At 62.2% G+C, this 57,671-nt stretch carries 48 protein-coding genes and 2 tRNA genes (2 of these 50 only partly in view); 23 read left to right on the plus strand and 27 right to left on the minus strand.

All coding sequences use genetic code 11. From position 1 onward, the window contains the following. Nucleotides 1-806: the 5' portion of an MltA domain-containing protein gene (locus P9L99_06530; GenBank protein MDP8222997.1), read on the minus strand. The gene continues 277 nt to the left of window position 1, outside the view; the window shows 806 of its 1,083 coding nt (coding positions 1-806); it begins with the start codon at nucleotides 804-806; its stop codon lies off the left edge, out of view. 81 nt (nucleotides 807-887) lie between these two features. Between P9L99_06530 and P9L99_06535 the strand changes: the two genes are divergently transcribed. Together P9L99_06535 and P9L99_06540 are read left to right on the plus strand one after the other, a co-directional pair. After that, nucleotides 888-1,124 carry a twin-arginine translocase TatA/TatE family subunit gene (locus P9L99_06535; GenBank protein MDP8222998.1) on the plus strand — a complete coding sequence of 79 codons (237 nt, stop codon included), beginning with the start codon at nucleotides 888-890 and terminating at the stop codon, nucleotides 1,122-1,124. Between the two features lie 12 nt (nucleotides 1,125-1,136). Beyond that, nucleotides 1,137-2,048 carry an alpha/beta hydrolase gene (locus P9L99_06540; GenBank protein MDP8222999.1) on the plus strand — a complete coding sequence of 304 codons (912 nt, stop codon included), beginning with the start codon at nucleotides 1,137-1,139 and terminating at the stop codon, nucleotides 2,046-2,048. Between the two features lie 22 nt (nucleotides 2,049-2,070). On the opposite strand, the gene arcC is transcribed toward P9L99_06540, so the two are convergent. From arcC to P9L99_06560, 4 genes are read right to left on the minus strand one after another with little or no spacing between them, the layout of a single operon-like run. Next, a complete protein-coding gene (gene arcC / locus P9L99_06545; protein ID MDP8223000.1) occupies nucleotides 2,071-3,030 on the minus strand; it encodes a carbamate kinase in 960 nt (319 codons plus the stop codon). Nucleotides 3,031-3,041: 11 nt separating this feature from the next. Then, nucleotides 3,042-4,202, minus strand: coding sequence for a matrixin family metalloprotease (locus tag P9L99_06550; GenBank protein ID MDP8223001.1), 1,161 nt, complete (start codon nucleotides 4,200-4,202; stop codon nucleotides 3,042-3,044). Between the two features lie 6 nt (nucleotides 4,203-4,208). Next, nucleotides 4,209-4,775, minus strand: coding sequence for a hypothetical protein (locus tag P9L99_06555; protein ID MDP8223002.1), 567 nt, complete (start codon nucleotides 4,773-4,775; stop codon nucleotides 4,209-4,211). Then, complete coding sequence (locus P9L99_06560; protein ID MDP8223003.1) at nucleotides 4,772-6,094, minus strand: cyclic 2,3-diphosphoglycerate synthase; 1,323 nt, start codon at nucleotides 6,092-6,094, stop codon at nucleotides 4,772-4,774. The genes P9L99_06555 and P9L99_06560 overlap by 4 nt, the downstream gene beginning before the upstream one ends. Before the next feature lie 309 nt (nucleotides 6,095-6,403). Between P9L99_06560 and P9L99_06565 the strand changes: the two genes are divergently transcribed. Then, nucleotides 6,404-6,488 (plus strand) — tRNA-Ser (locus tag P9L99_06565). A 20-nt stretch (nucleotides 6,489-6,508) separates the two neighbouring features. After that, nucleotides 6,509-6,595 (plus strand) — tRNA-Ser (locus P9L99_06570). A 134-nt stretch (nucleotides 6,596-6,729) separates the two neighbouring features. Here the strand turns inward: P9L99_06570 and P9L99_06575 are convergent. The 4 genes from P9L99_06575 to P9L99_06590 form a co-directional block, all read right to left on the minus strand. After that, on the minus strand, nucleotides 6,730-8,970 hold the full coding sequence (locus P9L99_06575) for a GH92 family glycosyl hydrolase (GenBank protein MDP8223004.1): 2,241 nt from the start codon (nucleotides 8,968-8,970) through the stop codon (nucleotides 6,730-6,732). 176 nt (nucleotides 8,971-9,146) lie between these two features. Further along, the gene (locus P9L99_06580) at nucleotides 9,147-10,397 is read right to left on the minus strand and encodes a hypothetical protein (protein ID MDP8223005.1); all 1,251 of its coding nucleotides are present in this window, start codon (nucleotides 10,395-10,397) and stop codon (nucleotides 9,147-9,149) included. A 7-nt stretch (nucleotides 10,398-10,404) separates the two neighbouring features. Beyond that, nucleotides 10,405-11,064: a phosphoribosylglycinamide formyltransferase gene (purN, locus tag P9L99_06585; GenBank protein ID MDP8223006.1), complete on the minus strand. Its 660-nt coding sequence runs from the start codon at nucleotides 11,062-11,064 to the stop codon at nucleotides 10,405-10,407. Nucleotides 11,065-11,180: 116 nt separating this feature from the next. After that, the gene (locus P9L99_06590) at nucleotides 11,181-12,182 is read right to left on the minus strand and encodes a HEAT repeat domain-containing protein (GenBank protein ID MDP8223007.1); all 1,002 of its coding nucleotides are present in this window, start codon (nucleotides 12,180-12,182) and stop codon (nucleotides 11,181-11,183) included. A gap of 228 nt (nucleotides 12,183-12,410) precedes the next feature. Between P9L99_06590 and P9L99_06595 the strand changes: the two genes are divergently transcribed. The 4 genes from P9L99_06595 (at nucleotide 12,411) to P9L99_06610 (ending at nucleotide 16,878) form a co-directional block, all read left to right on the plus strand. Further along, complete coding sequence (locus P9L99_06595; GenBank protein ID MDP8223008.1) at nucleotides 12,411-13,178, plus strand: hypothetical protein; 768 nt, start codon at nucleotides 12,411-12,413, stop codon at nucleotides 13,176-13,178. A gap of 13 nt (nucleotides 13,179-13,191) precedes the next feature. After that, nucleotides 13,192-14,553, plus strand: a complete 1,362-nt coding sequence (locus tag P9L99_06600) for an aminotransferase class III-fold pyridoxal phosphate-dependent enzyme (protein ID MDP8223009.1) — start codon at nucleotides 13,192-13,194, stop codon at nucleotides 14,551-14,553. Between the two features lie 248 nt (nucleotides 14,554-14,801). Then, entirely contained in the window at nucleotides 14,802-16,133 is a 1,332-nt protein-coding gene (locus P9L99_06605) for a radical SAM protein (GenBank protein ID MDP8223010.1), read from the plus strand. Nucleotide 16,134: 1 nt separating this feature from the next. Then, nucleotides 16,135-16,878, plus strand: a complete 744-nt coding sequence (locus P9L99_06610) for a methyltransferase domain-containing protein (protein MDP8223011.1) — start codon at nucleotides 16,135-16,137, stop codon at nucleotides 16,876-16,878. Here the strand turns inward: P9L99_06610 and ispH are convergent. Genes ispH through P9L99_06625 form a run of 3 tightly spaced genes read right to left on the minus strand, consistent with a single transcriptional unit; the run spans nucleotide 16,875 to nucleotide 22,513 of the window. Further along, nucleotides 16,875-18,647, minus strand: coding sequence for a 4-hydroxy-3-methylbut-2-enyl diphosphate reductase (gene ispH, locus P9L99_06615; protein MDP8223012.1), 1,773 nt, complete (start codon nucleotides 18,645-18,647; stop codon nucleotides 16,875-16,877). The genes P9L99_06610 and ispH overlap by 4 nt on opposite strands. Nucleotides 18,648-18,678: 31 nt before the next feature. Further along, nucleotides 18,679-20,865 carry an alkaline phosphatase family protein gene (locus P9L99_06620; GenBank protein MDP8223013.1) on the minus strand — a complete coding sequence of 729 codons (2,187 nt, stop codon included), beginning with the start codon at nucleotides 20,863-20,865 and terminating at the stop codon, nucleotides 18,679-18,681. A 49-nt stretch (nucleotides 20,866-20,914) separates the two neighbouring features. Continuing rightward, nucleotides 20,915-22,513, minus strand: a complete 1,599-nt coding sequence (locus tag P9L99_06625) for a hypothetical protein (GenBank protein MDP8223014.1) — start codon at nucleotides 22,511-22,513, stop codon at nucleotides 20,915-20,917. Nucleotides 22,514-22,682: 169 nt separating this feature from the next. Here P9L99_06625 and P9L99_06630 point away from each other — a divergent pair, with 169 nt between their 5' ends. The 3 genes from P9L99_06630 (at nucleotide 22,683) to mtnA (ending at nucleotide 24,820) form a co-directional block, all read left to right on the plus strand. Further along, nucleotides 22,683-23,483: a hypothetical protein gene (locus tag P9L99_06630; GenBank protein ID MDP8223015.1), complete on the plus strand. Its 801-nt coding sequence runs from the start codon at nucleotides 22,683-22,685 to the stop codon at nucleotides 23,481-23,483. Between the two features lie 74 nt (nucleotides 23,484-23,557). Then, entirely contained in the window at nucleotides 23,558-23,728 is a 171-nt protein-coding gene (locus tag P9L99_06635) for a hypothetical protein (protein ID MDP8223016.1), read from the plus strand. Between the two features lie 57 nt (nucleotides 23,729-23,785). Continuing rightward, on the plus strand, nucleotides 23,786-24,820 hold the full coding sequence (mtnA, locus tag P9L99_06640; protein MDP8223017.1) for an S-methyl-5-thioribose-1-phosphate isomerase: 1,035 nt from the start codon (nucleotides 23,786-23,788) through the stop codon (nucleotides 24,818-24,820). Nucleotide 24,821: 1 nt separating this feature from the next. On the opposite strand, the gene P9L99_06645 is transcribed toward mtnA, so the two are convergent. From P9L99_06645 to proB, 4 genes are all read right to left on the minus strand, one after another. Continuing rightward, entirely contained in the window at nucleotides 24,822-26,270 is a 1,449-nt protein-coding gene (locus tag P9L99_06645) for a radical SAM protein (GenBank protein ID MDP8223018.1), read from the minus strand. A gap of 223 nt (nucleotides 26,271-26,493) precedes the next feature. Then, entirely contained in the window at nucleotides 26,494-27,093 is a 600-nt protein-coding gene (locus P9L99_06650) for a TetR family transcriptional regulator (GenBank protein MDP8223019.1), read from the minus strand. 205 nt (nucleotides 27,094-27,298) lie between these two features. After that, entirely contained in the window at nucleotides 27,299-28,555 is a 1,257-nt protein-coding gene (locus tag P9L99_06655; GenBank protein ID MDP8223020.1) for a glutamate-5-semialdehyde dehydrogenase, read from the minus strand. 9 nt (nucleotides 28,556-28,564) lie between these two features. Then, nucleotides 28,565-29,689 carry a glutamate 5-kinase gene (gene proB, locus P9L99_06660; GenBank protein MDP8223021.1) on the minus strand — a complete coding sequence of 375 codons (1,125 nt, stop codon included), beginning with the start codon at nucleotides 29,687-29,689 and terminating at the stop codon, nucleotides 28,565-28,567. A 159-nt stretch (nucleotides 29,690-29,848) separates the two neighbouring features. Here proB and P9L99_06665 point away from each other — a divergent pair, with 159 nt between their 5' ends. Next, nucleotides 29,849-30,994, plus strand: coding sequence for a tetratricopeptide repeat protein (locus P9L99_06665; protein MDP8223022.1), 1,146 nt, complete (start codon nucleotides 29,849-29,851; stop codon nucleotides 30,992-30,994). A 14-nt stretch (nucleotides 30,995-31,008) separates the two neighbouring features. On the opposite strand, the gene P9L99_06670 is transcribed toward P9L99_06665, so the two are convergent. Both P9L99_06670 and P9L99_06675 read right to left on the minus strand, forming a co-directional pair. Further along, nucleotides 31,009-32,679 (minus strand): PKD domain-containing protein, encoded by a 1,671-nt coding sequence (locus P9L99_06670; GenBank protein ID MDP8223023.1) that lies wholly within the window; start codon nucleotides 32,677-32,679, stop codon nucleotides 31,009-31,011. Between the two features lie 156 nt (nucleotides 32,680-32,835). Then, complete coding sequence (locus P9L99_06675) at nucleotides 32,836-34,077, minus strand: hypothetical protein (protein MDP8223024.1); 1,242 nt, start codon at nucleotides 34,075-34,077, stop codon at nucleotides 32,836-32,838. A 246-nt stretch (nucleotides 34,078-34,323) separates the two neighbouring features. On the opposite strand from P9L99_06675, the gene P9L99_06680 reads away from it, so the two are divergent. After that, nucleotides 34,324-35,514: an aminopeptidase gene (locus P9L99_06680; protein ID MDP8223025.1), complete on the plus strand. Its 1,191-nt coding sequence runs from the start codon at nucleotides 34,324-34,326 to the stop codon at nucleotides 35,512-35,514. Nucleotides 35,515-35,590: 76 nt separating this feature from the next. Here the strand turns inward: P9L99_06680 and P9L99_06685 are convergent, their stop codons facing one another. From P9L99_06685 to P9L99_06710, 6 genes are all read right to left on the minus strand, one after another. Further along, nucleotides 35,591-36,268 carry a DUF4253 domain-containing protein gene (locus P9L99_06685; GenBank protein ID MDP8223026.1) on the minus strand — a complete coding sequence of 226 codons (678 nt, stop codon included), beginning with the start codon at nucleotides 36,266-36,268 and terminating at the stop codon, nucleotides 35,591-35,593. Then, entirely contained in the window at nucleotides 36,265-37,047 is a 783-nt protein-coding gene (locus P9L99_06690) for a fumarylacetoacetate hydrolase family protein (GenBank protein ID MDP8223027.1), read from the minus strand. The genes P9L99_06685 and P9L99_06690 overlap by 4 nt, the downstream gene beginning before the upstream one ends. After that, entirely contained in the window at nucleotides 37,044-37,871 is an 828-nt protein-coding gene (gene dapB / locus P9L99_06695; protein MDP8223028.1) for a 4-hydroxy-tetrahydrodipicolinate reductase, read from the minus strand. Before dapB ends, P9L99_06690 begins: the two co-directional genes overlap by 4 nt. Before the next feature lie 7 nt (nucleotides 37,872-37,878). Then, nucleotides 37,879-38,751, minus strand: a complete 873-nt coding sequence (dapA, locus tag P9L99_06700) for a 4-hydroxy-tetrahydrodipicolinate synthase (protein ID MDP8223029.1) — start codon at nucleotides 38,749-38,751, stop codon at nucleotides 37,879-37,881. 176 nt (nucleotides 38,752-38,927) lie between these two features. Continuing rightward, a complete protein-coding gene (locus P9L99_06705) occupies nucleotides 38,928-39,545 on the minus strand; it encodes a hypothetical protein (protein ID MDP8223030.1) in 618 nt (205 codons plus the stop codon). Next, nucleotides 39,542-40,579 (minus strand): protein phosphatase 2C domain-containing protein, encoded by a 1,038-nt coding sequence (locus tag P9L99_06710; GenBank protein ID MDP8223031.1) that lies wholly within the window; start codon nucleotides 40,577-40,579, stop codon nucleotides 39,542-39,544. The genes P9L99_06705 and P9L99_06710 overlap by 4 nt, the downstream gene beginning before the upstream one ends. Before the next feature lie 157 nt (nucleotides 40,580-40,736). Here P9L99_06710 and P9L99_06715 point away from each other — a divergent pair, with 157 nt between their 5' ends. The 9 genes from P9L99_06715 to P9L99_06755 all read left to right on the plus strand — a co-directional run bounded on the left by P9L99_06715 (nucleotide 40,737) and on the right by P9L99_06755 (nucleotide 51,879). After that, complete coding sequence (locus tag P9L99_06715; GenBank protein MDP8223032.1) at nucleotides 40,737-42,542, plus strand: hypothetical protein; 1,806 nt, start codon at nucleotides 40,737-40,739, stop codon at nucleotides 42,540-42,542. Nucleotides 42,543-42,578: 36 nt separating this feature from the next. Further along, nucleotides 42,579-44,621: a hybrid sensor histidine kinase/response regulator gene (locus P9L99_06720; protein ID MDP8223033.1), complete on the plus strand. Its 2,043-nt coding sequence runs from the start codon at nucleotides 42,579-42,581 to the stop codon at nucleotides 44,619-44,621. Continuing rightward, nucleotides 44,618-45,361 (plus strand): hypothetical protein, encoded by a 744-nt coding sequence (locus tag P9L99_06725; protein ID MDP8223034.1) that lies wholly within the window; start codon nucleotides 44,618-44,620, stop codon nucleotides 45,359-45,361. The genes P9L99_06720 and P9L99_06725 overlap by 4 nt, the downstream gene beginning before the upstream one ends. Then, entirely contained in the window at nucleotides 45,358-47,037 is a 1,680-nt protein-coding gene (locus tag P9L99_06730; GenBank protein ID MDP8223035.1) for an ATP-binding protein, read from the plus strand. Before P9L99_06725 ends, P9L99_06730 begins: the two co-directional genes overlap by 4 nt. A gap of 15 nt (nucleotides 47,038-47,052) precedes the next feature. After that, on the plus strand, nucleotides 47,053-47,433 hold the full coding sequence (locus P9L99_06735; protein MDP8223036.1) for a response regulator: 381 nt from the start codon (nucleotides 47,053-47,055) through the stop codon (nucleotides 47,431-47,433). A gap of 57 nt (nucleotides 47,434-47,490) precedes the next feature. Further along, nucleotides 47,491-48,498, plus strand: coding sequence for a dTDP-glucose 4,6-dehydratase (rfbB, locus tag P9L99_06740; GenBank protein MDP8223037.1), 1,008 nt, complete (start codon nucleotides 47,491-47,493; stop codon nucleotides 48,496-48,498). A 57-nt stretch (nucleotides 48,499-48,555) separates the two neighbouring features. After that, entirely contained in the window at nucleotides 48,556-50,208 is a 1,653-nt protein-coding gene (locus P9L99_06745) for a hypothetical protein (GenBank protein ID MDP8223038.1), read from the plus strand. 73 nt (nucleotides 50,209-50,281) lie between these two features. After that, nucleotides 50,282-51,157 carry a site-specific DNA-methyltransferase gene (locus tag P9L99_06750; protein MDP8223039.1) on the plus strand — a complete coding sequence of 292 codons (876 nt, stop codon included), beginning with the start codon at nucleotides 50,282-50,284 and terminating at the stop codon, nucleotides 51,155-51,157. Next, complete coding sequence (locus tag P9L99_06755; protein MDP8223040.1) at nucleotides 51,154-51,879, plus strand: PaeR7I family type II restriction endonuclease; 726 nt, start codon at nucleotides 51,154-51,156, stop codon at nucleotides 51,877-51,879. The genes P9L99_06750 and P9L99_06755 overlap by 4 nt, the downstream gene beginning before the upstream one ends. On the opposite strand, the gene P9L99_06760 is transcribed toward P9L99_06755, so the two are convergent. Beyond that, nucleotides 51,880-53,181, minus strand: coding sequence for a hypothetical protein (locus tag P9L99_06760; GenBank protein ID MDP8223041.1), 1,302 nt, complete (start codon nucleotides 53,179-53,181; stop codon nucleotides 51,880-51,882). A gap of 100 nt (nucleotides 53,182-53,281) precedes the next feature. Between P9L99_06760 and P9L99_06765 the strand changes: the two genes are divergently transcribed. Beyond that, nucleotides 53,282-54,724, plus strand: a complete 1,443-nt coding sequence (locus tag P9L99_06765) for a hypothetical protein (GenBank protein MDP8223042.1) — start codon at nucleotides 53,282-53,284, stop codon at nucleotides 54,722-54,724. Nucleotides 54,725-54,737: 13 nt separating this feature from the next. Here P9L99_06765 and P9L99_06770 read toward each other — a convergent pair whose 3' ends face one another. After that, entirely contained in the window at nucleotides 54,738-56,237 is a 1,500-nt protein-coding gene (locus tag P9L99_06770) for a glycosyltransferase family 39 protein (GenBank protein ID MDP8223043.1), read from the minus strand. Then, a protein-coding gene (locus P9L99_06775) for a PBP1A family penicillin-binding protein (GenBank protein ID MDP8223044.1) crosses the window boundary here: on the minus strand, nucleotides 56,234-57,671 show its 3' portion. Its footprint extends 1,181 nt past the window's final position; only the last 1,438 of its 2,619 coding nucleotides appear in the window; its start codon lies off the right edge, out of view — the gene reads right to left on this strand; it ends in the stop codon at nucleotides 56,234-56,236. The genes P9L99_06770 and P9L99_06775 overlap by 4 nt, the downstream gene beginning before the upstream one ends.

Here is a 57,671-nt window from a genome sequence, read left to right on the forward strand (position 1 = left end):
GCCATGCCGGCGGGTGGGCGGTCGCTGAGTTTGAAAAAGATGTAACGCGGATTGCGGCGAAAAAAGCGCTCGGCGACTTCCGGGTGCGCCCGCATGTAGCGACGCAGCCCAAGATAACCGCCCGGCCGCTGGGCCGCGGGCACGGCTTTTAGAATGTCATTCTCGACCGACACGTAGGGATGGCCGTTGTTGCCATTGTAGAGCAGCGTGCGACGGGTGCCATCGGGAAACAGCGCCATCGCGCTGCCTTGAATCTGCGCGTAATAGTAGCTGACCGAATTCTCGGTCCAGGCCACGGCATGACGCGCCGGGTCGTAGGCGCCGTCGGTGATCTCCGCCCGTGTCGGCGCCGACGTCAGTTTCCCGGCGACACGACGGTACACCTTGCCCTTGCGAGCCACGATGTCTGCCGGGCGTCCAAGAATCGGCACCGGGTAGGCCGTCGAACGCTGCCGGCTCACGCGCAGCAGCGGCGAATGGTAAGCGGTGAACAACGCATCGTCGGCGACGCGCACGATTTCGAAACGGCGGGCCAGTTCGGCGCCGAAATCCGCCCGCCCGTGCTTGGCGAGCACCAGCTTGCGCAACTCCCGCACCGTGGCCAGCGCGTGCGCTTTGGTCACCCGGCGCGAACCGAGGCGCAGGGATGCGGCCCCTTTGGTTTGCAGATATTTCTCCTGACGATCCAGCGCCAGCAGCAGTGAACGCACCTCGCCGTCGTCGCCGACCACGGTCGGCGTTTGTTGGCTCGCGGCAGGCCAGGCCAGCGCGAGCAGGAGCAGCAAAATCAGGGTTTTCGGGTGCATTGCAGTGCCATGATAGAGGCGCGGCGGGCTGTCGCCAAGGGAAAATCGTGTTATAGTCGCGCCGCAGTGAAGGAGGGCCTCATGTTTGGCCTGGGTTCGAGCGAAATTCTGCTGATTATTGTCGCGATTGTCATTCTGCTCGCCATGGGCAAACTGCCGGATGTCGCCCGCAAAGCCGGCGGCGCGTACCGCGCCTACCGCAAGGTCGACGACGACCTGCGCACGATGCGCGACCCCACCAAAATCATCGATATCCTCACCGAAGATCATAGCGTTACCGAAAAGAAGGACGCACCCAACGACACGCGGAAGGCGTGAGATAACCTCACGATGAAATCACAACCGGCGAAACAACGACGTTGGTGGCCGATGCTTGGCGCGGCGGTCGTGCTGATCGCGGCGGTCGTGCTGTTTTTTCATTGGTGGGGCGGCGGTGCAGCGCGATTCGTTGAAGCCACGGCGAAGCAAAATGACATCCGCGTGCGGCGCAATGTGCCGGTATCGCCGGAAGCGCCGGCCTTGCGGGTCGACCTTTTTGTGCCTACCACCGGCGAGAATCTACCGATTGCGGCGGTGCTGCCCGGCGGCGGCTGGAATATGGGCCATAAGGGTCTGAAAGCCGTGCAATTCCTGGCCGGGTGGCTGGCCGAGCGCGGTGTCATCGGCGTGGCGATGGATTATCGTCTAATCCCGGCTGTGTCGCCGACCGAACAAACCCGTGACGTAGCGCGCGGCGTGGCGTGGCTGGCGTTGCACGCCACCGAGTTTCGCGGCGACCCGCACCGTATTTTTCTGGTTGGTCATAGCGCCGGGGCCCATTTGGCGGCGCTGGTGGCTTGCGACCGGCGCTATCTCGACAAGCAAGGAACGTCGGCGGACGTGCCGGCGGGTATTGTGGCGATCTCGAATGTTTTCGATTTGCGTAATACCGAACATCCACTGGGTTCCATCGCCAAGCGCAAGATTACGACGGTGTTTCGCGACGCGGCGACCCGGGAATTGCTTTCGCCGCTCCTGTATGTGCAGCCCGGTGCGCCGCCCTTCTTGATTCTGCACGGCATGGGCGACCACCTGATTGCTCTCGACCAAGGCGCCGCGATGGTTGAAGCGTTGCACGCCGCCGGTACCCAAGCCGAATTTCACGACTTACCCGGCCGCGACCACATCGGCCTGTTTCATAACATGGACGAACCCGGCGATGCCGCCGCAGAAATGACCCTCGCCTACATTCGTGATCACTAAGGGCGTCGGTCGACGCTACCGGCTAGGGGACGATCGTCGTGCCGGCTTGGCCGTCGAGGGCGGCGGTAAGGTTTTCGGCGTTGGTGATGATCGCCCGCCTCCCGCCGCGTTGCACGAACTGGATCGCGGCCGACACCTTCGGTCCGATGCTGCCCGGCGGGAAATGCCCCTCGGCGAGGTAGTCAGTTGTTTGCGAGAGGTTGACGCGGTCCAGCGATCGTTGCCGCGGCGTGCCGAAATCCACGTACACTTGCGGCTCAGGCATTAGAATGATCAAGGTATCGGCCTTGGTTTCCGAGGCGAGCATCGAACTGGTCAGGTCTTTGTCGATCACCGCCTCGACGCCTTCATAGTTGCCGTCCTTGTTGACCATGATCGGGATACCGCCGCCGCCGCAGGCGATGACAATGTTGCCCTCTTGGACCGAGTGACGAATCATGTGTCGCTGCACGATTTTCAGCGGTCGCGGGCTGGGCACGACGCGGCGCCAACCGCGGTCCCCCTCGTGGACCATCTCCCAACCGAGATCCTGCTGGAGTTGCTTGGCTTGTTGCTTATCGTAGTGCATGCCGATCGGCTTGCTGGGCCGCGCGAAAGCCGGGTCATTGGCGTCGACGATCACCTGCGTGATGACCGTCACGACATACCGGCGAAGCTCGGTGTGGCGCATGTGGTTCAAAAAGGCTTGCTGTAGAAAATAACCCATCGAACCGGCGGTTTCGGCCACGAGAACATCCAGAGGCATGCGCGGCAGCACGTCGGCGGTGCGATCGGTGCGCAGCAGCAGATTGCCGACTTGCGGCCCGTTGCCGTGGGAGACGACGAGGTTGAAATCGCGTTCGACTAACACCATCAGCCGCGAGACGATCTCGTCCGCGTTGCGTTCCTGGGTGCTCACGTCGGGCGTGTCACCCTGGCGAATCAACGCGTTGCCGCCCAGGGCAACCAGGACCATCTGGCGATCGCTGCGATAAATGTCCATACGAACACTCCTTAACGTCGACGGCGCCGCAACACGAGCAGCGCGACCATGCTAAGCAACACAAACATGCCCAAATCGAGTGGGCCGCGCCCGGCGTGCAACGTCGCGCAACCGCGCCCGCTGTCATCGTCGTCGTCACCGTCGCCGCCGGGCTCGTCGTCGTCGGTCAGTTCGCCTTCCTCGCCGGGCAGCACTTGTTCCAGGAGGGCCGAATACGTCGCGCTTCGGACGCCGTGTTCATCGTAATCGCCGGTTATCCGCAACCACGCTTTGCGCGCCTCCCCGGCCTCGCCGAGCACTTGCGCGCAATCGCCGTCACAGCGTTCCCGCGAGTCCGCCCCGTCTCCGGATTCCCACAATTCGATCGACTTGAAGCGGTCGGCGGATTCATCGGTGATCGTCACTTTGAGTCGGCGCCCGGCTTGGAGATCGAGGATGTACCAATCGTCGTCGTATAGCCGGTTGTTGCTCAGTTCGGTCCGTCCGTCGAGGGCTCGCGAGTTGTAAAAACCGTCGTTGGGTTCGTCGGCATCGTCGGCGGGCAAGGGCTCGCCGCAAAAGAGTTCGGCGGCGGCCTGGATGTCGTCCTCGTCTAAATCTTCGGTGCGGAATCGAGACGTGTAGTAGGCATACATGGTGGCCGATTTCACCGCGGTATGGTCCAAGCCCCAAAAATGTCCGGCCTCGTGCGTCAACGTCGGGCGAATTTCGTAAATGGCGTTTTGCGGGTCGTTCGTATCCAGCGACCAGCGGTAATCCATGGCGTTGAAGGCAATATCGGCCTCGCGCAACGTGCCCGTGTTGTCGAACCACAGCGTCGTGACCGCCAGCGCCTGCTTGCCGAAAAGCCAAAGATCGGTCTCGAAAAAGACCGTGTTGCGATTATCCTGCGCCCCAGGCGTCTCGCTTTCGCGGCGACCGTCGTAGCGGAATTCAAGCGGCGCGCAAAAGGTCTGGCGATCGTAATTCCAACGCTCGATGGATTTGCGCAGCGCTGTCACCGTCGGACCGTCGGCAAGGTCCACGCCCAGCGGTTGCCGAACGTAGTAGGAAATGGGGTAACTGTCCCATTGGCAAATCTGCCCCGCGCAATCGCTGTATTCGAAAGCGACGGCCGGACCGGCCGCGATTAGGAAGAGAAACGCCCACAGTAGCGACAATCGAAATCTCATGAGCGCTTACTCCTGTGGGGCGGCCAGCAAATCCCCAAGATTCGCCAACGGCTCCGCCAGAGTGCCCACCTGTCGGCGGCATGCTTCCCCAGCGCCGTCGCACGCCGCGAAACGTTCGGGTGCCCGGCCCAGGACCTGCACGACCCAGCGCCGGCCGCTTTTCTCCACCACGGCCAGCATGCCTTGTCCCATGCCCACCGGCCGCAAGACATCGCGCCCGCCGTACCGCGTGCCGTCGCCGCGACCGAATACGAGAAAGGTGTCGCCGACTTCCGGTAGCGGCGCGCCGGGGATTCTCATCGTCAGGTCGCCGCGCTTGCCGCCCGGCAGACGCAACACCAATGAGGCGCCCGGGGTGCCGCGATAGGTTTGCGTGACCCGGCAGGTGACCAGCGTCGTCGGGATGCCTTCGTATTCTTCCACCGAGCGACTGATGGCTTCCACCAAAGCGACTCGTTCGGACTTTTCGATCAGTTGTTGCCACGTCAGCGGCAAAATCGTCGCGGCGGCGGCGACGCTCGCCGAACACAGCGCCGCGATCAGCAATACGCGGCGGAGGGTCGTTTTTTTCAAATCAGCCCTTTCTCTTTTAGGACATCGACTAGGTCGGGCTTGCCGATTTCCTGCAGTTCGTACCGGACCCGTACCGTTGGAGTGTCGCCGAAATCGATCAGGCGGCGCAAGTCGATGGGCGTACCAATGATCACCACGTCGCATTCCATCGCGTCGAACGTGGCCTGCAAGTCGGCAATTTGCTCATCGCCGTACCCGATCGCGGGCAGCAAATTGGCGAGATGATCGTATTTTTCAAAGATGCCGAGATAATCGCCCTGCAGGAAAGGCGTGGGATCGACCAGTTCCACGGCCCCGAAACGCTCCGCCGCCAACACGGCCACGCCATAGCTCATGCCGCCGTGGGTGAGCGTCGGGCCATCCTCGATGGCCAAGACGCGCCCGCCCTCGATAACCTTGGGGTCGTCCACGAAAATCGGGCTCGCCGCTTCGATGATCTTGGCGTCGGGATTCAACTGGCGCAGCGTTTGGCGCAGTTCGACGACGGCCTCGGGGTCGGCGGTGTCGATTTTGTTGATGATCGCAACGTCGGCCCGCAGCGTATTGGTCAGGCCCGGATAATATGTGCTTTCGTCTCCGACCCGGTGCGGATCGACGATGACGATTTCCAAGTCGGAAACGTAGAAGGGCAGGTCGTTGTTGCCGCCGTCCCAGACGATCACGTCGGCTTCTTTCTCGGCCTCGGCCAGAATCGCGCCGTAATCAACCCCCGCGTAGCAGACAATGCCGCTTGTGATGTGCGGCTCGTATTCCTCGCGCTCCTCGATCGTGCATTCGTGCTTGTCCAAATCGGCCATTTCGGCAAAGCGCTGCACCCGCTGCTTCACCAAATTGCCGTAAGGCATCGGATGACGGATCGCCACGACGCGCTTGCCGGACTCCTGCAGCAACTTGACGACCTTGCGCGTCGTCTGGCTTTTGCCGCAACCGGTGCGAACCGCGCACACCGAAACCACCGGCACTTTCGCCTTGAGCATGGTTTGCTCGGCGCCCAGCAGCACGAAAGACGCCCCGGCGGCGTTGACCATCGAGGCCAACGACATGACGGTTTGATGCGCGACGTCGGAATAGGAGAAAACGACTTGGTCGACCGAATGCTCTCGAATCAGATCGACCAATTCAGCTTCGGGAACGATCGGAATGCCTTCACCGTAGAGCGATCCCGCCAACTCGGGCGGGTAGCGGCGGTCATCGATGTTGGGGATTTGCGTGGCCGTAAAGGCGACGACCTGGTAGTTCTCATTATCGCGAAAAAACACGTTGAAGTTGTGAAAATCACGTCCGCCGGCTCCGGCGATCACCACTTTCTGGGCGGCCATGGGTCGTCTCCTTGCCTTTGCGAGAGGTTGTTGAAAGATCCGTCAAGAACTTGCGGTCTTGATCATGCGAAGCCAGGATAGGAACGGCCCGAACGAGTGTCAAGGCCTTGAAAACACGTATTTTTATGCGTTTTTCGTGAGTTTAGATGCAGCCCGCCGAGCGCCCGCCCGAATCGTCCAGGGGGCTTGCCGCTCGCCCACGCGGGTGATATATAGCGACCTCTTGTTGAGCGTGTTCTTTCCCAGATGGCCGAAAGGGGAAGCGGCTGAGGGATGCCGACTTCGGCTTCGGCGGCTGCCTCTGGTTTCGGAGGGATGGCCGAGTGGTCGAAGGCGGCGGTCTTGAAAACCGTTGAGCAGCAATGTTCCGGGGGTTCGAATCCCTCTCCCTCCGCTTTCTTTCGGCTTACGTTTGGAGAGGTGACCGAGTGGCTTAAGGTGCACGCCTGCTAAGCGTGTGAGGGTTTACGCCCTCCGAGGGTTCGAATCCCTCCCTCTCCGTTCTTCCCCCCCAGGCTAAGCCTAGACCCAAAACCGCGTGCATCTGACGACTTTGCCGTTGACCACACAGCCTCCCCACCGTTGGCGGTGAGACTATGCCACCCGGCGCTTGGCGAGCCTCACAAAAACGCGCTTCACATAACCCAATCGATGCCGTTCGGGGGTAGTTGCGACACATCAGCGCCCCAGGCCGGGTTCGGCTCTTCGCCCATGACAAAGAGCAATTCGCCCCCCGCGACCAATTCGTCGTGGGTGATCCACGCCCGTTCGAGCGCCGCACCGTTGAGATAAACTTCCTGGATGTACATCGCCTCATCCGAGAGATTCTCGGCGCGGATGACAAAACGCACATCGCCGTCGACGCGGCAGATCGCCTCGCTGAAAATCGGCCCGGTCAGCATGTAGATCGGTCGGCCGATCGTCACCGGATAAAGCCCCAGCGAGGCCAGCACGAACCAAGCGGACATCGTGCCCGCATCGTCGTCCATCTCCGGAATAAAGCCCTTGGGTTGATCGCGGTAGATGTGGCCGTGGTAGGGAATCGGCCACTTGTCGTGCGTGCCGTACCACTGATTGACCGGCTGCAGCAGCAGTTCGCGCACGATCTGTTGCGAGCGCCACGGCGCACCCAAATGGTTGAATAGAAAGGGCGCGTGGATATCCGGTTCGTTGCCGTGGTTGTGCAGTTCCTCAGCAAAATAGTACTCGAGTTGTGAACGCAACTCGTCCCGGCCGCCCACCATCGCGGCAATGCCCTCGATATCGTGCACGACGGCCCAGCGGTACTGCCACAGCGTGCCTTCGTACAAACCTCGGGCGTGCATGACGTCGGCGTCCTCACCCATCACCGCGAAATGCTCAAGCCACGTCGACTCGTACTCCAAGGCGCGCGCCCGGTACAGGTCGCGGTGAGTTTGATCGCCCAACAGCTCGGCCAGTTCCGCGACGGCCCAGTAATCGTACGACGCCTCCAGCACCGTATCGGGTGAATCGGGCGCCAGCGCCGCGGCCTCGGCGAGGATTTCGTCAAACGCGTCGGCCAGACCGAAGTCGTCGATCCCCTTGGCCGCCGCGTCAAGCAGCAGCGCCGGAGCGTGCTCGGTGCGCACGGTGGGGCAGGGCTCGTGATCGGTCGCCCAGTCGGCTTTGCCCTGCTGATACAGCTCGACGAGCGAGCGCGACCAATCGCCGACGCGCTCTGGATCCAGAAGCGTTTGCAGCGCGTACTTGTTGCGATAGGTATCCCACAACGACCAGCCGTGATAGCGCACATGACCCGCGGCCGCGTGTACCTCGCCGTCGGTGCCGCGGTAGGCGCCGTCGACGCCCGTAATGTCCACGGGCAGCAGCGACGCGCGATAAAGCAGCGTGTAGAACAAGCGTCGGTGTTCCTCCGCGCCGGTGACCACGACCCTTCCCAGGTGTTCGTTCCACGCCGTTCGGGCTTGCGCGTGCGTGGCGTCGAAGTCCCATCCCGGCGTTTCCGCGTCACGATTGGCCGTTGCCTGCGCCGCGTCGACGGTGGCCAGCCCGACCTTGGCTTGCAGCACCTTTTCCTTGCCCAAATCGAAGGTCAGGATGACGTCGGTGGATTCCTGGGAGGCGGGCACTTCCTCCCACGCGGTGACGGGGTGGTCGAACGCGGCGGCGAAGAAAAATTCGTACCGGCCGCGATTGCACACGTTGGTGGCCGACACCCGGCCGGTCACTTCAGCCTCGCCGAGCGTCCAGTCGGACCCGCGGTTATCGGCGAACGGTTCGTTGAGCGTCAGGCGCACACGGACGACACCACCCTCGGCGAAGGTGTAACGATGGCGGCCGACATGCGCGGTCGCGGTCAGCTCGACCCCGATGGATTGCACGTCTTGCAGAATGACGGAGTAGTAGCCCGGTGAGGCTGTTTCGGAGGTCTTGTTCAGCGTGGCGAAACGCCCTTGTCCCTCGAGGAAAGGCAGTAGCCGCACGCTGCCGCCTGCGCCGTTGCAGCCGACTCCTCCGATACGGGTGTGCGAAAAGCCGCGTACCAAGCGCGCGCCGTAATCGTAGCCCGCATGGCCGCCGGGCTGCGTGTCGGGCCCCAATTTGACCAAACCGAATGGCGTGGTGGCCGCCGGGTGCAATTGTCCGTGATCGCCGGCTGTGCCGATGAAGGGGTCGACGTACGCGGCGGGTTCGAAGGGCGTGGTGTCGTCGTCATTGTCATTGTCGTCATTGTCGTCGTCGTTATCGTCGTCGTCGTTGTTGTCATCGTCGTCGTCATCGGCGGGCGCGGGCGTATTGGTGTCATCGTCGTCGTCACCTTCGGCGCAAGCACCGAACAAAACGATAACGGTTAGCATTAACATGAAAACAATGGTCAGCTGTCCTGTACGCAATAAACGCCTCCGTTACATTTCGTAGTATCGGCACCCAACACGTTGGTGCCTGACCCCAATTTTGGGGGCTGGGGAATCCGTAAGTGGCTGTATTTGTTCATGTCACGTTTTCAAAACGGTTGGTGCCTGTCCCCAATGGTTTAAGGCCAAAATGGTGCGATACGGACCAGGTTCGGTTAGTGGCGGAATACGCGGATGCCGGTAAATACCATCGCCACATGGGCTTCGTTGCACAGTTGCGTGTTCTCGGCATCAGCCGGGGCACCGCCCGGTTGCATGATCGTCCGGATGCCTTCGGCGATCGAAACCTCGACCGGACCCGTGTCGAAAATCGCCCCGTCCGAGGCCATCGACGCGCCGATCAAGCCGCCACGTAGTTCCACCGTGTCGTCCCACACCGACCGGCGCATTTCCGGGTCCGATAACGTAGTGAACGGCCGCTTGAAACGCTCCCACGCCAGCCGATCGGCCATCGCGTGGTACGCCTTGTCGCGCGTCGTCTGGGCGACCGCCGTGCGATCCTGGCCGCCCACCCCCACGGCGACCGTCGTCCCGTCTTTGACGTACACGATGCTGTCGCTGACGGTGACTTCGGCCAGCTTCCACGCGAACAGCAAATTTTCCCATTCCTCGCCCGTGGGTTGACGCTGAGAACGAACCTCCGCGTTGTGTGCCACCGCTTGCGCCGGCCGGCAATCGTCACGGGTCAGCGGCTGCGGCGTCACGGCCCACTGGGCGACCACGCCGCCATCCTGCAGACTCGCGAACTCGAGATACGGCCGACCCACCCACTGCGTCAAGCGGTCGATACCGCCCACACGCAGCAGGCACAAGCGCGGATTGGCCGCCAATTGCTCCACCGCGCCCGGCTCGAAATCCGGCGCGACGACCACATCGAGCGACGCGTGCAGAATCGCCTCGGCCGTCGCTCGGTTCACGGAGCGGTTAAAGGCCGCGCATCCACCGCGGGTGCCGACGCGGTTGGCCAGAAACGCCGACCAAAACGCCTCCTCCACACTTGAGCGTATCGCGGCGCCGCAAGGGTTGTTGTGCTTGACGATAACGCAGGTCGGCTTCTCCAGCGTTTGGCGAAACACCGCCAAGGCGATATCGGCGTCGCGCAGGCCGGTCTTGCTCGGGTGCTTACCTTGTTGCAGCAACACGGCCGCGCTGGTCAGATGCGGGTGCGGGGCGACCAGTTCCACCTCGCCGATCACCAAATTACCGTTGATCAGCCGGTACAGCGCCGCGGGACGGTCCACGTTTTCGCCGTACCGCAAACCGGAACGGCCGCCTTCCACCGGCCACGTTACCTTCTCGTATTGCAGGGTTTGTCGTTGACCGCCCTCGACAAAGCTGATTTCGAGCTGCGACGGAAAGGCGTCGCGCGGCAGATCGGTCGGCACGGTGATGTCTTTTTCCTTCATATAACCCTCAAGCCTCGCTGTCATCGACAATGGTGTAGCGGCCGTCCTGCACTCGCACTTTGCCGCGCGCGATCGCATCGAGCACGGCGCTGTATAGTTCCCACTCGACCGCCAAACCGCGTTCCTTGACCGCGTCCAAGTCGTCCTCGGGCAACACCGGCACGGGGCGTTGGGCGATGAGCGGCCCGGTATCCATCCCGGCGTCGATGAAGTGCACGGAAATTTTTGTTTCGGTCAGCCGCGGCCCTTTTTTCGTTAGCCCCATGGCGAACTCGTAGCCGTGGACGCCTTGGTAAACGGCGGTGTCGGCCGGGTGAATGTTGATGACGCCCGGCAGGTCGAACTTTTTCAGGCGGTAGTCGGCGATGAACGCCGCCGTCATCAAGCGCATGTAACCGGCCAACACGATCAGGTCGAACTTAAAAGGCGCCAGGGCCTCGCGCGACGCGGCTTCGTGGGCGGCGCGGGACGGAAATTCGCGATCGTCCAGGCAGACGGTGTCGATGCCGAATTTGCGCGCGCGCTCCAAGCCGTAGGCATCAGCGCGGTTGGAAAACACGACGACCACTTCGCAGGCGATCTTGCCCGCGGCGCAATTCTCGGCGATGGCTTCGAAATTCGAGCCGCCGCCGGATAGGAAAACGGCCAGTTTCAGCTTGGCGCTCATGGCTTCGGTCCTTTGTGTGCCGCAATGATGGTTTTGCATCTTAGCAAGTTGCCGCGTGGTGGGAAAGACGAGGCATCCGTTCCGGAGAGGCTTTGCGGGAAGTGCGCCGGTGGCGATCAGCAGCGCTTTGCGATTTGTTTGAGCGCCTTGGCGGCGGCGCGGCGCACCGTCCAGGAATCCTCCGCCGCGATTTTTTCGAGTGCCGGAACGGCCGAGGCGTCCCCGTGCTTGCCGAGCGTGTGCGCGGCCGTCCGCCTCACGGATTTGCTGCCGTCATCCAACGCTCGCAGCAGCGGTGGAATGACCGGGCCGCCGCCGATTGTCCCCAAGGTTTCGATTGCCGTTTCGCGCACTAAGCTATCGGAATGATCCAACAGGCGCGCCACGAACGCGACACCGCCGGGGTCCTTGACGACGCGGAAGAAATCCAACGCGTAGAAAACGGCCTGCTTATTCTCGCCGGCGTCGTCCAATGCTTCCCCGACCGCCGTTACCGCTGCCGACCCGAACGTTACCAATGCGCCCTTCGTCTGGCCCATGCACGTCACCGAGGTTGATTTCACCATGCCGTCGGCCAAGGCGCGAATGGCGGCTTCATCGCCCACGGCCGTAAGTGCCGTAACGAGAACGGGAAGCTCATGCTGTTGATCGAATTCGTCCGTTCCGCGCACCAACCGCAAAAGCGCAAAACGCAACCCGCGTACGGATTTCGGACTCGCCCACGCCGCCAGCAACGCCTCGGCCGCAATGCGAACGCCCGTCTTTGTGTCGGACAATGCCAGAGATAACAGGGGAACCGCATGTTCCGGCCCCAACGCGGCCAAACCCATCACCGCGCTCTTACGCTCGTGCACATCGTGGTCGCGTAACGCGGATTTGAAGGACGAGTGCGAAGCGGCGGCCAGATCGCGAAGTGCGGCGGCCACGGCGCTTTGCACGGCGGCGTTTTCATCCGGCGATACGGCGTCCAACAACGGCTTCACCGACGTCGGCCCCAAGTCGACCAGCGCGGCGACCGCTCCCTCACGAACCTCGTCGTGGCGAAGCGCCTTGATAAGACCGTTTGCGTCGCGCGCCGCCTTCAACGCGGCAATGTCCGGCTGACCAAACAGCGACATTTTTTGCCTCATGGAGGAGAGATTGCCAGGCCATCGTGAACCCTTTCTTGGGGCCATACAAGCGCTGCGAAAACGGCACGGCGACCCGGATTTCCGCCCCCTTGCCGAATGTGAATATATGCTCCAATAATTGTTGTAAATAGGCTGGCGTCGTCCCCCGCTTCGTGCTAGCTTGGCGGCGATTTGGGAAACAGGCGCAATTCACCGTTTCAGAAGGAGACACGGCAAATGGACCGGCAAAATATTCTGGCGCGTTTGCATCTGCACGCTGTTCTGCCCGTACTCGCGAAGATCTGCGAATTCGACCGCGAGGCGCAGGATGTCACTAAGGATTGGAACGCGACGATCCAATTCGGCTACCTCGGCGGCCCGAGCGCGCAATTGCAGTTTACCGGCGGCAAATGCCGCGCCTACCGCCAAGCGGCGGTGAAACCCGACGTCAACTTCTGGTTCCCCACCGCGACGCTGCTCAACAATTTATTCTTGGGCCAGGGCGTCACGTTGCCGCTGATCAACGGCTTCTGGAACGTGAAGCTGATCAAGGGATTCATCGCTCTGACCAAGCGCCTCGAGTATTACCTCAAAGAACTCGACGGCCAGCCGCTGGAAGGCGAAATTCGCCAAAAAGTGCTGACCGCCAAGCTCTCGGTGGCCACTTGGGCCACGGCGATTCTCTGCGAACACGACTCGGCGCAAGCGGCCTTCGCCAATCACATCCCCGCCGGGGGCACCTTGAACATGATCATCGCACCGGAGGGGCCGGACTTCTACTTCAAGAAAACCGGCGCCGGCACATTCTTGGCCGGAGACGGTAAAGTCGCCGACCCCACGGCGGAACTGTCGTTCGCCAGCCCGGCCATCGCGATGGATCTGGTCAACGGCGCGATCGACACGATGGCCGCGTTGGGCAAGCGTGATTTAGTGATTCGCGGGCTGATTCCAATGGTCGACGACGTTAGTGCCGTGATGGAAAACGTCGAGTCCTACCTCGCCTAGACAGGAGTCGAGCATGGCTACCAAAAAAACCACTCAGAAGACTAAGAAAGCCGCCGTGAAAAAACCGGCTGCAAAAAAGAAGGCCGCGCCGAAAAAACCCGCGGTGAAGAAAGCCGCCGCCAAAAAGAAAGCCGCGCCGCCGTCACCCAGCTTCCAGAAGAGCGAGGAGCTCTTTCTGCGCGTGGCGAAAGTCGCGCCCGGCGCGATCTACGGCCACCAGAGCCCGGCGCTGACCGTGCCCGGTTCCTTCCCCTATTTCGCCACCCACGGCAAGGGCGCCTACTACTGGGATGTCGACGGCAACCGCTACATCGACTACCTGTGTGCGTACGGGCCGATGGTCACCGGCTACGCCAATCCCGTGGTGGAAAAGGCGGCGCAGGCGGAGCTGAACGGCGGCAATTGCTTCAATCATCCCAGCGAGCTCTTGGTCCTGATGGCCGAAAAGCTCGTCGACTTGATCCCCTTCGCCGATTGGGCTGTCTTCGCCAAAAACGGTTCGGACGTTACCACTTGGGCCACCCGCGTGGCGCGCGAACACACCGGTCGGCGCAAGATCGTCATGGTTCGCTCCGAATACCACGGCGCCCACGCCTGGTGCGATCCGGGGCACGGCGGCCAAATCCCGGAAGACCGCGCCCACAATTTGTATTTCACGTGGAACCGGCTGGACGAACTGCAAAGCCTGTTTGCCAAGCACGGCGACGATATCGCCGGCGTGATCATGACGCCCTTCCACCACCCGGCATTTGCCGATCTGGAACTGCCCGCGCCCGGCTTCTGGCAAGGCGTGCGTAAGATGTGCGACGACCACGGCACGGTGCTGATTCTCGACGACGTGCGCTGCGGTTTCCGCCTCGACCTGCGCGGCAGCAACTATTACTTCGGCTTTGAGCCCGACATCTCTTGTTACTGCAAGGCCATCGCCAACGGTTACCCGCTATCGGCGGCGGTGGGTCGCAACGAGTTGAAAAACGCGGCGTCCCGTGTATTTCTCACCGGTTCGTACTGGAACAGTGTGGCGTCGATGGCCGCGGCTTTGGTCAACATCGACTACTTGGCCAAGATCGATGGCATCGCCAAGATGGCGCATATCGGCCAAATGCTGATGGATGGCTTGGTGGAACGCGGCAAAGCCTTTGGTTACGAGATGAAGCCCACGGGTCCGCCCGCGATCCCCTTCATTCGTTTCGCCAAAGAGAACAATTTTATGCGCTTCCAGGTGTTCTGCTCCGAGATGGTCAAACGCGGGCATTTCTTCCACCCGCACCACAACTGGTTCATGTCCACCGCGCATACGGATAAGGACGTAAACAAAACCCTGGCGGCGTCCGAGGAAGCCTTCGCGATCGTTAAGAAGCAGTTCGCCGACTAAGCGGCGCTTTTATCGGCGCCCGCGTTTGCCGGGCGCTTTGCGTGGATCGAGCCGCGCTGAACCCTCAGGTGTTTAGGCGTTCAGCTATTCCAGGTTGTGCTCAGTGGTCGATACGAAATCCAAACTGCCGGAAACCAGGCTCGCCTCATTTAAGACCTGTTAACCGCAAGACTTTCCGCCACCGGCATTTTGATGTGCGCCCGCCTGCGCTATACTTCGATCATCCACGAACCGAGCGGAGCGCGACGATGTCGATTTGGCAGCGAATAGCGAACTGGTTTGTGCCGCCGGGCGACCCGCAGCCGGGTATCACCCACTTTCGCGGCGAAGGCGAAACCGAAGGTGTTCGGCTGCACCTGCGGATCGAACCCGACGGCTCCGGCGTGTTGATTGTCAACGCGGCGAAAATTCTCCACCTGAACGCCACCGCCGCCGAAATGGCGCAACTCGTCCTGCAGCGCGTCTCGGATAAAGACGCCGTCGCGCGACTCAATGCCCGCTACAAAGCGCCGAAAAGCCAACTGCGGCGCGACTACGTGGACCTCAAAAACAAAATCCACATGCTCGCCTCCCGCGACGACATCTGCCCCGTCACCTACCTCGACCTGGACCGCGTCGAGCCCTTCACCACGCGCGGCAGCGTACCGCATCGCATGGATTTGGCGATCACCTACGAATGCAACAACCAATGCGGCCACTGCTATGTCGCGCGGGACCGCACAATGCCCAGCCTGCCGCGGGAACGATGGCTGGCCGTCATCGAAAAAACCTGGGCACTGGGTATCCCGCAGCTTATTTTCACCGGCGGCGAGGCGACCCTGCACCCGGACCTGGCGGCGTTCATCCAGAAGGCCGAGGAACTGGGACAAGTCACCGGCCTGATCAGCAACGGCCGCATGTTGGCCGACCGCGCCTACCTCGACACCCTGCTCGATGCCGGGCTCGACCACGTGCAAATCACCTTGGAGAGCCACGACCCGGCGATACACGACGCCATGGTCGGCGTTTCCGGCGCTCACGCCGAAACCGTGGCGGGCATCAAGAACATTGTCGCCTCGGGGGCGTATCTGCTGACCAACACGACGCTTTCACGCCAAAACCGCGAAACGGTTTTGCAGACGTTCGACTTCCTCCACGCCTTGGGCGTGCGCAACGTGGCGATGAACGGCTTCATTCACGCGGGGCAGGGCGAGAACAATCCCGACGCCCTGGAAGAGGCGGAACTGCCCGAAGTGCTCGAGGCCGTGCGCGACCATGTCACCGAACTCGAGATGGCGTTTTTGTGGTACACGCCCACGCAATACTGCACCTGCAACCCCATCGACCTGGGCCTGGGCATCAAGCAGTGCACCGCGGGCCGTTACAACATGTGCATCGAACCCAACGCTCAGGTGATTCCCTGCCAGAGCTACTACGAGGCGCTCGGACATTTCCTGGACGACGACTGGAAGGCGATCTGGAACGACCCGCGGCTCGTCGAGCTGCGCGAGCACACCTGGGTCGACGAAAAATGCGCCGAATGTCACGACCTGGAAGTCTGCGGCGGCGGCTGCCCGCTCTACCGTCGCTTGCACGATTGAGATGACCGCTTCCGCCCTCGAAGGCAAACTCGCCCACTACGATAGCCAGGCCGGCTGGACGCGTTCGCTGCGCGCCTATCTCTATCGCCTCGCCGAGATCGGCACCCGCGAACGCGCGCTGGATGTCGGATGCGGGGGCGGTTGGCTGACGGCCGAACTACACGCCAAGGTCAAACACGGCGCCACCGGCTGCGACATCGACGAGGATATTCTAACTGTGGCCCGGCGTGCCCACTCGGGGCCTGAATTCGTCGTCAGCCGGCCCGCGCGGCTACCTTTCGCCGACGACACCTTCGACCTGTGCTGCTGCCATTTCACCTTGTTGTGGGCGACCGAGCCGGTCGCCTTACTGGCCGAAATGAAACGCGTCAGCCGACCCGGCGCGATCGTGCTGGTCATGGCCGAACCCGACTGGGGCGGCTACCTCGAATGGCCGGACCTGGGCCTGGGCCCGCGGATCGCCGCCGCACTGGCCACCCAGGGCGCCGACCCCCTGGCCGGGCGGCAGTTACGGGCTTGGCTCGTCGAGGCCGGGTTGACGATCCGCGAGTTGGGCATCACCGCCGGGCCGTGGCCCGCCGACGAGAACGCAATCGACGCCGCGTGGCGGCATCACCGCTGGACCTTGGCCGATCTGGTCGAGGAACGCACGTTGCGGGTGCTGGAAAGGCAGGCGCGGCGCGCCTGGGCCGAAGGTGTCCGTACCGTGCATTTGCCCCTGGCCTGGGCGGCGGTGGAAGTCTAAACGAGCGAACGCCAGATAAACGCGACGATTCCCGCCACGATGAAGTGCATGTCAACGACCATGTCGCGGGTGAGGGTGGGCAGTTGCACCGGCCGGCGGAAGAACTCGAAGTATAGGAATTCCACCAAAATCCAGTGGCCGAGAATCCATGCCAACCCCGGCAGCCAACCGGCGGCGGCCAGCCCGTACAGGCTCACCACCAGCCCCACCAGCACGTAGCGAATGAGTGTGTAGGTGCGCGCCGGGCCCAGCACGAGCGGGATGGTTTCGCGGCCCACGAGGCGGTCGGACGCCATGTCCGACAAATCCAAAATGACCGATCGCAGGCCCGTGACCAGGAACAAAAAGAGAAATGAGAGCACCACACGGTGCCACGAGCCGGATTGGTCGACGAAAAAGAGGGGGAAGATGCTCACCAGCGCCCACGCCGAGGCGACGAAGAAATTTTTGCTGGCGGCGATGTCTTTGAGGCGCCGGAAGCCCAGAAAACCCATCCAACTTCGCGGCACGACGCGCACCGAATACAGCATGCCGATGATCGACGCCGCGAGCACAATCCAAAACGGCACGACGCCCAATTTGAAACCCAGGACGATCGCCGCCAGCCCCGAGCCGATGCCCAACACCCACAAGATCAGGTTGAAACGGCGATAGAACGCCTGTCGTTTGGGGTCGTCGCGGAACTTGTCGACGCCGGTTTCGGTGAAGCGATTGAGCACGTGCATCGACAGCACGTAGCAGGCTACGAGCAAAAAGAAGTCGACGCGAAAACTGACACCCATCAGCATGGCGCCCACGTAGGCCAGCGCGCCCGCCGCCAAGCCCGTGGTTACGTGCGCCGCCGCCAGCGCCTCGATCACGCGCCGCGCCCGAGCCAACAGGGGCTGCGACTCGGCTTCTTCCATTTCCTGCAGGCGCGTCATGACGCGGTCGATGATCCAACTGGGCGTGCTGGCTCCGGCAGTGACACCGACCGTATCGTACGGCGAGAAATCGATGCCCTCGAGTTCGTCGGCGGTCTCGATGTGCCAGGTAGGCAGACCGAGTTCCTCACCGATCATCGCCAGCCGCCGCGTGTTGCCGCTGTTTTTGCCGCCGATGACGATTATCGCCTGCACCGTTTCGGCCAGCTCGCGGATGTCTTGCTGGCGGCGCTCCGTGGCGTTGCAGATCGTGTGGCGCACGTTGAGGTCGGTGTGCTTGGCCTCCAGGTGCTCGACGAGTTCGTAATAGGCGCGACGGTTGGACGTGGTTTGCGCCACCAGCGTAATCGGCTTACTCGGCGGCAGTTGCAGGGCGTCGAACTCTTCGAGGCTGAACACCACGTGGCAGTCGCCGTCGCGCGCCGCGCCCATCAGGCCGATGACTTCCGGATGCTCCTTCTCGCCGAAGATGACCACCGTGCGGCCTTTGGCCGCCTCGCGTTCGATGACCGTTTGCACCGCCTGCACTTTGGGGCACGTGGCGTTGAGGATTTCCAGACCGCGCTCGCGCAGGACATCCACGTCGCCGGGCGGCACGCCGTGGCTGCGGATCACCGCCATGCCTTCCTGCAACTCGTCGAGGTTTTCGGCGCAGGCGATGTCGCGCAGGGTCAACAGCTCGATCACCTGCGGATTGTGGACCAGCGGGCCGTAAGTGGCGATGGTGCCGTGCTTGCTCGCGCTCTCAGACAGCACCATGTCCACCGCCCGCCGCACGCCAAAGCAGAACCCGGCGTTCTCAGCCAGGATGAACTTGCGGCGCGGTTTGGCGGCTGGTTTGCTCACGTCGATATGATCGTCGCTGGAACCAAACGGGTCAACGGGCCGGTAAAACGTCTACGACGGCCGGCGTGTAATCGTCGTGGACTACTTCGACGAGCACCGCGCCCGTCGGCGCTTCGGCGAAGTCGACGGATGCTTCGCCGAACTCATCGGTGATCGCCTCGCATGGCTGGCAGGAGCCACCGGTAACGGTGACCGCCGCATCCGCGACTACCTCCCCGGTATTGTCGCTGGTGACCGTCAGCGCCAAGGTGGTGGCCGTCGGCCACGCGGCCGCCACGCGCATCACATGCAGATACACCTGCCGTGACCCGAGCAGCGTACGGTACTTGATACCCGTGGCGTCCAGGTACGGCTTCCACGGGTCGACAGAGCCCGGCTTCACCAATTCCATGCCGTGGTCGCTGGTCACGATGAACACCGTGCGGTCGTAGACGCCCGCGTTGCGATAGGCGTCCATGACCTGCCCGATCTTGTCATCGAGCAAAAACAGGTCGTCGCGCACCGCCGCCGAGTGGGGGCCGTACTGCTCGCCGTGTTTGTCGGTGATGTAGAACGAGGCGTAGGTCAATTTGGGAACGTCGTGGGTCGGGTCGACGAGGGTTGCCTTAATTTGCCACGGTACCGAAAAGTCGGCCAGGTAGTAGATTTCCTCGTCAAACGCGCGCGCGTCGGGCAGCAGCAGCGAGACGACTTGCATCAGCGGGTAGAAACCGTAGTCGGCGCCCAGGAAGGTCAGTTCGTTGACGCACGAGGTGTAGGCGCTTTGCTGCCACGCCCCGGGCCGGAGCAGGTCCCAATCGCCGAAGCTGCGATGCACGGCGTCGTACAGCGACTCCACACCGCGCTCGTCTTCGAAAAAGAGCAGGTAGAAATCGACCGCGATCTGCGGGTCGTGCAGGATCTCGTCGAGCCGATCGGTAAACCAGCCGAACGAGAAAAATTCGTCCAGGTCCGGTCGGTAGACGTCGTTGTTGAGCATACCGTGGTGGCCTTGATACGTGCCGGTGCCCAGCGATGTGTGACCCGGCAGCGACATGCTCGGCCAACCCACCAGCGCGCCGCCCTTGTAGAACGAACCGTTTTCGATCAACTCGAAAAAGTTCGGCAGGTCCAACCCGCCGCCGCCTTGGTTTTCGTAGTGGTAGTAAAGTTCGTTGGGCGCCAGGCCGTCGAACAGGAAAATCACCGCGTAATCGGCCAGGCCCTGCACGCTCGGGTCGGTCATCACCTCGGCCAGCGCCTGCCCGTCTTGCCAGGTGAGAAAGTTGTTCGTGACACGGTGTCCGCGTTCGTCCACGCCCGTGGTGGTATCCGCGCCCAGCAGCGCCAGCACGGTCGGCGCGATATCCACCTGGCGCGCGTAGTTGTCGACGAGCACGCCCGGATTCACGCCCGCCCCGGCCAGCAGCAAGGTCGAGCGCGCTTGCATCAAACCCAGGTTGCCGTGGGTGCCGCCGCCGCCGGCGTGCGAAGCATGCACGTCAAAAGCGATGTCCGGCCCGTGCGGCGAGTCGAAAATCTGCGCAATGCGTTCCAGCGCGTTGGGATACACGGCCAGGTCATCGGGCATCCAGCCGACTCGCGGGTCGTCGGGGTCGTAGCCGTGCTCGGGCAGTTGAATCCCCTCCGGGTTTTCCAGCAGAGCCAGCTCCGCGTCGTAACCCGCGCCGGTCATCGGATCGGTGTAAGGGAAGGGGTCCGGGCCGATTTGGTTTTCGACTGTAATTTCCGGGCCCTTGGCGCCGATGGTGCGCGAGAAACTCAACTCGCCGTCGGCGTGCCAGACGGTGTACAAGTCTGCCGCCGGGTCATACGCCGCGACCCATTTGACACTTGTGCTTTGCAGCAGCGCGTCTTTGGCCGCCAGGCCCGTTTCCCATTCGTAGGAGTTGAGACCCTGATCGCCGAGGGGCCGGTATTCGTTCATGTCCAGCGGGCCGAGATCCTCGCCCACCGCCCAATACGGGGTGGTGTCGTCGTCATCATTATCGTTGTCGTTGTCGTCGTTATCGTTGTCGTCGTCATCATTGTCGTCATTATTATCGTCGTTGTCGTCATTGTTATTGTCGTCATCATTGTCGTCGTCGTCACCAATAGCGTCGCCGTCATCGAATTCGTCATCGTTTTCATCGTTTGATTGACAGGCGGAAAGCCCGAAAAGGATCAGCGCGGCACAGAGAACAAGCAGCCAGAATATTGCGTTTCGTTTTCGTGGCACGGTACGACTCCTTGTGGGCCCTGTGTTCGTTTCGCGCTTGCCGAGCCCGCTACAACGCCTTGTCGATGAACTTGTGGTAGGCGGACATCCAATAGGAAATCAGGTAGTCCACTCCGGGATTGACGATGTCCGGGCGATCCTGCCCCCACTCGGTAAAGCGGAACGGATTGCGTTGATACAGAAAATCCGTCGAGCATTGCTGCTGAACGCCGAAGGCCTCCTGCGCTTGGTAATTGACCCCGCCCATCAACTCTTCCAGGAACGGATACTCTTCCATCAAGTCGTGTAGGAAAACCGACAGCGGGTCCAACTCATAGCTGCCCGGGTCGCGCTCCGGCAGGTAGTAACGAGCCAGCGGCGCGTCGCGGAATTCCGTGATGTCCTGCAGCAATTGCTCGGCATAGGGATCATCCTTCGCCTCCGGCGTGTAATCGCCCTGCGACATGAACACGGCGTTGTAAAACGCGTTATGCGAAAGCCGCGTGAAGGTGTGCACCTGCGTTTCAAACACGTTGAGGAAGAAGGCGTAGTCCTCGGCGCTGAAGTACACTTTGCCGAGCCGCAGCAGGTTGTACCAGAGCTCGTGACTCAAACAGTTTCCGTAGTACTGGGCGTAGCGGTTCATGAACGTGATGCTGAGCACGTGCAGCGTCAGGTGATGGTCGTTGCGCAGCCACTTCTGCAATTCGGCTTTGTACCGCGCCTCGCCGGTGATGTGATACGCCATCAAGATCCACGCCACGCGCATCGGGCCTTCCACATGAGGGGCCGAATCGGTGGGGGCGTGTTCTTCGTCGAGAATCCACCAGTTTTGCTCCAGCAGGGTGTCGAACAGCGTGGTCACGTCGTCGCGAATCATCTCGCGCATATCTTCGTCATCGACCAGGTCGTAGGCCGCCGTCATGCCGAACATCCAACCGTTGTACATGTCGCGGCTGGTTTCGCCCCACCACCACCTGCCCGCGTTGGGACCCGTCTCGTGGTGATGGCAGCGGCTCTGCGCCGGGTCGTCGCACCAAGCGTCGCTCGGGTAGATCAACGGATCCTGCTCCGCCCAGTATCGAGCGATGAAACCCGGCGTTTCCGTAACGTGCAGATTGCCCGACAAATACTCGGCGATGCGCACCGCTGTCGCCTTGACCGCCGGATCACCGGTGATGTGGTAGCGCATGGCCTGGCTGCCCAAATACAGCCCGGTCCATTCGCAGCTATCGCCCCAGTCGTGGTAACCGGCGACTTCCGCGCGTGTTTCATCGGTAAACACCACACCGATGGTGCCGCCGTAATAAGGCTGGTGGTAATCGACGTGCCATTGGTCGTATTCCTCGGCCTTGGTTCGCAGCGCGCCCGCTGCAACGGTTTCGTCGTAGTCGGCCGGTTCGACGGCCGCCTGCGGCCAGGGAGCAACCCAGTCATCGGCGAGCGGAGTAGTGTCGTCGTCGTCATTGTCGTCGTCGTCATTGTCGTCGTCATCGTCGTCATCGTCGTCGTCGTTGTTGTCATCGTCATCGTCGTTGTCATTGTCGTCGTCGTCGTCGCCGGTGTCGTCGTCGGCCGACGCATCGTCGTCGTCGTCGTCGCCGCAAGCTGCAACAACGAAAAGAAGAGACAAAACGATCAAAAATATCCACGCGGCGCGTTTAAACATGACTACCCCTTTCGCTTCGCGGATCATGATTATAAGCGCGATTGACCTTCGTGCCAATTCGCCGCCGCAAGCGGCTTGTAGCGAAAAGACCGCGCGGCGCGCGTTGCCACGCGCTGGGGTTATTGCTACCGTATCTTGATTTTTACATTCGAAGAGAGGGAGGACGCACGTGGTTCAAGTGGATGTTTTCTGGAGTTACGCGTTGGGCGCGAGTATGGCCTCGGCGGCTTTTCGGCAGCTTGAACCGGTCGAAAAGCCCAGCACGTCGCCGTTTTTCGTAAAAAACCTGTTGTATCTATCGTGCCTGTTCGCGCCGTCGGGCATTTACTTGCTGTGGAACTTCCCGGGTTGGGAGACGATGTTCGTCTTCGACCGCAACCTGTGGGGATGGCTGGTGGCGGCTTTCGCCATCACCAACGTGACACAGGGGATACTCGGCTTCTATGTGAGCTACTGGCTGCTGCGTCGCGGGCGCGTATACCTAGCCAACCTGCAGTGGGTGCTTGGCTACTTCTGCATGTTCTTTATTTTGGTGCACGGTTGGGACGGCACCGGTTTTCGCCGCTTCTTGTACGGCGGGACCATCGATCAATGGCGCGCCGGGGTTGAGATCCCAATGTATAAGTTCCTCTGGTCGGACGTAGCGCTGACCCTCTATGGGATGGGCTTGATCCTGCTGCCGGTGTTGTTTTGGATCATCGCGCGCTGGCTGCGCGAAGGCTATACTCTGGCCGGCGAAGCGCTGGCGGAAAAGAAACTGCCGAACGCCGACGAGATCATCAAGCGCTTCTTGTTTTCGGTGTTGGTGCTGACCTTGGGCGCGGCGATTGTCGCGTCGATCCTGATTCACCTGCTGGGTTGGTTGTGGGGCTTCGTCGCGTTTATTCCGTTGGCGTTCGTTGTGCTGTTCCGACGCGACGGACTGGTACACAAGCAGATTGCGGCGCTGACGGTCGATCCGCGCGTCTAAACCGCCCGAAACAAGCGATCGTAACCTCCATTTGAATAGGGAAGCGTGCTGAACATCGCCCGTATGCGCCCGGCTTGCTCGACCTGCCGCCCTATGTTGGCGACGACCGGCTGTTTGGCGTGGCGTGGGGCGACCGGATTGTCTTGTTGCGCGACGGCGAATTCTTTCACTGGTCGGCTCCGGTCGAAGGCAACAGCGCGCTCGTGGACGGCATCGATCTTATCAGCATCAACCCGGCTTCTTGACACCACCGGTCGCGGGCCGCTATGCAATCGAAGGTACACTTGCAACGCGGAGGCGCCATGAATTTCGACACCGTCCGCTTCGACAACGAAGCCGTGATATTAATTGACCAGCGAAAACTGCCCGCCGAGGAAACCTACCTGCGGCTGGAAACGCCCGAAGCTGTAGCCGCGGCCATCACCGACATGGTCGTGCGCGGCGCGCCCGCCATCGGCGACACCGCCGCCTACGGCTTGGCTCTGGGTGCGTTGCAGGCCGAGGACGACACCTTCGACACCCGCTGGCGCGAGATGACCGCCTTCATGGACGCGGCGCGCCCCACGGCCGTCAACCTGCGTTGGGCGGTCGTTCGTATGGATCGACTCTACCAGGCGAAAAAGAGTGAGGGGCTTGCCGCCGTGCGCGAGGCGCTGGTGATCGAGGCCCACAAGATATGGGAAGAGGACGTCGAATCCTGCAAGCAGATGGGCGCGAACGGCGCCGAACTAATCGCGCCCGGCACGCGTATCCTGACCCACTGCAACGCGGGCGCGTTGGCCACCGGCGGCTACGGCACGGCCCTGGGCGTGATTCGCGCCGCCCACGCCGCGGGCAACATCACCATGGTCTACGCCGACGAAACGCGCCCCTTCCTCCAAGGCGCGCGCCTGACGGCCTGGGAATTGGCCGCCGACGATATCCCCGTCACGGTGATCTCCGACAACATGGCCGGGCACTTGATGGCGCGGGGTGAAATCGACGCGGCGGTCGTGGGCTCGGACCGCATCGCGGCCAACGGCGACATCGCCAACAAGATCGGCACCTACATGGTCGCGGTGCTCTGCCACCGCCACGGCCTGCCCTTTTACGTGGCTGCGCCCCTTTCGACGATCGACCGCGACTGCCCCTCCGGCGCGGAAATACCCATCGAAGAACGGCCCGACCGCGAGGTGACGCACGTGTTCGACCAAGTGCGCATCACGCCGCCGGGCGTAGCGGTGCGCAACCCGGCCTTCGACGTTACGCCCGCCGAACTGGTCACGGCCATCGTCACCGAAAAGGGCGTGGCGTATCCGCCTTACCCGGAGTCGATTGCCGCGTTATTTGAGAAGTGAGTTAGCTGACGTCCATCCACTTTTGGAACAGCCATTTTTCCGGCATGAGGCGGAAGAAGCGCCGGGCCAGCCGCCAACGCGCCACCGGGCGGTAGAGCCGCGCCGCGAGGCAGTACCAGGGCTTGGTGTCGTACACCTGCAATTTGCGATCGACGAAAATACTGGCGAAGTACGCGCCGGACAGCATGCGGCGGTGTGCCGCGTCGATCCAAGGCACGGCCAGCCGACCGTCGTGCAAACCCGCCCAGCCGTCGAGACGCGCGGGCGGTTGATAGCCCAGGGTTCGGGAGCGCTCGAATAACACGGTGCCTGGATACGGCGCGTAGAGGTAAAACGGACTGACCAGGGCGCGAGGGTTTTCCGCCAGCAGGCGCAGCATGAGGTCGAAACCCGCCGCCAGGTCGTCCTTGGTTTCGCCCGGCATGCCGCCCAGAAAATTGTACCACGCGGTGATGCCGCGCCGCGCCAGGCGGCGATTGAGGCGCAGCACTTGCTCGGGGCGTAGTTGCTTGTTGACCTCTTTCAGCAGCCGTTCCGAGCCCGATTCCACGCCCATGTCCAACCGCACGCAGCCGCTGCGGGCCAACAGGTCCAGTTCGTCGTCGGTAAAACCGTCAAGCATCGCCACCTCGGCGCCCTGCACTTGGTACCGGAACGGCGCGCCCTCCCTAACCAGCCCCTCGGCCAGCTCGATCGCCCGCGCCTTCTTACCGAAAAAGTTATCGTCGACGATCGATAGATGCGCCAGATGCGGACGATCGCGGCGCAGGCGGCGCCACCGCTCGAGCACGACGTCCGCCGCTTCGCCCCGCCAGCGGCGATGGTGAAAAACGGCGTTGTAGCAATACGCGCAACCCATCGGGCAGCCGCGGCTTGTCTCGACGTAGGTCGCCGCGCGGCCCTCGATGAAAAAGTGATCGCCGCCGGGCGGCAGGTCCAGATCGACATCAGGCATCGCCGCCAGATCCACGAAGGGACGCTCGGGTTCGTGCGTGACGTTTTCACCGTCGCGGTAGCTGAGTCCCGCAATGCCTTCCGGGCCGCGCTGGGCGGCGAGGGCTTCGGCCAATTCCGCGAGGCTCTGTTCGCCTTCGCCGCGCACGACGATATCGACGGTGGGTTCCGCCAGCACCTGCTCGGGAAACAACGTGGCGTGAATGCCGCCCCACACCACCGGGGTCGACGGCGCGAGTTTCTTAGCAAGACGCGCGGCGGCCAGCGCGTGGTTGAGCTGACTGCCGGTCACCGAGGTGAGGCCGACAAACAGCGGGCGTCGTGCCAGCGCCTCGCGCAATTCGAGCCGCCAGTCGCGGGGTAGCCGTTGGTCGACGATGCGCACTTCGTGATCGCGGCCGGCCAAGCGCACGGCGGCCAGTAGCGACAGCGGCGGCGTCGGCCGCGACTTACCGGCGTCGAAAATATTGGTCATTGGCTGCACGAGGATGATCAAAAGCTTCCCCCTGACGCGCGCCCAGCGTAATGTCTTTGTGCGAAGGGGTCCAGTCGGCGAATCACCGGGACGGCGCCCCGGACCGGCCCGGATCGGAACGGGACAAGCAAAATCTCATCATGCAGTGTGGATCGGCGGACAACCGGTTGGTGACCACCCGCTTGCTTTCTTTCCTATTTTGCTACCGCGACACGCCGGACGAAAATCGATTCACTATCGCGCTCTACGCCTTCTCGATCCACCCGTTCACGCCCTTCTCCAACAGCGCCAGACCTTCGTCGCCCATTGCCGCGAGGTCGGCTCGGCAATCGCCATCGTACCATTCGCGCATGACCGCGCCGATCACGCCCATCACGGCGGCGGCCAAATAATACGCATGCCGCTCGGTGCGCTTGTTCGGGGCCGTGCCCAGCAAGAGGGCTTCCTTGATCAAAGCCCGCCAATCCTCGTCGAACTGATCGCCTTTGGCGATCAACGCCGGCGAATTCCGGATAATGCGCTGCTGCCGCAAGTGTTCTTCGCGTCCTTCCATGTACAACCGCGCCATTTCCATACAGGCGCGACGCAGCCGATCAAACGGCGCTTCGCCCGGGCGCTGGTCGCGCAGCAACTCGCGAAAGTGATCCAGGTGCAGGTCTTGGTGGGGAAACAGCACCAAAGCCTTCGTAGCGAAATAGCGGAAAAAAGTGCGCCGCGATACGTCGGCGGCCGCGGCGATTTCGCCTACTGTCGTCGCTTCGTACCCTTGCCGATCAAAAAGGACCATCGCAGCTTCGATCAGGGCCTGCCGCGTCTTGGCTTTCTTTCGTTGACGGAGGGGCATTGTCATTTCCATGGGTATTATTTTGAAATAGATGTCACAGAGTGTCAAATAACGCCCTGTGACAAAGGCGAACATTTGTTGAAATTATACTTTAAATTGTACGACTTGTCTCATTCGCGGGTTCAGTGGCTATCGCCGAAGCACAAGAGACGGCCGCCCGCATCATCCATGCGGGCCGGGCGAACAACACGGCCGCAGGGCGGGATTACTCGCGAACCTGGCCGCTGCCGAGCACGACGAATTTGCTGGTGGTCAATTCCGCCAATCCCATCGGACCGTAGGCGTGCAGCTTGGTCGTGCTGATGCCCATTTCCGCGCCGAGCCCCAATTGACCACCGTCGTTAAACCGCGTCGACGCGTTAACGACGATGCACGAGGCGTCCGCCTCCCGCAAAAAACGGGCCGCGGTGGTGTAGTTTTCCGTGATGATCGCCTCGGTATGACCCGATCCGTGCGCCGCGATATGTGCCAATGCGTCATCCACATCCGCCACGACCGCCACCGAAAGGATCAAGTCGAGGTACTCGGCGTCCCAGTCCGCGGCTGTTGCCTCGTCGAGTTGCGGCGCCACGACGCGAGACGGCTTATCGCCGCGCAGGGCCACGCCGCAGGTAGTCAATCGCTCGGCGACCAACGGCAGGAAATCGTCGACGATGTCGCGATGCAAGAGCAAGGTCTCCAGTGCGTTGCACACACCGGGCCGATGACACTTGGCGTTTTCGACAATCGGCAGCGCCTTGGCCAAATCGGCGTCTTTGTCCACGAAGGCATGGCAAACGCCTTTGTAATGCAAAATGATCGGCACCGTCGCCGTTTGATCCACAAAGCGAATCAATCCTTCGCCGCCGCGCGGGATGACCAAATCGACCAAGCCGCGTGCCTGCAGCAAATGCCGCACGAGTTCGCGGTCGGTGTCGCCGATCACCTGCACCGCCGCCGCCGGCAGACCGCTTTCGCCCACGGCCGCCGCCGCGATGGCGCCCAGCACGCGGTTGGAGTTCGCCGCCTCCGAGCCGCCGCGCAACACGACCGCGTTACCGCTTTTCAAGCATAGCGTCGCCGCATCGATGACTACATTGGGCCGCGACTCGAACACGATGCCGATCACGCCCAGCGGCACGCGCATCCGACCGACGCGCAACCCGTTAGGCCGCGTTTTGAGGTCGAATACGTCGCCGATCGGATCGGGCAACGCGACGATCTCTTCCACGGAGCGGGCGACGTCCTCGATGCGCTCGGGCGTCAGGGTCAGGCGATCGATAAGTGCCGCCGAGAGGCCCTTTTCGGCCGCCGCCGCGATGTCCTTCTGGTTTTCGGCAACGATTTCGGCGCTGCGGTCCCGCAATGCCGCCGCGATCCGCTCCAGCGCCGCATCCTTTTGCGCGGTGGTCGCTACGGCCAAAACCCGCGCCGCTTGGCGGGAGGCTTTCAGCATGTCGTGAATGATCTCTTGCTTCGTCATATCGACTCCTTACCCGGTCAGCACGATATTGTCGCGATGGATCACTCGATCGCCGTACGTGAAGCCGAGGGTTTTTTCGATTTCGTCGCCCCGTTTGCCGATGATTTTCTCCAACGCGGGCCGACCGTAGCGCACGACGCCGCGACCGATTTCCTTGCCCCGTTGGTCCACCAGTTTGATGACCGCGCCGCGGGCGAAATCGCCGGTGAGCCTGACAATGCCGCTGGGCAGCAGGCTGTGGTGGCCCATCGTCATCGCCTCGACGGCCCCGTCATCCAATACCAGTTCCCCGGCCACCAGCGCCGCATTGGCCAGCCAACGCTCGCGACCGCTCAATCCGCGCTCGGAGGGCGGCACGTACGTACCGGTCGGCCGCCCCGCCAACACCGCCTGCAGGACCGAGCCGCGACCCCGCGCGATCACGCAGTGGATTCCATAGTTGTGGCAAAGCTGCGCCGCTTCCAACTTGGAACGCATGCCGCCCTTGCCGAACGCGCTGGGCTTGCCGTTGGTGATTTCCAGCATCTCCTCCAGCGAGCGGTCGAGGCGTTCGATCACTTTCGCGTCCGGGTTTTCGCGCGGATCGCTGTCGTACAGCCCGTCGACATTGGTCAGCAGCACCAGCAAATCAGCGCCGACCAATCCCGCCACCAGGGCCGAGAGTTGATCGTTGTCGCCGAACTGAATTTCGTCCACGGCCACCGAGTCGTTTTCGTTGATGATCGGCACGGCGCCCAACTCAAGCAGACGCTGCAAAGTCTCGCGGGCGTTCAAATAACGTCGGCGGTCCTCCAAATCGTCCCGCGACAACAGCACCTGGCCGACCGGCACGCCCAGCGTCGAGAGCAGCCGCTGGTACAAACCCATCAGTTGCGATTGGCCGATGGAGGCCAGCGCCTGCTTGTCCTGAATGCGCACCGGCGGCTCGTCTCGGCCGATGCGCAGGCTGCCCATGGCGATGGCGCCGGAGGAAACGAGCACGGTTTCGACGCCGTCTCGTCGCCAGCGACCGATCGTCGTCGCCAACTTGCCGAGAAAACCCAGGCGAACCAGGCCCTCCTCGTTAATGATCGAACTGCTGCCGACCTTGACGACAATGCGGCGCAACGCGGTGGGATCGAATCGCTTTGGCAATCCAGGCTCCTTTTCGTGAATGAGCGATAAACAAAAAGTATAGAAAGCCCTGCGGCGGCCTGCAATGCGGCGGCGCGATTTTACCGGCGGCGATCATTGCGCACGGGCGGCCGCGATAGGGCCTTGCCCGCGTTTCCATCGCTCGCCTAAGCTGGGCGCATGAAAACCTTTGTCCTCACGCTTGCTTTGTGTGTGCTGACGGTTGGCCTGTGCGTCGCCGCCGAAAAGCCCACCCAGCTTTATCAGGAGGCGTTGCGTCTCCAGCGCGAGGGTAAACCCGCCGAGGCAACCGAGATGCTGTGGCGCATTGTAAACGAACACGGCGAGGATTCGCTCGTGCCCTATGCGCTGCTGCAAATCGGCAAAATCAGCGAGACCGACCTGGGCGACTACGACACCGCCGTGAGTATCTACCAACGCATCGTGGCCGAAAGCAGCGCCGCCGGGGCGTTGCGGCGTGCCAAAGCGAGATTGCGCACGCTGGAACATGAGCGCCGAAGCGGCGACGTACCGTTGCGCGCCTACCACCAGGTGTTGCGCGATTACCAGCGCCTCGGTAGCGACGAAGCGCTGCGTCGCATGAAAGACCTCGTGGCCAAACACGCCGATTTCGGCGAACTGGACAAAGCCCTGCTCTGGATCGGTGACGAACATCTGCGACGTGACGATTTCGCCGCCGCCACCGAATGGTTCGGAATACTCCGCGACAAATTCCCGCAGTCACGGTCCGCATTGCTGGCGACCTTCCGCATCGCCACGGCGTGGCTCGAAGCCGGCGAACTCGACGCCGCCGAAGCCGAATTCCGTCGGCTCGCGGAATTCACCGCCATCGAACCGCGCGCCCCACAACTCGTCGAAGCCCATCTGGCCATGGTGCACCGCTTTCGGCAGTGGCGGGCGCTCTATCAACTGTCGTTGTTGATTGCCGTGGGTATGCTGGTCGTTTGGCTGGTGGGAACGCGATGGCCCGCCGTGACTGCGAAGCACGTGATGGGAGGGTTGGTGGACGCCGCGCCGGTGGCGCTGGTTGCGGCCGCGGGATCGGTATGGCTGGCTTCCATCAATGCGCCGCAGTGGAAAGAGGTTGCCTGGGCCGGAGCGGCGCTCGCCGTCGGCGCGGGGCTAAACCACTTGTTCGTGGCTACACGCGGCTTGTCCCGACGGGGCAAGGCGATTTGGCTGGCCTTGATGTTTATAACGGCGTTGAGCTTCGTCTACGCGGTGTACTACCAGACCGACATGATCAATCAAATGTACCATTCCATTGAATACGAGGCGCGCTACATGATGTCGAACAGCGGCTGACGGGCTCGGCGCCCTCAGCAGGCGCACCCGCCGTCGTTGGTTTCGTCGTCATCCCGGGCCGCGGAATCGTCGTCATCATCGTCGTCATCGTCATCATTGTCATCGTTGTCATCGTCGTCGTCGTTGTCATCGTTGTCGTCGTCATCGTCAGTCGTATCATCATCGCCGGCGGTGTCATCGTTATCGTCGTCATCATTGTCATCATCATCGTCGTCATCGCCGACAGTGTCGTCGTCGACAGCGGCCGGTTCGACGGTGAAGGTCTCGCTGTAGTCGGCGGTAATGCCGTCCAAGTCGGTCACGGTGAGCAACACAGTCACTTCGCCGACCTCGTCGTAGGTGTGTTCCACCGCGGCCCCGTCGCCGGTTTCCCCGTCGCCGAAATCCCATTCGAAGGCAACGATTTCACCGCACGGATCGATGCTGTCGTTGCCGTCAAACACCACCGGCTCAAGCTGCACGACCGGATCGCTGTCGCGGGTGAAAAAAGCCGTTGGATCGCCGATGCCCGGCTTTCTGATGGTCACTTCGTCCAGCGTGATGCCCAGCCAATCGATGGCGCGCAGGTGCAATTCGTCGAATTCGATTTCCAGCAGCGCGTAGTGCCAGACGCCGATGCCGTATTCCCAATAGCGGGTAAAGATATTGAAGATCGGGTTGAACATCGCCCCGGCGCCGCCGGAGACCATGTACAGCGTGCCGTCTTCGTAATTGCCCACGACGTTACCCGCATATAGGGGCTTGGTGCGTTCGTATGTGTGGTCGTGGCTTTGGAAGGCGACATCGACGTGATAGGCGTCGAACTGGGGCACGAAGTAATCCTGCGGCTCGTCGTTCTCACCGTGCGTGGTGCCCGAACTGTAGGCGGCTTGGTGAAAGAAGGCGAGCTTCCAAATGGCGTCGGTGGCGGCGAGCTTTTCATCCAACCACGTGGCTTGTTGTTGGTAGGCCGTCAGGCCGTTTTCCGTCGATAGACCGAACACGTGCAAGGCCCCGTAGCGGAGCTGCCACCAATCGCTGGTGTCGGTCACGTCGTTATGCGGCATATGAAAGAGATCGAGATACGGGCTGCCGCCGCGGTGGTCGTGGTTACCCCATACGGTCAGGAAGGGTTGGTTGCCGATGTCGTGCGACTTGTCGAAAAAATCGTCCCAACCGTCGTCAACGTGGTCGCCCTCGGCAATCATGTCGCCCAGGTGCAGGACGAAATCCGGCTCCTCGTCCGTCGCGCCGTCCATCACCGTGCTCCATAGGATGCTGGCGCCGTCGTCGGTTTGCGAGCGGGAATCGCCAAGGACCACGAAACGAATCGGCGCGCATTGATCGACCGCGGCGGGTGCCGTGATAAACGCGACGTCCGAGAACATGTTGCCGCCGCCGTCGCCGCAAGACACGTGGTACACGGTGCGGGGCGCCAGGCCGTCGATCGTCACTTTGTGGTGCAAACCGGTGGCGTTGGTGAAGGTGTAGGTGTCACCGACCGCTTGACTCCCGTAACCGGAAGTTTCGCCGTAATTGCAGACGCTGTCGACAATCGACCAGTCGGTACGCCACGACAGCACCAGGCTCGTGTCCGCTTCCCCTTCCCAGGAAAGGCGGATCTGATCCGGTGCGGCGCCCGCGGCCCAAGCGACGGCCGGAACAACCAAACAAAGAGCGACAATCAGGTACACGCGACGAGCCATGACATTCCTCCTCGGCGCCTTAAGCGGCGCGCCCAAAAGCGAAAAAGCATACTAACATACTATTTTCCAAGGGAAAGAGGCGATAACACCCGCGTAATGAAACGCCCCGGCGCGCTTGGCGGCCGGGGCGGTGATAGTACCGATGGAGAAAAAGCGCTACGACGCCGGGCGCACCTTTACGTCGCGGAACACGCTGCCGACGCCGACGTCATAATTGCCGGGCATGTGCCAGAATCTGTACTCGCCGTCGATGCGCTGGACGAAGTAGTTAAGCCAGATGTCGGTGTCGAAATCATCCTGCAAGTGACCCCAGCCGGCGAACCACAACTCGTTGGGAGAGACCGCGGTGCCGCTGCGCAGCAGGAATTCGACGACCTCGTATTCGTAGAGGTCGGCGTAAGCGGTGGGCGCCGGCACGTCGATACCGACCCACTGGCCGTCAATAAGTTCGAATTCGTAGATGATGTGTTCGGTGCCCATGTCGCCGTCGTAAGACAGATCAAACAGCGCCACGCCGTGGTCGGGCGAAGAGAAGTCGAAATCCAACACGGAAACATCGTCGCCGCCCGCATCGCCGGGGATGGGATCGCTCGTGTAGTCGAAGGTCGCGCCGTCCCAGTGCACCAGGTACACCGGCAAGCCGTCGCCCGTCTTGCGTAGGATGATCCAGATGTCGTCGTCGCCGAAATATTTGATGTCGTCGATGGTGAGACCGAATTGGGCGTCGTCGGCCAGCGGGTGGTTTTCCAGGCAAAAGAGCGGTGTCTCGGCCTGCTCGGTCGTGAAGCGGTACACGCATTCGTCGACAAAGGAAAACACGATGCCGTCATACAAGGCGACGAAATCGCCCGCCGGGGATATCGATCCCAGGTCGACCCAACTGCCCGCGTCGAGCGCAAAGGTATCGACATGAGCGTTGCTCAAGTCAAAGAAATTGAGCGTCGTCAACGTGGACGAGTCAAGCAGTTCCGGGAAACCCAGATCGGTGAACGTGCCGCCGGCATAGGTGTAAATCCAACTGCCGCCGGCGGACACCCGATAGAAAACGTGACCCAGGTTGCCGACCGGGAAGCAAAACGTCATCGGCCCATAGATGTTTTCAAGCAACGACCACTGGCCGCCCTCGAGTACGAGCATCTCATCGCCGCAGGCCGAGCCGACCAAACGGCCATCGCCTTCATAGATTGGCAGGAAAGAATCGCCGGGCTGACTCGTATCATCGTCGCCGGCGACCGAATCGTCGTCGGCCGATGTATCGTCGTCGCTTCCCACCACCGGCGGTGTTTCATCCTCCGATACGCGGCTGTTGCTCGTAGCTTCGTCATCGCCGCCGCAAGCCATCGCACCGGCTAATAGAAAACAGAAAACTACCAAAAGCGTGAATGTTGCGCGCTTCACAGGTTCGCTCCTTTTTTTTGCGCCCCGTGGAGGGCGTTAAAAAACGGTTCACCCTGGATGTCAATCTATGATGAAATACAGTGTCCTCCGGTACAGAAGCATACACGATTTCTTGTGATAAATCAGGCCCGAATCGATTAGCAACGCTTCTTGAGATGCCCGCCGGCGAGGCGATGCTTGACGGAAGCGGACGCGTCTGTTAAGTCGAAGGCGACCCACATCGAAATCGACCCCTGGAGGTGTTTCATGTACGATTCCCGCGTGGCCGACCTGGCCAAAGTGTTTGTCGATTACTCGACACGCGTCAAAAAAGGCGACGTGGTCCTCATCCACGCCTTTGGCGCGCCCACCATCCCCTTCGTGAAGGAAGTGCACAAACGGTGCATTCAAAAGGGCGCCAAGTACGTTGAGATCGAGATGGAATTCGACGACATCCGGCGCGACTTTTTCAACTTGGGCAGTAAAGAGCAGGTCGGATATTTCCCGCAGCACAAGATGGATTTCATGAAGCACGTCGACGTGTACATCGGCATCCGCGCGCTGGAAAACGACATGGTGTTGGCCAACGCCAACCACCAAAACATGCGGCTCTGGCAGACGATGATGAAACCGATCCTCGACCGGCGCGTCGAGCATACGCGCTGGTGCATCACACGCTGGCCGGTCAATGCCATGGCCCAAAACGCCAAAATGAGCCTGGAAGAGTTCACCGATTTCTTCTTCCGCTGCACGGTCTATGACTACGCCGCGCTGAAAAAACGGCAGCAGAAACTCGTGCGGCTGATGGTCAAAACCGATCAGGTGCACATCACCGCCAGCGACACTGATCTGCGTTTTTCCATCAAGGGACTGCCGGCCATCAACTGCGCCGGTGAAATGAATATCCCCGACGGCGAAGTGTTCACCGCGCCGGTGCGCGATTCGGTCGAGGGGCACGTCACTTACAACACGCCGAGCATCTATATGGGTAAAGAGTTCAACGGCGTGCGGCTCGATTTCGAAAAGGGCCAAATCGTCAGCGCCGATTGCAGCAGCGGCGACCCGAAAAATTTAAACGAGATTTTCGACACCGACCCCGGCGCGCGCTACGTCGGCGAATTCGCCATCGGCACCAACACCGGAATCACCCAGCCGATGCGCAACATCCTGTTCGACGAGAAAATCTACGGGTCGTTCCACTTCACGCCCGGCATGGCCTACGGCGAATGCAACAACGGCAACCAAAGCGCGATTCACTGGGACTTGGTGAAGATCATGACCGGCGACGGGGAAATCCGCTTCGACGGCAAGGTGATCATGAAAGACGGTGTGTTCGTGCACCCGCAACTGCTCGACCTCAACCCTCCGGGCACGAAACTGCCGAAAGGGTTCGCGGTCAAAAAGCCGGCAACGAAGGCAAAGAAGGTCGCGAAGAAAACCGCCAAAAAGAAGAAGTAGTCAGCCGCGATAAGCGAAACATGAAACCGGCCTCCGGGCCGGTTTTTTTATGGGACGACACGCCGCAGTGAGCGGATCAAGCCCACCAAAGAATCACGTCGCGGGTTCGGCCGATGCCCGCCGCGAGCGCCTCGAGCGAACCGGCGCCCTGGTCGACGATGTCCGGGCAAAAATCGTAAAGGCGTTGCGCGAAGGCCGGCAGGTCTTCCGGCACGCGGCGCAATACAAAGCCCACGGTGTCCGCGTCGGCCAGATACGGGTCGATGCCGAATTGCTCGTCGATAGCGCGCAGGCGCGCGATGATGTCCTCGGTTGCCAGCTCGTGGTTCACCGCGTCGGTACGGCCGCGCCGCGCGATGTCGAAGGGGTCTCGGCCCGGCGCGATCACCAGTTCCACCGTCTCGTAACTCTGGTAGTTGCGGGAAAAAACGGGGTCGGTCAAATAGGCCACGTAACCGGCGGGCAGCGCGACGCGCAGGCGCGCCAGACGTTGCTTGGCCGTGCGCCACGGCACGACGGCCGAGATGCCGCTTTCGTCTTTTTGCTCCCCGTGGTGATGGGTGAAGTAGGGCCGCGGCGTCAGCGCGGTAGCCAGCCCGAGCAGTTCGGTTACATCGTCGATGCGCGGCAGCGGCGTGGCGAAGTCGTCGGCTTCGCGGTCTTTGCGCACCAGGCGAAACGCGATCCACAACAACGCGATCGCCACGGCGACCAGAAACGCCGTCCACGCGTAGTTCGTAGCGTATGGCGTCATGATGTCTCTTCCTTTGCGCCGCGCGCCACCACCGGGTTGCGCAGCCGGCCGATGCCTTCAATCACGATCTCGACGGTATCGCCCGGCACGATGGCCGATACGCCCGCCGGCGTGCCCGTGGCCACTACATCGCCGGGTACCAGCGTCATGATGTGCGAGACGTAGGAAAGCAACTCCGGCACCGAATGCAGCATGTTCGAAGTGCGCGATTGTTGTTTGCGTTCTTTGTTGATGTAACCCTCGATCAGCAGGTCCGAAACGTCCAGGTCCGTCACGATGCACGGACCCAGGGGCGCGAAGGTGTCGTGCGCCTTGCCGCGGGTCCAGGTGCGGTCGTTACGCTGCAGGTCGCGGGCGGTTACGTCGTTGATGATGGTGTAGCCCAGAATGCCGGCGGCCGCTTCCTCGACGGTCGCGTCGCACAACCGCGCGGCCACTACCACCGCCAGTTCCGATTCGATCTCCACGCGCCGTGACGCGGCGGGAATTTCGATCGCGTCCTCCGGCCCGATCACCGAAGTCGAGGGTTTGAGAAAGATATCCGGTTGCTCCGGAACTTCGCGGCCCATTTCCTGCGCATGGTCGCGGTAGTTGAGACCAATGCCGATGATTTTCCCCGGAATGACCGGCGCCAGCAGCCGCACTTTTTGCAGGGGATAGATGTGGCCGAACACATGGTGACCGGAAAACATATCCGTACCCAGATCGCGGACGTGGTTGCCTTCCAGGCTGCCGACGCGAACGTCTTCACATTGCGTCAAAAACCGAACGAGCTTCATTTCAACCCCAGCACGTCGCCCATGTCGTATAGGCCGGGCGCGCGATCTTGCAACCAGTATGCGGCGCGCACCGCACCACGCACGAAATTATCGCGGGTCAGCGCCCGGTGCGATAGGGTCAACACTTCGGCATCGGCGAGAAATTGCAGGTCGTGTTCGCCGACCACGCCGCCGCCCCGCACCGCGTGCAGACCGATACGCCCCCCGGGTCGAACGCCCGTGTGGCCTTCGCGGCCGTGCAGGTAGTATTCCGACGGGTCCTCGTAACCCAACGCCTCGCCGACGATTTCCGCCAGCCGCAACGCCGTTCCAGACGGCGCGTCGACTTTGTTGCGGTGGTGAGACTCGACGATCTCGATGTCGCAGTCCTCGCCGATGACTTCCGCCGCGCGCCGCGCCAGGTGGAACAGCAAATTGACGCCGATGCTCATATTCGGCGCCGCGACAATCGCCGTCTTGTCTGCCGCCGCCTGAACGGCGGCCCGGTGCTCGCCGCTCAATCCCGTGGTGCCGATCACCAGGGGCAGGGCGAAACGCGCCGCGATGCCCGCATGCGCGGCAGTTGCTTCCGGCGCGGTAAAGTCGATGATGACCTGCGCGCTGACCACCGCGTTGCGCAGTTCGCTTTCGAGCATCACGCTGCTGGGTTCGCCGCACACCAGCAACCCGACGTCTTTGGCAATGTCCGGATGGTCCGGCCGTTCGGTCGCGCCCACCAGCGTCATCCCGTCGGCGTCGTGGATATAGCGCACCAGCGCCCGGCCGATGCGGCCCATGGCGCCGGTCACGACTACGCGCAGATCGTCTCGCTTAGGTTCTTCCATCACGCCCTCACAACAACTCGGGGTCGGCCAAAACTTTGCGTATGGCGGCCACGGTCGCGTCGGTGGCCGAGGTCATCGGCAAGCGAATGTCCGGCTGGTAGTGACCCTGCAAGTGCAGGCCGGCCTTGACGGGAATGGGGTTGGTTTCCACAAAGAGCGCACGGAACAACGGCCACAAGCGGTAGTTGAGCCGCCGCGCTTCAATCGCGTCGCCCGCCTGCCAGGCGTCCCACAATGCCACCATCAACGCGGGAGCGAGGTTGGCCGCCACGCTGACCACGCCGTCGCCGCCCACCGCCAGGTTCGTCAAGAACAGCGCATCGTCGCCCGCCAGCACGTCCAAATCCGGCGCGAGTTGCTTGATATCCACCGTGGCGCCGATCGTCCCCGAAGCCTCTTTGACGGCCACGATGTTTTCGTGCTGCGCCGCCTCGGCAATCGTTGCGGGAGACGCGTTGACCGCCGTGCGGCCCGGGATGTTGTAGATCATGACCGGCATGCCGACATCGGCCACGGCGCGAAAATGCGCCACGAGACCGCTCGGCGTCGGCTTGTTGTAGTAAGGATTGACGACCAGCACGCCGTCCACACTGGCTTCCGCGGCCAGCTTCGCGCTCTGGACGCTCTTGGCCGTGCTGTTGGTGCCGACACCGGCGACGACTTTCGCCCGGCCCGCCGCCGCGCTGACGCAGATCTGAAACATGACCCGCTTCTCGTCGTCGCTTAGGTTCGGGCTTTCACCCGTCGTACCCGCCGGCACCAGCCCGTGCACCCCGGCCGCAACCAATCTTTCTACATGCGCCGTGTACGCGGCTTCGTCGAACTTGGCGCCAGCCTCTTTGAAGGGAGTAGCGGTGGCAACATAAACACCTTGAAACATGCATCAGTCCTTTCATCGGAGGTATCTCGTCTTGATGTTTAACCGTAACACCTTATGTGCTGCAAGGTCGTTCCCCAGGCTAATGGGAACCGCGAAAGCCAATAGTGTGCCGCGGCGTGATGATTTTACTTGTTTCTGTCGCCGCTTCGCTGAGCGCGCCGGCGGGGGAAGAGCGCCTAGCGTTTGCGCACCCCGTCGGGCGCGGCCGGCGGTTCGGGCAGCGGCGCGGGCGCCGCGCTATCCCAGTTGGTCGTCACCCACTGTTCGCCGCGCCGTTCCCAATCTATGCGGCCCTTCCAAACAATAGCGCGTTTGTTTTTGGTGATGCGCAACTTGACGTATACCGCCCCCCGCGACCGGCTCAGCCGCGGATACGATACGAGGGTCAGCAATTCCATTTTGCTGACTTGCTTCATATTCTCCACGCTGGGCACGCTCGAATCGGCGCGCATGGCGCGGGCCTGCGAGACCTGCCCCTGGTCGACGGCATTGACGTAGGCGGTCATCGCAACGATGAGGTCCTCGCTGATCGGCAACTCCGGCGCGGCCGGCGTCGGGCTTGATTCCGGTGTCGCGGGCGTCGGGCCCGGCGAGACTTCGGCGACGACCGGCGTAGGCGTAGCCGGCGGCGGCGCGGCGCGCGGCCTATCGAGTTGGTCGCTGAAGAAAAGGAAATAGGTCAGCACGGCGCACGTCAGGTAGCCGGACGCGAGCAACAAATCGAACAGGTAGGTCATCAAGCGATTGCGTCGCTCCCCCGGAGACCTGGATTCGAAGATGCTCTTGCGGCTCATATCCGACGCCTGCCTTTCCGGCCGCGTCGCCAGCGAATCATCATGATGATCGGCGCGGTGCTGAACACCAGGCCGAGCAGCAGGGGCCACAGCATCGACACTTCGTCGCGCTCGAAACCGACCCACGCCACCACAAGCAACACGAACCAGACAACCAGCACGCCCAGTGCGAAAATCCGCAGCTTCCACCAGGGGCTCAGGTCGCGAAAGGAAAACCCGGCCGCCGGCGTGTCCGGCCCCAGGCGCATCGACGAAGGCCCGATCGGGTTTCCTTCATCCGGCGCGGCCGTGCGGGGCGGGGCGGTCGAGAAACTGATCATAGCGATCGACACGCTGGCTTTGCTGCCCTGTTCGGCCGCCAGGTTGAGCAGCGCGTCGCACACCTTCGCCGGGTCGCCGGCCAGGCAATAGCGACCGATCTCCATGTCGCTCACGTTGGTCGGCAAGCCGTCGGTGCACAGCAGATAGGTTTCGCCCGGTTGCGCGACCAGGGCGTCGGACACGTCAACTTCGACCATGTCTTGCAGTCCCACACCGCGGTCCAGCACGACCACCGTCTGCTGCGACCGGTGGCCACCGGGATAATCCCCCATGTGGCTGACGTGTTCCTCGGTAAGCTGGTCGATGACGTAATTGCGCTGGCGGTAGGCCCGGCACTTGCCGACGTGGGCGATACGCAGCGCGCCTTCGTGGTAGTGCATCAACGTCGTACTGACGCCGATTTCCTCGAGTCGCGCATCGCGTTGTTGCGCGTTGCGCAAGGCGGCGTTGGCCATGCCGATGGCGTTGACGAGCATCTTGCGCGCGCCGCGGCCATCCCAGTGGCGGAAGGTGTCGAGAATCGTTTCGACCGCCAGCTTCGCCGCGCGACCGCCCAAGCCGCCCGCGTCGTGTCCGTCGGCGACGACAAACATATAGCCGCGGTCGGTGATCAGGCTGCCTACCGCGTCTTGGCTTTTCCCGGCGCCCCCGGCGCCCGGAATCGAGGCGGTGGCCGAGGTAACGGCTATGGGTTCACGATCGTAGAGGCCCATCGCGTCAAACTCGCTTTGTTGTGAAGCGTGAAGTCCGCTGGATTATAGCAAGGCGGAGCGCTGGGTAAACACAGGATCAACACAGGCGCGCATTTTTCCAATTCGGCCGTCCCGCCGCTTGCCCGAAGCGACCGCACCCCGCTACTGTGTGCCTGTCATGAACAATTCATCCCGGCGATGGTCCCGTTGGCGGCCGCATGTGGCGGTTGTGGCGGCTTACCTCGCCTTAACGGTGCTCACGTTAGGGCCGCTGCAACCCTTCCGCGAAGTGTGGGGCGGCTCCACCGACGACTTTTTCGAGCACGTCCAACTGCTCTGGTGGCAGGCCGACCAAGCCGCACAAGGGCATCCCTTTCCGCTCTTTACCACCGACCTGGCGTATCCGGACGGCGGTAAGATGTTTCTCCCCGACCCCATTGGCGGCACGACCGCCATTCTGTTTGTCTGGCTTTTCGGCACGGCGTTCGCCTACAACCTGCTCATGGCGGCCAATTTCGTTTTCGCCGGGTGGGCGATGTTCTGGCTGGTGCGGCGACGAACCCGCGACGACTGGGCCGCGGCGCTATCGGGCGTTCTTTACATGCTCTCGCCGGTGATGCTCGGCAACCTGAACAACGGCATCACCGAAATCATGCAAGCGGGCTGGCTGCCTCTTTTTGTCGGATTGCTGCTCGAATTGCTCGACACCGCCGCCGAGCCGTCGCCGGGCGACAGCCCCGCGCGAGCCGTCTTTCGAACCGGGCTGGCGATGGCGCTGGTCGCCCTCGGCCAGTGGTATTACGGCATCTACGCGTGTTTGCTCTTTGGACTGATCGTGCCGGCGCGCGCCGGATTGCGGTGGCGATCCTGGGCGTACGCGGCGGCGGCGCTGGCGGTGTTTGCGGCGCTCATTGCCCCGGTGGCCGCGGTTTTCGCCCTGACTTTCCGCGGCGGCGATTCGCTGTTTTACCTCGGCAACATGGATTTCTACATCACGCAGCAGCCCCTGCTGTTCGCCCACAGTGCCGACCCGGCGTTTCTGTTCGCCGCGCGGCCGGCTTTCGATAACTACCTGCATTTGGGTTACATCGGCTTCGTCACACCGCTCTTGCTGCTCGTGGGTCTGGCGCGACGACAGTGGCGCGCGGCGGCGTGGCTGAGCGCGGCGCTGTTTTTCGTCGTGCTGGCGTTCGGGCCGGTGTTGCAGTGGCGCGGCGAAGCGGTCGGCGACACGATCCGGCTGCCCTATTACCTGCTGTATAAGATCGTGCCCTTCTTCAAGGAAATGCGGCTGCCTTATCGGTTCTTTATCGTCGTGCACTTGTGCCTCGCCGCCGCCGTGGGCGTCGGCCTGCGCGGTTGGCTGAGCGATCGACGCTTGCGTGGCGTCGTGTTTGTCGTGGCGGCGTCGCTGTTTTGGTTGGAGACGGCGTGGCTGTCCGGGGCGCCCGTGCCGGCCGAGCGCCAGGATGTCACAGCACCCGCGGGACTCGCCCAACTGGGCCGCGACCCCGCCGCCGGGGCGGTGCTCGATGTGCCGATCCAATTCGGTCCAGGGGCGCGCGGCCGGTATCTCGTGGCGCAGACCGCGCACGGCAGGCCGCTCGTTTACGGCATTCAAGGGCGAGATTTCGCGCCGACGCTGCGCGGGAATCTAGCCGTCAACGTGTTGTTCGAAGCCGGTCGACGCCGTGTCGCCCTGGCCGCCGGGCCGGATCTGTTTCGCGGACACAAATACTCTTCGGCGTGTCTGCTGGCCGATTGCTTGCCGGACACGGACGCCTGTCCGGGGTGGATCCGTTCGGAGTTGCGGCAAAGCGTCACCGATTTGGCCGGCCACGGCGTGCGATTCGTCGTGTTGCATCAAGATCTCGTGCAGGGTAATGAAACCGCCGCGGTCATGACGGCGATGTTCGGCGACGCGTGGTATCAAGATGCCGAGGTAATCGTGTTTCGCCTCGACGCGCCCCCGGCGGACGGCTAAAATGAAACCGTCGGCTACGGGGACGGGATTATACAGGTGAGTGAAAACAACATCGAAAAAATCAGTTGCCGAGTCTCAGTGGCGATCTTTCGCTTCGCGGCGTCCCGGGAAATCGACACCGCCGAGTGGACCACCGGGCTCGCGACGTCGCAACGCCAACTGCTCGACACCCGTCGTTGGGTCGACGCCAAGGTGATCACCGCGCTGTGGCGACGCCTGGCCGCCGCGACCGACAATCCTGAGATTGCCGCCGAAGTGGGTGTGTACGCGATGCGCAAAAACGTGTTGGGTTCGGCCGGCACGATCATGCGCCTGTTTGCCACCATGACCCGCGCGTTGCAGAAAGCCGCCGATCTGGCCGGATATTTCTTTTCCGGCGTTTCCCTGACGCCCGCACGCGTAGGCTCTTCGTCCGCCTTGCTGGAACTGCGCGGCGACAACGGCGCGATGAGCTATCACGACTTGAATTTCCTGCGCGGCGTACTGGCGGGGCTGCCGCTGTTGTGGGACCTGCCGATGGCGCGGGTCGAGATCACGAACTACGGCCTCAGCGTCGCCGAATGCTCGCCGGTCGCCGACCGCATGTACCTCGTCGATGACGACGGGGGTGTGCACAGCCATCCGTCCGGTGAACCCGACGACATTCGCGACGAGGGAACGCTTGCCGAGGACGGGACCTTTGCGGTGGAAGAAGTGTGTTACGGCGGCGAGCCCACCGTCCTGCACGTCACCTGGGAACAAGCCTCGGGGCGTTCATGGCTGCAGCGCGTTTTTCCGTCCAACGACGTGTTGACCGAAACGTCCGCCGCGCTGGAAAAAGACCTCCGCGACTTGGAGGCCATGTACGGCAACCTGGAAGCCGCCAGCGACGATCTGCAACGCCTGGTTGCCCTGCGCACCACCGAACTCGAACGCGCCAACGTCGAGTTGGAGGGGCTTAACGAAAAGCTGGAACGGCAAAACCGGCTCAAAAGCGAGTTCATCGCCGACTTCTCGCATGAACTGCGCACCTTGATCACATCGATTGTCGGCTTCGCCGACTTGCTCGATGGCGGCGTATTCGGCGCGCTGAACAAACGGCAGGCCAACGCCTGCCAACGCATCGTGGTCAATACCCGCGTGCTGCTGCGCGCCGTGAACGACCTGCTGGATTTATCGAAGCTGCAAGCCGGAAAAATGGAGGTGGCCTACGAAGAGATTTCCGTGCGTGACGTGCTCGACGAGAGTGCGGCCATTGTCGCTCCGCTTGCCGAAGAAAAGGAGCTGACCCTCAAAACGGAAATCGGTCCCGAGGTTCCCACCCGTATTTTCACCGACCGCGCCAAGCTCAAGAACGTGCTGGTCAATTTGCTCGGCAACGCGGTCAAATATACCGATCGCGGCCGCGTCACCTTGCGCGCTTTCACGGCCGGCCCGGGAGACGTGTCCTTCGCCGTGGAAGACACCGGCCGCGGCATTGATGAAGTCGACTTGCCGCTACTGTTCGAGGAATACGCCCTCATCGGCAGCGGCGGGAGTAGCCGGCGCGGCATGGGGCTGCAGATCGCGAAAAAGCTTACCGCCTTGCTGCGCGGCAGCATCGCGGCGGGCAGCCAGCCGGGTATGGGCTCGGAATTCACGGTGACCATCCCCGTCCGCCCGATCGACGTGGTAAAGACCGCAGCCCCGGCGTCCGAATCCCTTCACCCCGAGCGCGCGCAGTACACGATCGTCGTGGCCGATTCGAATGCGGAAGATGCGGTCTTCCTGCGCCTTTCGTTCGAGGCCGTCGGTTTGCGGGCCGAAACTTGTACCGACGGCCGCGAGGCGGAGCGCCTGGTGCGGCAAAGCAACGCGGATCTATTGGTGCTCGACCCCCTGCTGCATCACCGCGACGGTTGGCAGGTGTTGCAGGACCTGCGGCGCAACTCGAAAACCGCATCGCTGCCGGTGGTATTGGTGTCCGAAAACGTGCAGGCGGACCTGGCCGAAGCCTACCGCGTGGCCGGCGTGTTCGCGAAACCCTACGATCGCGAGGTCCTGGTGGGCGAATGTCTGCGCCTGCTCGGGCTGGAGACGCAGGGAGAGGCTGAATCGTGAATTACGCCGTGCTTTACAACGTGTTTTTATGTTGGATGGTGGCGCTGGTCAGCTTGGCGGCCACGCGCGCGCTGTTGCAGCGTCCCCGCGCCACTCTCGGCCTGCAGGCGTTGGCGTTGTGCTGGAATTTCGCGGCGTTGTTATGGTTTATGGCGGGGCTGCGCTTATTGGCTTATTTCGCGTTTTTGCTCACCAAGGAAGCGACGTTTATGGCTTTGGACCGCGCCATGTTCTACGCCGGCGAGCTTTTTCTCGGTGGGCAAATCGTGTCCATCATTCTCTTTGCCGTCGACAGCACGTGGCGAAACCGCTACGCCAACGTCGTCTTCACGCTGATCGGCGTCGTGTCGGCGATGGCGTTTTTGATCATGTTGTTCGTCGGCGGGCTCGATGATTATCTCGAAACGTCTTGGGGTAGCGAGCATGTGTTGCCGCAAAACGCGTTTTACGCTTTTTTGCCGGCGTATCTGCTATCGCTTTTTACGGTAATATGTGTGATAATAAAGGGCTTTTGGGAACGATGGCGGCGCGGTGCCGTCCCCGGCGACGTCGCGTTGCCGGCGGCGCTGGGGTTGCTGCTATACGGTGTGGCGGGGATCTTTGACGTGCGCGGCAGTTGGGGCGGTTGGCAGCTTTTGCTGATCCGGGTTTCGTACCTGATTGCCGCATTGGTAACGTTTTGGGTGGCCCGCCCCGAAGATGGGTCAATCAGGGTGGTGCGCAGCCTGGAGGAACCGTGACTTCTCGCCTGAGCATTTTCGCCAAGATTTTCCTCGCCATCAGTGGGCTTGCGGCGGTGCCGTTGCTGATCATCACCGCGCTGCTGGTGTCCACCTACCAAAACATGATCGGCGACCTGATCATCCGCGTGCTGCCCGTCGCCACGCCCGATCTGGCCGCGCTGATCACCGGGACCATGGCCCGCGTCTCGCTGGACGTGTTCATCCTCGTGGCCGTCATCATTCTTATCTCGCTGATTCTCGTGGTGTTCGGCGCCCTATACCTGTCGCGCGAATTTTCCCGCCCCCTCAATACCTTGCTGGAAGCCACCGGGCATTTGGCCGAAGGCGATCTCGACGTACGCCTGGAAAGCTCTCGGCAAGATGAATTCGGCGGCCTGGCGCTGGGATTCAACCGCATGGCCGCCCAACTCAAGAAGGCGCGGGGCGAACTGCAGGAAGCCAACGTCGCCCTCGAAAACCGCGTCGCTCAGCGCACCGCCGAACTCGAAGTCACCAACCTGGAATTGCAGGCGTCGGCGACCAAAATGCAGGAAACGATGCGCGTCAAAAGCGAGTTTCTGGCCAATATCAGCCACGAACTGTTGACCCCGCTACACGCCATGCTCGGCTACGCGGAACTGCTCCACGAAGGAATCTACGGGCCGCTCAGCGAAAAGCAGAACGACGCCGTGCGCCGTATGGAAAACAGCGCCCAAACGCTGCGCCGACTCATCAACGACATCATTGAATTGGCCCGCATCGAAACCGGGCGAACCACGCTCACCGTCGAACCCTTCGACGCCGCCGAGATGTTGCAGGACGTCCTAGACTCCTTGCGCGCGGTTTATGGAAAAAAGGATTTGGCGTTGCGCGGTGAGTTGGCGCCCGACCTAACCGAATTCCGCACCGACCGCGGCAAGGTGCAGCACGTGCTGTTCAACCTGCTGTCCAACGCCATGAAATTCACGGAACAGGGCAGCGTCACGTTGCTGGTCCGACGCGAGGCGGACGGAGAGCATGCCGTGTTGGAAATCCGGGATACCGGCCCCGGCATCGCCGCGGAAAAACTGGAAACCGTTTTCGAAGAGTTTCGTCAATTGGACGGCTCGACGACCCGGCGCGCCGGCGGGGCGGGCATCGGCCTGCCGCTGACCAAACAACTGGTCGAGATACTCGGCGGCGAAATTTCCGTCGAAAGTCGCGTGGGCGAGGGCACGACTTTCCGCGTGATACTGCCGGTGGCGTTGGATGTCTCCGCGCCGCCGCGGCGCGATGCGCTGCTGCCGAACACGAGTTTTCGGGCGATGCCGGCAGCCGGCGGGCACTCGCGCATTGTATTGGCCGTCGATGACGACGAAGAACTGCTGGAATTGTTGGTCGCCGTGCTCGAACCGGCCGGCTATGAAGTCATTACCTGCCTAGACGGCGATGCGGCAATCGCGAAAGCCCGGGAGCTGACGCCCTACGCCGTCACCCTCGACATTCGACTGCCGCAGCGCGACGGCTGGTCGGTGCTGCGCGAACTCAAAGCAGTCCCCGAGACCTCGAGTATCCCGGTCATCGTGCTGTCGGTGATCGACGACCGCGCCCTCGGAGAACAACTGGGCGCCCACGGTTACCTAACCAAACCCTTCGATCGCAAGCGCTTGCTCGAAGAACTCGATGCGATAAACGACAATCACCTGGTTCATTAGCGGGAGGGCCGAGGAATGTCGCAGAAATCAGTGTTGGTGATCGATGATATTGAGGAAAATTCCGATATCATCCAAACGAAACTGTCCTTTGCCGGATACAACGTCACCGTGGCCGACGACGGTGAAACCGGAATCGAGATCGCCCGGCGGGACAAGCCGGATTTAATTCTCTGCGATATTATGCTGCCCAAGATGGATGGCTGGGACGTGCTGGCCAACCTGCGGGACAACGCCGAGACGGCCGAGATCCCCGTCATCTTCATGACGGCCTACACTACGATCCAGTTTTCCGGCGAAAAACGGCGCGCCATCGAACGCGGCGCGGTCGACTATTTGAAAAAACCATTTGATTTGGGAGAAATGCTCGAACTGGTGCGCAAGCACATCGGACCCTGAGCCGGCGGGTATCCCCGGCCTTTTCCCAACCGTTTTTCTCGCGCGAGGAGTGACGAAATGAATCGCCTGCTCATCACCGGCGGCTGTGGCTTTATCGGCGCAAACTTCGTGCGTTGGTCGCTGGCCAACCAGCCCGATTGGGAAATCGTCAACCTCGACGCGCTGACTTACGCGGGCAACCTGGCCAACCTCGCCGACCTGGCCGATCACCCCCGCTACCGCTTCGTCAAAGGCGATATCGGCAACCCCCGGGATGTCGCCGCCGCCATGGCCGATTGCGACGCCGTCGTGCACATGGCCGCCGAAAGCCACGTGGACCGCTCCATCGAGGGACCGTCCGTGTTCGTGCAAACCAACGTCGTGGGCACCCAAGTGCTGCTCGACGAAGCGCGTCGCGGCGGCGTCGGCGTCTTTGTCATGGTCAGCACCGACGAAGTGTACGGCTCGCTGGGCGCGACCGGCCGGTTTACCGAGCAAAGCCCGCTGCAACCCTCCAGCCCCTATTCGGCCAGCAAAACCGCCGCCGACTTGCTGGCGCTGTCGTATCAAACCACCTACGATCTGCCGGTCATCGTGACCCGGTGTTCCAACAACTACGGCCCCTATCAGTTTCCCGAAAAACTCATTCCCCTTTTCGTCACCAATGCCATGACCGATCAACCGCTGCCGCTGTACGGCGACGGTAAAAACGTGCGCGACTGGATCCACGTCGAAGACCACGTGCGCGCCCTCTGGCGTGTGGTCGAAGACGGCCGCCCCGGCCAGGTTTACAACATCGGCGGCAACAACGAGCAAGCCAACATCGACATCACGCGCGTGATTCTCCGCGTTTTGGGTAAACCCGAAAGTCTGATCCAATTCGTCACCGACCGACCCGGCCACGACCGGCGCTACGCGATCGACGCCGCCAAACTCAGCGCCGAGATCGGTTGGCAACCGCAAGTGAAATTCGACGACGGCATCGCCGCCACCGTGGCGTGGTATCAGCAAAATCGCGTTTGGTGGGAGGCGATCAAATCCGGCGAGTATCGCGATTACTACGAGCGTATGTACGCAAATCGTTAGCCGCCGGCGTATCTGGTATCCTGGCTTGCAGATTCTTTCGGAGGCGCGACGCACGCAATGTTGAAGCCCCTGACCCGCTACACCGTCTGGCTCGTGATGGCCCTCTGGTTCGCCACCGGTGTGGGCGGCGTGCGCACGGCGGCCGAGAAAAACCTCTACGGGCAGGTTCGTCGACTCGCCGCCTTCTCCTTTAACATTACACCCGAGTCGCACCTGGACACCGGCACCGCCGCGCGCCCCGGCCCGGCGCTTTTAGCGCTGCCCTTTTATGCGATGGGAAGGGCCGTCGGCCGCTTTCGTGTCGACAACGCCGCGAACCCCGACAGCCTTTGCGCTCAGGCGACCAAGTTGGCCGCCGCCTTCGCCATGGCCACCGCGCTGGTGCTGCTGTGGCAGACGGCGGTGATTCTCGGCATCCGTCGCGGAGCCGCCATGGTGGCCGCGCTTGCCGCGGCGTTTGCCTCGCCGCTGACCATCTACGGTTCGCAATTGGCCCCGCCCGCCTTCAGCCTGCTGGCGGGGGCGCTGGTCGTCTATTCCTTGTTTTGCATCCGCCAAAAAGACGAGCGTCGCCGGACGCGATTGACCCTCGGCGTCGGCTTGGGCTTGGCCGCGTTGTGCGACGATACCCTCCTGCTGTTTTGGCCGCTGCTGATGGCCTGGGCCGTTATCTGGATGCGCATGTACTGGAAAAGCCTCGCCTCGGCCTGGCCCACGTTCGCAACCGGCGGGCTTTTGCTGCTGGTCGGGGCGCTGATCAATACCGCGACGTTCGGCGGCCCTTTGCATGCGCCTGATGGACGCTCGCTGGCCGGTCACTTCAGCCAGGAGTATCTGGCGGTGGCATTCTCATCGACTTTCTGGACGCAGGGCTTTCTGCCCTCGCTGAAGCTCTGGTTGATCGGTGACGGCGCGCTCGATCCCGCTCTGGTCGCCGCCCGCGCGTGGCCCGCGGCGCTGGCCGGTCGGGTGGTGCTCGGCTTGTTCGTCTGGATGCCGCTGCTGGCGTTGGGCGCGCTCGGCTCCTTCGCCAAACGGCGCGACGTGTCCGCCCGCCGACCCTTGTACGTGTTGATCGCCGCCTTTTGGGTCGGCTTTCTGCTATTGCTTGTCCAGCGCTCGAGCCCCGATGTGGCGTTTCCGGACGCGTCGGCCGGCATGTCGATGTGGGTCGCGTACTTGATCGGCCTGGCCTTCTTCGTCGAATACCACTTATGGGAAATGCACGGGCTGGTGTGGAAAAACGCGCTGCGTGTCGTGTTTCTCGCCGCCTTGGTCGCCGGGTGGGGCAACGGTTGGTACGGCCTGGCCGAACGTAACGTGGGTGCGCCGCTGCCGGTGACCGCGCACACGGTCTCCCCACCATCGCTCCAGGCCCCCGCGGGGCTCGGGCAAAAGCGCGATCGCGGTCTCTCGTTGCCGGCCGATCGTGACGACGCCTTCTTCTACAACGCCAACCGCACCGCGGAATGGCTGCGGAGTCACCCCGGCTCGTTTTGGTCGACGTTCCGGCCGGGCCTCAACAACCTGTCGTTCTTCGTGCCGATCTTGATTCTGCTTTCTTTGCTGCCCCTGTTCCTGTTTTGGGTTGCGGCCAGCGCGCCGCGAACCGAACTCGACCGCCTGCACCCGCCGCCGCAAGAAGAGCCGCCCCCCGCGGCAACCGAAGAGGTCTACGAACCCGAAGAAGAAAACGATAACGGAAGATGACCACAAGGTGTTCATGGTATTGCCGAGGGATTAATCGTCGTGTACCGTTATCGAAAGGGGATATGAAATCCATATGCAGGAAGAAAAAACGATTTCGCGTGGGTCGAAAATTGAAACGCAGCATTTCCTTTACAATCGCGATGCGCGGTCCATGAAGGATTTAGACGATCAGTCGATACATTTGGTTGTTACCTCACCTCCCTATTGGACGCTAAAGAAGTACAACGATCACCCAGGGCAACTTGGTCATATCGAGGATTATGAAACATTCTTAGCGGAATTGAATCTCGTTTGGCAAGAATGTTTTCGCGTCTTGGTGCCCGGTGGCCGGGCAGTGATTAATGTGGGCGACGTTTGTCTTTCGCGAAAACAGAACGGGCGGCATCTCGTGATGCCACTTCACGCCGATATCATGGTAGCGTGTAGAAAAATCGGGTTTGATAACTTGAATCCGATCTTGTGGTTGAAAATCTCAAACGCTCAATTTGAAGCGAATGCGAATTCGAAATTTCTTGGAAAACCTTATGAACCAAATGCAATTGTAAAAAACGACGTCGAATTTCTCTTGATGCAGAGAAAACCGGGCGGATACCGTAAGCCTACAATGGAACAAAGAAGCGCGTCCAAACTCCCCAAAAAAGAGTTCAACGAGTGGTTTCGTCAGGTGTGGACATTAACGGGCGCTCGTGATTCAAGCCACCCGGCGCCTTATCCGCTCGCGTTAGCGGAGCGACTAGTGCGAATGTTCAGCTTCGTTGGTGATACGGTTCTGGACCCGTTTTTGGGGACAGGCACAACAGCCATTGCCGCCGGCCGTTGGCGCAGACACAGTGTGGGATATGAGGTCGACCCGGAATATTTCAGACTCGCGAAGAAAAACATAGAGAATGCCACCGATCTATATCAAGAACTCACGGTATGCACCGAACATAACGCCGGAAACCAATGACACGTTTCTTGTCAAACGCTTGGGTCAAGGAAAACGTCGAGGAAGCTGTGCGCTATTTCTGGGAAACAAGAACGGGCCAAGCAAACAGGTCGAAACGGGACCAAGGGAATCGAAAAGCGGCAACAGGAGGAAAGCATCTTTGGCGTTTTTCGGAGATCTTTCAGGAGGTCGCTTTAGGGTCCGGTTATACGGACGACCATGTTTTTCTTACGCCGAAAAAAAAGAGGATACTTCCGGGGTATTTTCGTCCCACGAAGGATTGGGACTTCTTGGTCGTTAAAAACGGGAGACTCATTGCGGCGATCGAAATGAAATCGCATATTGGGCCGTCTTTCGGAAACAACTTCAACAACAGAGCCGAAGAAGCACTTGGAAATGCGGTGGACTTTTGGACCGCTTATCGGGAAAAGGTCTTCGGTCTGCAACCGAGCCCTTGGCTTGGATATGTCATGTTGTTGGAAGACCATGAGAAAGCAAGGAGGCCAACAAAGACGGAAACCTTCCACTTCCCCGTCCTTCCGGAACTGGATCGGGCATCTTATGCGAAACGTTATTCTGAACTCTGCTCGCGCCTTATCTTAGAGCGGAAATACAGCGCAGCCGCGTTGTTGGTAGCCCCAAAGCACAGCCCCGGCGAGTATTCGGAACCCAGCGATGAGCTGTCAATCAAACGATTCCTCAAGTCTTTTCGCGCTCATTTGCGAGCTAATATCAGCAGTTAGTTAAAGCGCGTCAAATGTGAAGGGTTTGAGTTCCTTGCGTTCGATTTCGTCGCTGTCGGGCGTCTCCACCGAGCGAAGCAACACGTCGAAATCGAGCATGCCGCGCGGTGCCGACGCCCGCACGTTTAACGTCGCGTCGGGATTGGCCAAGGGGCAGGGGACGTGCGCCGCGAAACGAACGATCGTGCGGTCGCCCGCCGCCAGCGTTCGGCGAACCAGCTTCCACGGCTCCCCATCGTACGTGGCGCTTGCTTCGACCTTCCCCGCATCGTGCGTTTCGATTTCGATGAACAAATCCTTGGCCGAAGCCCGCTTGTGCAGCGGCCCCGCGACCTCGACTTGCTTGGCGTCGCCTGAGAGCACGTCGGCCCGCAATTCGTACCAGTTGGCCGCAGGCCGACTGTCGACCTTCCCCGACCATTCGTTGTAGCGAATACCGCCCGTGTTGAAAGCGGGCTCGATGCCGAATACGCCTTGCCGCAGCACCCACCCGGCGGGCACGATTTTCGGCGTGCGCAGCGGTGGCGTCACGTTCGGCCGCGCCGCGCCGATCCGACACACGAAACGCGCCGCCGCGCCGTGAGCCGCCAGGCGGACCGTCGAACTGTCGTGCCGCAGGGAATTGTCTTCCATGCGCCGCGCCGCGAGCATGAAGAGCCCGGCATGCTGCAGGCGCCGCGTCATATCGAGGTCTTTGTCGAAACCGTGCGCCAAGCCTTTTTTCTCATAGGGAAAAGCGCCGTTGATCGACCCGCGAAATCCCAGCCGCGCCTGCTCGGCCACCACGAAGAACGCAAATACCAGCACGCCGACCCAAGCCGCTTTCACCGCCCGCCGCGCCGACCATGTCGCGATCCGCGCCCGCCACGTCACCAGGCGCCCGCGAAGGAAGAACGACAACACCAACACCGCCAACGCCGCCGGCGGCAGCCATAACATCCACGCCGTGGGCAGCACCGCCGACCACCCCGGATACCCGCCGATGAACACCGCACCCGCCGCGCCCAGGGCCGCAAAGTGCCCCACCAGCCGGGCCAACGCGAGGTAGGCGAGCGCGAAACCGGCGAGCCCCCACAGCATCGTCACCGCGAAGGGCGCAATCGCACCGCCGAAGGGGAGGATCATCGTCGCCCAGAAATCAAAGGTGTCCCAACCCACGGTGCGCTCGGCTTCGGCAAGCCGGGCGAGTGATTCGGGCCGCACGATGCCGCCGAAAAAAACCGCCGCGTGCGCCATCACCGCCAAGAACATGGCGATCAGCCAGGCACTGCGCGGGCTCGGGAAAGGTCGGGTTTGATCCATGGTCTCAAGATACGGACTGTGGGGGGCCTAGCGCAAGACACGGTTTGGCGCGCGGCGAAATCGTCACTATGATGAACGGAGCAACGAAAGGATTCGCGACATGAAACGAAGTGTTTGGTTCGCCGTCATCATCGCAATCGTCTTGGCCTCGCCCGCCGCAGCCGGCTGGTCGGCCACACCCTATCTGAAACCCTACATGCAGTTGGACCTCCCCGTGTTGGCCGCACCGCTGGCCGATCCTTATGAAGTGGGCGAGCAGCGTACGTTCTGGGGGTGGGACTTGTCCGGCATGCCGCCGGCGAACATCCAGTTTACCGCCACCTGCCGCGGCGCGTCCGACTTCGGCTACGTATTCGTCGCCGACGCGCTGTGGGGTGACGCCATGGATCAGGACGACGTCGACGCCGTGCTCGAAGCGTGGGACGAGACCTCGCCCGCCGGCAGCGTGGACCCCGACAGCGGCATCTACGACATCGAAGTGGAGCTATTCGGCGACCCGCCCGACACGGACGGCGTCCCGGGCGTCGTGCTGCTGTACTACGAGATGAACTGCTTCATGGGCACGTGCTTCGACGGCTTCTATCGCTATGACGACCAGACCGCGGGTCCCTACAGCAACGAGATGGACATGGTTCACCTCGATCCGACCGTCAACGATCCGGGCGACGATTACATGCTCGGTGTGGCGGCGCACGAGTTCAACCACATGCTGCAGATGGTGCACGATGTGAACGAAACCGCGTGGCTCTCCGAGTCCCTGGCCGAAGCCGCGATGATCGTCACCGGCTACGACACCGACACCGGTTGGCTGGCTGATTTCGCCGCCGACCCCACGACCGGATTCTTCGGCGACGAAACGAACGTGCATTACGGCGCGGCGCTCTTGCTCGGCACCTATCTCTACGAAGCCGGCGGCGCCACGCTGCTGCAGGCCGTCACGGCCGACTCGGACAACGGCGTCGAGAGTATCGAGAACCATTTGCCGGCCGGCGACGTTGATAACTTCGGCGAATTCTTCGGCGACATGGCGCTGGCCGCGGCGGCCGACTTCTTCGTCGAACAGCTCGACGCAACGACGGCGGCGCAGCAGGCGTATCAATACCGCTTGCTCTCGGTGGGCGAGTTGAACTGGACTGAGCCTTCCGAGTCGGGCAAAGCGGAAACAAGCTGGCAGACGACACTGCCCGGCGGCTCGATGGCCGCGCTGCGCTTCGACTTCGACACGCCGATGGGCGCGGCGGACGTCGCGCTTTCCGACACCAACGGGCTGATCGAGTACGGCGTGTTCGGCGCACCGGATGGCGAGGCCCTGGCGTACACGCGGTTCAACAATCCGGATGATGCCACGATCGAATGCCCGCTCGGCGCGGCGACCACGGCCGTCTTGGTGGCCGCCAATCCGCAGCCCGCGCCGGTGTCGCTGGATATCACCGTGACCTTTGTGGAAGCGGGAGCAGGTGATGACGACGTCACCGATGACGACACAACCGGCGACGACGACGACACAACCGACGACGACATCGGCGACGGATGCGGGTGCTGAGAACGACCGGGGCCTAATCGCTTACCCGGCTCCAGATTTGCGCGCGTACGGTTGGCGCGGCGGCGAAGGTCGGCCAGGCTTTCTCGCTGCGTGGCACGAAACCCGCTTCACGTAGAACGCGTATCGTCGGCTCGACACCGCGATCCAAATTGCGCCAACGCTCATGCGACAACAACAACGCCACGCGGCGATGCCCGGCAAGCCGCCGGCGCAATGCGGGTAAGTCGCATTCGTCGGTGAGGCTCGCCCCCGCTCGATGCGATTCCCCACCGGGCCGCAGGTCATTCGGTATGCCGACCGTCTCCAGCCCTTGTCCGTACCAGCGGTAGCCGTCGGCGGCGAACCACGCCACGCCCAACACCAGGTCGCCCGGCGCTGATTCGCTGTCGATCCATTGCGCGGCTTGGCGCAACGGCTCGCGACCCTGGCGGGCGGCTTCGGGCAACGCCAGGACGTTCAACCCGAGGATCAGGGCGAACAAGACGCCCGCGGCGAAACGCGGCCGCCACGCTGCGAACGGTGCGACGGCCAACAGGGCCAGCGGGGCGGCGATGACGACAAAGTAATGGAAGCCGATGAAGACGCCGAAAAGCAGATGCGCGGCCAGCGCCGCGATCACGACGATCCCCGTCACCAGCAGCAACGCCCGCGCGGGCCGGGAACCGCGCAGGGTCCAGGCGCCCCATGCCGCCAGCCCCCACGCCAACAAGGTCGCGGCGATCCCGGCCAGAGTCGGCCACAGCACGCGCAGCGCCGGTTCGACGCCGCCCAATCCGCCCGCGTTCAGGAAGATCTGCCCACCGCGTCGCGCCAAACGTTCGGGCGAGGCCGACCATTGCACCCAGCCGCCGCCCAGGCCGCCCGCCTGCGCCCACAGCACCGGCAACCACGGCGCGAACAACAAGCCGGCCAGCAGCGCAGCGCCCGTCACACTTCGCCCGGCCGCGTCGCCTCGCACGTAAAGCCACACGCCCAGCAAGCCGACCGCGGCGAGTAGGAAGACATGGTAGTAGAATGTGTAGCAGCCCAACGCCAGCACGACGCCGAGCGCCACCGCCCGGCGGCGATCGGGCCGCTCCATCAGTGAAAGCAGCAACGCGATGACCGCCGCGCCCAGCAATGCGGCAAGCGCGTAGGAGCGAACCAGCCGCGCCAGTTGGAAGCCCATCGGCGAGGTGATCAACAACGCCGCGCCCAAGATGCCGGCAAGATCACCGGCCAGGCGGCGTCCGATGACGTAGGCCAAAAAGGCCGTCGCCAACCACGCCAACACGGAAAACAGCCGCCAACCCGCCTCGGGCAGCCCGGCCCGCACCGCCAAGCCCACTAGCAGCGCGAACGTCGGCGGATGCACATCGACGGTAGTAGCGGCAAGCAGATGTCCGTCGCGCGCCGCCAGCGGCAAATAGACTTCGTCGGTGTTGAGGCTCAAGCCCGGCAGGCTGGAGAGGTACACGGCAAGGCCCGCCGCAAGCAACAGAGCGACTGTCCAACGGCGGACCCGGTCACTCACTCGAGATCGCCTTCGAATTCGAGGTCGAAGAAATCGGCCGCGTTAGGAGTGGCGGGGTTGGGCGCGTATTCGGTCGGCTCGGTACCGGCGACGAACATTTCGTTGACCCCCGGCGCGTCGGGGTGCGCCAACAGGCCGGTTTCCGGATCGATGCGCGCGTAGACCAAACCCGTCGGCGCGGCGAAACTCGACGGTTCCCGCCCCTTGAGCGCATTGCGCATGTAATCGATCCAAATCGGCAACGCCGTCGTGCTGCCCGATTCGCTGCGCCCGAGTGATTTGCCGCCGCGGTCGTAACCCACCCAGACCCCGGCCAGCACTTCCGGGGAGAAGCCCACGAACCAAGCATCGGCGTAGTCGTTCGTCGTGCCGGTTTTACCCGCCAGCACCCGGCCCAGCACGTTGCTTTTCGCCCCGGTGCCGCGCGACGCCACGCTGTGCATCATGTCGGTAATCACGAAAGACACCTGCGGGTCCACGACCTGCCGCCGGATCGTCTTGCCGCTGACGATGGCTGAAATCGGGATCTCGCCGTGCGGCTCCGGCGTGTCTTCGTCCTCTTCGTCTTCATCCTCCGGCGTCGTTTTGTCCACGCCGAAATCAGACAAGAACTCCATCAAGCGCCGTTCGCGCATCGGGTCTTCCAGCGGATTGTTATGAACGTCGGGCCAGTTGTTCGCCGCGACCGCGCGCAAATCGGGCTTCTCGGCCAAGGGCGGCGTTTGCTCGACAAAGTCGCTGAACTCCGCCTCTTCCAACAGGTTGCCGTCGGCGTCGGCGACTTGCAGCACGAACACCGGATCGGTGAGCACGCCGCCGGATGCGAACACGCCGAACGCGTTGACCAGCTCCAAGGGCGTGATCTCATACGTGCCGATCGCCATCGACAAATCGCCGCCGGTTAGCGAGTGCAGGCCGACGCGCTTGGCGAAAGCGGTCAGGTAGTCCACGCCGATCATGTCCGCCACGCGAATCGTCACCGTGTTGATCGAGCGCGTCAGCGCCTCACGCAGCGACATGTAGCCGCGAAAACGCCGGTCGTAATTCGCCGGGCGCCAATTGTCGGAAAACACCAGCGCCGTGTCCGGGAACACCGTCGCCGCCGTGAGTCCCGCGTTGACCGCCGCGGCGTACACGATGGGCTTGAACGCACTGCCCGGCTGGCGGCGGGCCTGTACCGCGCGGTTGAACTCGCTTTGTTCGAAGTCGGCCCCGCCGATCATCGCCAGCACGTGGCGCGTGCGTACCTCCATCGACAAAAGCGCCGCCTCGGCCGCGGGCCACGCGGCCAACACGTACGCGCCGCCTTTACTTTCCCGGTACACCTGCACCCGATCGCCGGGGCGTAGCAAATCGCTGGGTCGACGCACCGTGACCGACGTCGTCTTGCGACCGCGCTTGATGCGTGTGGCCCATTTGATCTTCGCCAGCGGC

It is taken from the genome of Candidatus Lernaella stagnicola (assembly GCA_030765525.1).
Classification (GTDB): domain Bacteria; phylum Lernaellota; class Lernaellaia; order Lernaellales; family Lernaellaceae; genus Lernaella; species Lernaella stagnicola.

What these genes read in the sequence shown, in the direction of transcription:
- P9L99_06535 (MDP8222998.1), top strand. Translation starts at nt 888, where the DNA reads ATGTTTGGCCTGGGTTCGAGCGAAATTCTGCTGATTATTGTCGCGATT.
- P9L99_06540 (MDP8222999.1), top strand. Translation starts at nt 1,137, where the DNA reads ATGAAATCACAACCGGCGAAACAACGACGTTGGTGGCCGATGCTTGGC.
- arcC (MDP8223000.1), bottom strand. Translation starts at nt 3,030, where the DNA reads ATGGACATTTATCGCAGCGATCGCCAGATGGTCCTGGTTGCCCTGGGC.
- P9L99_06550 (MDP8223001.1), bottom strand. Translation starts at nt 4,202, where the DNA reads ATGAGATTTCGATTGTCGCTACTGTGGGCGTTTCTCTTCCTAATCGCG.
- P9L99_06560 (MDP8223003.1), bottom strand. Translation starts at nt 6,094, where the DNA reads ATGGCCGCCCAGAAAGTGGTGATCGCCGGAGCCGGCGGACGTGATTTT.
- P9L99_06580 (MDP8223005.1), bottom strand. Translation starts at nt 10,397, where the DNA reads ATGAAGGAAAAAGACATCACCGTGCCGACCGATCTGCCGCGCGACGCC.
- purN (MDP8223006.1), bottom strand. Translation starts at nt 11,064, where the DNA reads ATGAGCGCCAAGCTGAAACTGGCCGTTTTCCTATCCGGCGGCGGCTCG.
- P9L99_06590 (MDP8223007.1), bottom strand. Translation starts at nt 12,182, where the DNA reads ATGTCGCTGTTTGGTCAGCCGGACATTGCCGCGTTGAAGGCGGCGCGC.
- P9L99_06595 (MDP8223008.1), top strand. Translation starts at nt 12,411, where the DNA reads ATGGACCGGCAAAATATTCTGGCGCGTTTGCATCTGCACGCTGTTCTG.
- P9L99_06600 (MDP8223009.1), top strand. Translation starts at nt 13,192, where the DNA reads ATGGCTACCAAAAAAACCACTCAGAAGACTAAGAAAGCCGCCGTGAAA.
- P9L99_06605 (MDP8223010.1), top strand. Translation starts at nt 14,802, where the DNA reads ATGTCGATTTGGCAGCGAATAGCGAACTGGTTTGTGCCGCCGGGCGAC.
- P9L99_06610 (MDP8223011.1), top strand. Translation starts at nt 16,135, where the DNA reads ATGACCGCTTCCGCCCTCGAAGGCAAACTCGCCCACTACGATAGCCAG.
- P9L99_06625 (MDP8223014.1), bottom strand. Translation starts at nt 22,513, where the DNA reads ATGTTTAAACGCGCCGCGTGGATATTTTTGATCGTTTTGTCTCTTCTT.
- mtnA (MDP8223017.1), top strand. Translation starts at nt 23,786, where the DNA reads ATGAATTTCGACACCGTCCGCTTCGACAACGAAGCCGTGATATTAATT.
- P9L99_06650 (MDP8223019.1), bottom strand. Translation starts at nt 27,093, where the DNA reads ATGCCCCTCCGTCAACGAAAGAAAGCCAAGACGCGGCAGGCCCTGATC.
- P9L99_06655 (MDP8223020.1), bottom strand. Translation starts at nt 28,555, where the DNA reads ATGACGAAGCAAGAGATCATTCACGACATGCTGAAAGCCTCCCGCCAA.
- P9L99_06665 (MDP8223022.1), top strand. Translation starts at nt 29,849, where the DNA reads ATGAAAACCTTTGTCCTCACGCTTGCTTTGTGTGTGCTGACGGTTGGC.
- P9L99_06670 (MDP8223023.1), bottom strand. Translation starts at nt 32,679, where the DNA reads ATGGCTCGTCGCGTGTACCTGATTGTCGCTCTTTGTTTGGTTGTTCCG.
- P9L99_06680 (MDP8223025.1), top strand. Translation starts at nt 34,324, where the DNA reads ATGTACGATTCCCGCGTGGCCGACCTGGCCAAAGTGTTTGTCGATTAC.
- P9L99_06685 (MDP8223026.1), bottom strand. Translation starts at nt 36,268, where the DNA reads ATGACGCCATACGCTACGAACTACGCGTGGACGGCGTTTCTGGTCGCC.
- P9L99_06690 (MDP8223027.1), bottom strand. Translation starts at nt 37,047, where the DNA reads ATGAAGCTCGTTCGGTTTTTGACGCAATGTGAAGACGTTCGCGTCGGC.
- dapB (MDP8223028.1), bottom strand. Translation starts at nt 37,871, where the DNA reads ATGGAAGAACCTAAGCGAGACGATCTGCGCGTAGTCGTGACCGGCGCC.
- dapA (MDP8223029.1), bottom strand. Translation starts at nt 38,751, where the DNA reads ATGTTTCAAGGTGTTTATGTTGCCACCGCTACTCCCTTCAAAGAGGCT.
- P9L99_06705 (MDP8223030.1), bottom strand. Translation starts at nt 39,545, where the DNA reads ATGAGCCGCAAGAGCATCTTCGAATCCAGGTCTCCGGGGGAGCGACGC.
- P9L99_06710 (MDP8223031.1), bottom strand. Translation starts at nt 40,579, where the DNA reads ATGGGCCTCTACGATCGTGAACCCATAGCCGTTACCTCGGCCACCGCC.
- P9L99_06715 (MDP8223032.1), top strand. Translation starts at nt 40,737, where the DNA reads ATGAACAATTCATCCCGGCGATGGTCCCGTTGGCGGCCGCATGTGGCG.
- P9L99_06735 (MDP8223036.1), top strand. Translation starts at nt 47,053, where the DNA reads ATGTCGCAGAAATCAGTGTTGGTGATCGATGATATTGAGGAAAATTCC.
- rfbB (MDP8223037.1), top strand. Translation starts at nt 47,491, where the DNA reads ATGAATCGCCTGCTCATCACCGGCGGCTGTGGCTTTATCGGCGCAAAC.
- P9L99_06745 (MDP8223038.1), top strand. Translation starts at nt 48,556, where the DNA reads ATGTTGAAGCCCCTGACCCGCTACACCGTCTGGCTCGTGATGGCCCTC.
- P9L99_06750 (MDP8223039.1), top strand. Translation starts at nt 50,282, where the DNA reads ATGCAGGAAGAAAAAACGATTTCGCGTGGGTCGAAAATTGAAACGCAG.
- P9L99_06755 (MDP8223040.1), top strand. Translation starts at nt 51,154, where the DNA reads ATGACACGTTTCTTGTCAAACGCTTGGGTCAAGGAAAACGTCGAGGAA.
- P9L99_06760 (MDP8223041.1), bottom strand. Translation starts at nt 53,181, where the DNA reads ATGGATCAAACCCGACCTTTCCCGAGCCCGCGCAGTGCCTGGCTGATC.
- P9L99_06765 (MDP8223042.1), top strand. Translation starts at nt 53,282, where the DNA reads ATGAAACGAAGTGTTTGGTTCGCCGTCATCATCGCAATCGTCTTGGCC.